General features: G+C 42.1%; 55 protein-coding genes, 1 pseudogene and 1 riboswitch (2 of these 57 cut by a window edge). Of the genes and pseudogenes, 16 read left to right on the forward strand and 40 right to left on the reverse strand.

What is annotated here, in order from left to right; all coding sequences use genetic code 11:
- Positions 1 to 448 carry the end of a cryptochrome/photolyase family protein gene (locus AC4CU0_RS14205; RefSeq protein ID WP_490743370.1) on the forward strand. Its footprint begins 971 nt before the window's first position, so 448 of the gene's 1,419 nt are visible here — the last part of the coding sequence; its start codon lies beyond the left edge, outside the window; it ends in the stop codon at positions 446 to 448.
- A gap of 124 nt (positions 449 to 572) precedes the next feature.
- Positions 573 to 1,187, forward strand: a complete 615-nt coding sequence (locus tag AC4CU0_RS14210) for a riboflavin synthase subunit alpha (protein ID WP_180024607.1) — start codon at positions 573 to 575, stop codon at positions 1,185 to 1,187.
- 72 nt (positions 1,188 to 1,259) lie between these two features.
- Here the strand turns inward: AC4CU0_RS14210 and AC4CU0_RS14215 are convergent, their stop codons facing one another.
- Positions 1,260 to 2,438 carry an acyl-CoA dehydrogenase family protein gene (locus AC4CU0_RS14215; protein ID WP_490743371.1) on the reverse strand — a complete coding sequence of 393 codons (1,179 nt, stop codon included), beginning with the start codon at positions 2,436 to 2,438 and terminating at the stop codon, positions 1,260 to 1,262.
- Between the two features lie 305 nt (positions 2,439 to 2,743).
- A complete protein-coding gene (acs, locus tag AC4CU0_RS14220; RefSeq protein ID WP_490743372.1) occupies positions 2,744 to 4,687 on the reverse strand; it encodes an acetate--CoA ligase in 1,944 nt (647 codons plus the stop codon).
- 285 nt (positions 4,688 to 4,972) lie between these two features.
- Between acs and AC4CU0_RS14225 the strand changes: the two genes are divergently transcribed.
- Together AC4CU0_RS14225 and AC4CU0_RS14230 are read left to right on the forward strand one after the other, a co-directional pair.
- Positions 4,973 to 5,551 carry a DUF805 domain-containing protein gene (locus AC4CU0_RS14225; RefSeq protein ID WP_490743373.1) on the forward strand — a complete coding sequence of 193 codons (579 nt, stop codon included), beginning with the start codon at positions 4,973 to 4,975 and terminating at the stop codon, positions 5,549 to 5,551.
- 123 nt (positions 5,552 to 5,674) lie between these two features.
- Positions 5,675 to 6,646: a mechanosensitive ion channel family protein gene (locus AC4CU0_RS14230; protein ID WP_078193200.1), complete on the forward strand. Its 972-nt coding sequence runs from the start codon at positions 5,675 to 5,677 to the stop codon at positions 6,644 to 6,646.
- On the opposite strand, the gene AC4CU0_RS14235 is transcribed toward AC4CU0_RS14230, so the two are convergent.
- The 5 genes from AC4CU0_RS14235 to prfB form a co-directional block, all read right to left on the reverse strand.
- Positions 6,632 to 7,342 (reverse strand): 16S rRNA (uracil(1498)-N(3))-methyltransferase, encoded by a 711-nt coding sequence (locus AC4CU0_RS14235; protein WP_490743374.1) that lies wholly within the window; start codon positions 7,340 to 7,342, stop codon positions 6,632 to 6,634. The two genes, AC4CU0_RS14230 and AC4CU0_RS14235, sit on opposite strands and share 15 nt — an antisense overlap.
- Before the next feature lie 227 nt (positions 7,343 to 7,569).
- A complete protein-coding gene (locus AC4CU0_RS14240) occupies positions 7,570 to 8,850 on the reverse strand; it encodes a 3-deoxy-D-manno-octulosonic acid transferase (protein WP_180066466.1) in 1,281 nt (426 codons plus the stop codon).
- A gap of 87 nt (positions 8,851 to 8,937) precedes the next feature.
- A complete protein-coding gene (locus AC4CU0_RS14245; protein WP_111884475.1) occupies positions 8,938 to 10,026 on the reverse strand; it encodes an alkene reductase in 1,089 nt (362 codons plus the stop codon).
- 37 nt (positions 10,027 to 10,063) lie between these two features.
- Positions 10,064 to 10,363: an ArsR/SmtB family transcription factor gene (locus AC4CU0_RS14250; RefSeq protein ID WP_078190555.1), complete on the reverse strand. Its 300-nt coding sequence runs from the start codon at positions 10,361 to 10,363 to the stop codon at positions 10,064 to 10,066.
- Between the two features lie 154 nt (positions 10,364 to 10,517).
- Positions 10,518 to 11,613, reverse strand: a protein-coding gene (gene prfB, locus AC4CU0_RS14255) for a peptide chain release factor 2 (RefSeq protein WP_111884474.1) whose coding sequence is annotated in 2 segments (ribosomal slippage) — positions 10,518 to 11,540 and positions 11,542 to 11,613 — 1,095 coding nt in all. Because the reading frame shifts where the segments join, the coding sequence is not laid out codon by codon here.
- Between the two features lie 181 nt (positions 11,614 to 11,794).
- Between prfB and AC4CU0_RS14260 the strand changes: the two genes are divergently transcribed.
- Both AC4CU0_RS14260 and AC4CU0_RS14265 read left to right on the forward strand, forming a co-directional pair.
- A complete protein-coding gene (locus tag AC4CU0_RS14260) occupies positions 11,795 to 12,643 on the forward strand; it encodes a putative porin (protein WP_490743375.1) in 849 nt (282 codons plus the stop codon).
- Positions 12,644 to 12,969: 326 nt separating this feature from the next.
- Positions 12,970 to 13,755, forward strand: a complete 786-nt coding sequence (locus tag AC4CU0_RS14265; RefSeq protein ID WP_490743376.1) for a putative porin — start codon at positions 12,970 to 12,972, stop codon at positions 13,753 to 13,755.
- A 70-nt stretch (positions 13,756 to 13,825) separates the two neighbouring features.
- Here AC4CU0_RS14265 and recJ read toward each other — a convergent pair whose 3' ends face one another.
- From recJ to AC4CU0_RS14300, 7 genes are all read right to left on the reverse strand, one after another.
- Positions 13,826 to 15,529 carry a single-stranded-DNA-specific exonuclease RecJ gene (recJ, locus tag AC4CU0_RS14270; RefSeq protein WP_490743377.1) on the reverse strand — a complete coding sequence of 568 codons (1,704 nt, stop codon included), beginning with the start codon at positions 15,527 to 15,529 and terminating at the stop codon, positions 13,826 to 13,828.
- Positions 15,530 to 16,186 carry a pyridoxamine 5'-phosphate oxidase gene (pdxH, locus tag AC4CU0_RS14275; protein ID WP_180088738.1) on the reverse strand — a complete coding sequence of 219 codons (657 nt, stop codon included), beginning with the start codon at positions 16,184 to 16,186 and terminating at the stop codon, positions 15,530 to 15,532. It lies immediately after the preceding gene.
- Positions 16,187 to 16,204: 18 nt separating this feature from the next.
- Positions 16,205 to 17,536, reverse strand: coding sequence for a phosphoglucosamine mutase (gene glmM, locus AC4CU0_RS14280; protein ID WP_490743378.1), 1,332 nt, complete (start codon positions 17,534 to 17,536; stop codon positions 16,205 to 16,207).
- Positions 17,537 to 17,654: 118 nt separating this feature from the next.
- A complete protein-coding gene (gene guaB / locus AC4CU0_RS14285) occupies positions 17,655 to 19,121 on the reverse strand; it encodes an IMP dehydrogenase (protein ID WP_078190562.1) in 1,467 nt (488 codons plus the stop codon).
- Between the two features lie 219 nt (positions 19,122 to 19,340).
- The gene (locus AC4CU0_RS14290; protein ID WP_180108855.1) at positions 19,341 to 19,706 is read right to left on the reverse strand and encodes a YkgJ family cysteine cluster protein; all 366 of its coding nucleotides are present in this window, start codon (positions 19,704 to 19,706) and stop codon (positions 19,341 to 19,343) included.
- Between the two features lie 99 nt (positions 19,707 to 19,805).
- A complete protein-coding gene (locus AC4CU0_RS14295) occupies positions 19,806 to 20,603 on the reverse strand; it encodes an oxygen-binding di-iron domain-containing protein (RefSeq protein ID WP_078190564.1) in 798 nt (265 codons plus the stop codon).
- 194 nt (positions 20,604 to 20,797) lie between these two features.
- Positions 20,798 to 21,376, reverse strand: coding sequence for a TMEM165/GDT1 family protein (locus AC4CU0_RS14300; protein WP_490743379.1), 579 nt, complete (start codon positions 21,374 to 21,376; stop codon positions 20,798 to 20,800).
- A 73-nt stretch (positions 21,377 to 21,449) separates the two neighbouring features.
- Positions 21,450 to 21,593, reverse strand: a riboswitch (yybP-ykoY riboswitch).
- A 58-nt stretch (positions 21,594 to 21,651) separates the two neighbouring features.
- Between AC4CU0_RS14300 and AC4CU0_RS14305 the strand changes: the two genes are divergently transcribed.
- A complete protein-coding gene (locus AC4CU0_RS14305) occupies positions 21,652 to 22,362 on the forward strand; it encodes a methyltransferase type 11 (protein WP_490743380.1) in 711 nt (236 codons plus the stop codon).
- A gap of 48 nt (positions 22,363 to 22,410) precedes the next feature.
- Here the strand turns inward: AC4CU0_RS14305 and AC4CU0_RS14310 are convergent, their stop codons facing one another.
- From AC4CU0_RS14310 to AC4CU0_RS14320, 3 genes are all read right to left on the reverse strand, one after another.
- On the reverse strand, positions 22,411 to 24,402 hold the full coding sequence (locus tag AC4CU0_RS14310; protein ID WP_490743381.1) for a 2-oxo acid dehydrogenase subunit E2: 1,992 nt from the start codon (positions 24,400 to 24,402) through the stop codon (positions 22,411 to 22,413).
- Between the two features lie 2 nt (positions 24,403 to 24,404).
- Positions 24,405 to 27,107: a pyruvate dehydrogenase (acetyl-transferring), homodimeric type gene (gene aceE, locus AC4CU0_RS14315; protein WP_078193212.1), complete on the reverse strand. Its 2,703-nt coding sequence runs from the start codon at positions 27,105 to 27,107 to the stop codon at positions 24,405 to 24,407.
- A 281-nt stretch (positions 27,108 to 27,388) separates the two neighbouring features.
- Positions 27,389 to 28,084, reverse strand: a complete 696-nt coding sequence (locus AC4CU0_RS14320; RefSeq protein ID WP_180049738.1) for a M23 family metallopeptidase — start codon at positions 28,082 to 28,084, stop codon at positions 27,389 to 27,391.
- A 106-nt stretch (positions 28,085 to 28,190) separates the two neighbouring features.
- On the opposite strand from AC4CU0_RS14320, the gene AC4CU0_RS14325 reads away from it, so the two are divergent.
- Positions 28,191 to 28,631 carry a DciA family protein gene (locus AC4CU0_RS14325; RefSeq protein WP_168379402.1) on the forward strand — a complete coding sequence of 147 codons (441 nt, stop codon included), beginning with the start codon at positions 28,191 to 28,193 and terminating at the stop codon, positions 28,629 to 28,631.
- A 97-nt stretch (positions 28,632 to 28,728) separates the two neighbouring features.
- Here AC4CU0_RS14325 and lpxC read toward each other — a convergent pair whose 3' ends face one another.
- The 8 genes from lpxC to gshB all read right to left on the reverse strand — a co-directional run bounded on the left by lpxC (position 28,729) and on the right by gshB (position 38,094).
- Positions 28,729 to 29,631, reverse strand: coding sequence for a UDP-3-O-acyl-N-acetylglucosamine deacetylase (lpxC, locus tag AC4CU0_RS14330; RefSeq protein ID WP_180063028.1), 903 nt, complete (start codon positions 29,629 to 29,631; stop codon positions 28,729 to 28,731).
- Positions 29,632 to 29,756: 125 nt separating this feature from the next.
- Positions 29,757 to 30,947 (reverse strand): cell division protein FtsZ, encoded by a 1,191-nt coding sequence (gene ftsZ / locus AC4CU0_RS14335; protein ID WP_078193216.1) that lies wholly within the window; start codon positions 30,945 to 30,947, stop codon positions 29,757 to 29,759.
- A 159-nt stretch (positions 30,948 to 31,106) separates the two neighbouring features.
- On the reverse strand, positions 31,107 to 32,369 hold the full coding sequence (gene ftsA, locus AC4CU0_RS14340) for a cell division protein FtsA (protein ID WP_490743382.1): 1,263 nt from the start codon (positions 32,367 to 32,369) through the stop codon (positions 31,107 to 31,109).
- A 68-nt stretch (positions 32,370 to 32,437) separates the two neighbouring features.
- Positions 32,438 to 33,292 (reverse strand): cell division protein FtsQ/DivIB, encoded by an 855-nt coding sequence (locus tag AC4CU0_RS14345; protein ID WP_180116811.1) that lies wholly within the window; start codon positions 33,290 to 33,292, stop codon positions 32,438 to 32,440.
- 3 nt (positions 33,293 to 33,295) lie between these two features.
- Positions 33,296 to 34,225 (reverse strand): D-alanine--D-alanine ligase, encoded by a 930-nt coding sequence (locus tag AC4CU0_RS14350; RefSeq protein ID WP_078193219.1) that lies wholly within the window; start codon positions 34,223 to 34,225, stop codon positions 33,296 to 33,298.
- A 60-nt stretch (positions 34,226 to 34,285) separates the two neighbouring features.
- Positions 34,286 to 35,734 carry a UDP-N-acetylmuramate--L-alanine ligase gene (gene murC, locus AC4CU0_RS14355; RefSeq protein ID WP_078190576.1) on the reverse strand — a complete coding sequence of 483 codons (1,449 nt, stop codon included), beginning with the start codon at positions 35,732 to 35,734 and terminating at the stop codon, positions 34,286 to 34,288.
- A 14-nt stretch (positions 35,735 to 35,748) separates the two neighbouring features.
- The gene (murG, locus tag AC4CU0_RS14360; protein ID WP_168379398.1) at positions 35,749 to 36,846 is read right to left on the reverse strand and encodes an undecaprenyldiphospho-muramoylpentapeptide beta-N-acetylglucosaminyltransferase; all 1,098 of its coding nucleotides are present in this window, start codon (positions 36,844 to 36,846) and stop codon (positions 35,749 to 35,751) included.
- Between the two features lie 303 nt (positions 36,847 to 37,149).
- The gene (gshB, locus tag AC4CU0_RS14365) at positions 37,150 to 38,094 is read right to left on the reverse strand and encodes a glutathione synthase (protein ID WP_078190578.1); all 945 of its coding nucleotides are present in this window, start codon (positions 38,092 to 38,094) and stop codon (positions 37,150 to 37,152) included.
- A gap of 357 nt (positions 38,095 to 38,451) precedes the next feature.
- Here gshB and AC4CU0_RS14370 point away from each other — a divergent pair, with 357 nt between their 5' ends.
- A complete protein-coding gene (locus AC4CU0_RS14370; RefSeq protein WP_490743383.1) occupies positions 38,452 to 39,306 on the forward strand; it encodes a GGDEF domain-containing protein in 855 nt (284 codons plus the stop codon).
- Between the two features lie 125 nt (positions 39,307 to 39,431).
- Positions 39,432 to 39,635 carry a DUF3565 domain-containing protein gene (locus AC4CU0_RS14375; RefSeq protein ID WP_180049730.1) on the forward strand — a complete coding sequence of 68 codons (204 nt, stop codon included), beginning with the start codon at positions 39,432 to 39,434 and terminating at the stop codon, positions 39,633 to 39,635.
- Between the two features lie 37 nt (positions 39,636 to 39,672).
- On the opposite strand, the gene AC4CU0_RS14380 is transcribed toward AC4CU0_RS14375, so the two are convergent.
- The 5 genes and pseudogenes from AC4CU0_RS14380 to pyrE form a co-directional block, all read right to left on the reverse strand.
- Complete coding sequence (locus tag AC4CU0_RS14380) at positions 39,673 to 41,007, reverse strand: ISNCY family transposase (protein ID WP_490742418.1); 1,335 nt, start codon at positions 41,005 to 41,007, stop codon at positions 39,673 to 39,675.
- Positions 41,008 to 41,168: 161 nt separating this feature from the next.
- Positions 41,169 to 41,969 (reverse strand): hypothetical protein, encoded by an 801-nt coding sequence (locus AC4CU0_RS14385; protein WP_151204773.1) that lies wholly within the window; start codon positions 41,967 to 41,969, stop codon positions 41,169 to 41,171.
- Between the two features lie 169 nt (positions 41,970 to 42,138).
- Positions 42,139 to 42,570: a hypothetical protein gene (locus AC4CU0_RS14390; RefSeq protein ID WP_490743384.1), complete on the reverse strand. Its 432-nt coding sequence runs from the start codon at positions 42,568 to 42,570 to the stop codon at positions 42,139 to 42,141.
- A pseudogene (locus tag AC4CU0_RS14395) lies at positions 42,567 to 42,668 on the reverse strand (IS5/IS1182 family transposase); the annotation flags it as partial. The gene AC4CU0_RS14390 and the pseudogene AC4CU0_RS14395, both read right to left, overlap by 4 nt.
- A gap of 343 nt (positions 42,669 to 43,011) precedes the next feature.
- Positions 43,012 to 43,662, reverse strand: a complete 651-nt coding sequence (gene pyrE / locus AC4CU0_RS14400; RefSeq protein ID WP_111885133.1) for an orotate phosphoribosyltransferase — start codon at positions 43,660 to 43,662, stop codon at positions 43,012 to 43,014.
- A 40-nt stretch (positions 43,663 to 43,702) separates the two neighbouring features.
- Between pyrE and AC4CU0_RS14405 the strand changes: the two genes are divergently transcribed.
- Both AC4CU0_RS14405 and AC4CU0_RS14410 read left to right on the forward strand, forming a co-directional pair.
- Positions 43,703 to 44,521, forward strand: a complete 819-nt coding sequence (locus AC4CU0_RS14405) for an exodeoxyribonuclease III (protein ID WP_180121070.1) — start codon at positions 43,703 to 43,705, stop codon at positions 44,519 to 44,521.
- Between the two features lie 629 nt (positions 44,522 to 45,150).
- A complete protein-coding gene (locus AC4CU0_RS14410) occupies positions 45,151 to 45,498 on the forward strand; it encodes a Spx/MgsR family RNA polymerase-binding regulatory protein (protein WP_078193226.1) in 348 nt (115 codons plus the stop codon).
- 104 nt (positions 45,499 to 45,602) lie between these two features.
- Here the strand turns inward: AC4CU0_RS14410 and AC4CU0_RS14415 are convergent, their stop codons facing one another.
- Entirely contained in the window at positions 45,603 to 46,040 is a 438-nt protein-coding gene (locus AC4CU0_RS14415) for a DUF2147 domain-containing protein (RefSeq protein ID WP_078193227.1), read from the reverse strand.
- 155 nt (positions 46,041 to 46,195) lie between these two features.
- On the opposite strand from AC4CU0_RS14415, the gene AC4CU0_RS14420 reads away from it, so the two are divergent.
- Entirely contained in the window at positions 46,196 to 47,107 is a 912-nt protein-coding gene (locus AC4CU0_RS14420; protein ID WP_490743385.1) for an alpha/beta hydrolase, read from the forward strand.
- 86 nt (positions 47,108 to 47,193) lie between these two features.
- Here the strand turns inward: AC4CU0_RS14420 and AC4CU0_RS14425 are convergent, their stop codons facing one another.
- Positions 47,194 to 47,763, reverse strand: a complete 570-nt coding sequence (locus tag AC4CU0_RS14425; RefSeq protein ID WP_490743386.1) for an FMN-dependent NADH-azoreductase — start codon at positions 47,761 to 47,763, stop codon at positions 47,194 to 47,196.
- Between the two features lie 255 nt (positions 47,764 to 48,018).
- On the opposite strand from AC4CU0_RS14425, the gene AC4CU0_RS14430 reads away from it, so the two are divergent.
- The gene (locus tag AC4CU0_RS14430; RefSeq protein WP_490743387.1) at positions 48,019 to 49,212 is read left to right on the forward strand and encodes a GGDEF domain-containing protein; all 1,194 of its coding nucleotides are present in this window, start codon (positions 48,019 to 48,021) and stop codon (positions 49,210 to 49,212) included.
- A gap of 34 nt (positions 49,213 to 49,246) precedes the next feature.
- Here AC4CU0_RS14430 and AC4CU0_RS14435 read toward each other — a convergent pair whose 3' ends face one another.
- The 5 genes from AC4CU0_RS14435 to AC4CU0_RS14455 form a co-directional block, all read right to left on the reverse strand.
- On the reverse strand, positions 49,247 to 49,915 hold the full coding sequence (locus tag AC4CU0_RS14435) for a glutathione S-transferase family protein (protein WP_249708428.1): 669 nt from the start codon (positions 49,913 to 49,915) through the stop codon (positions 49,247 to 49,249).
- Positions 49,916 to 49,917: 2 nt separating this feature from the next.
- Positions 49,918 to 51,714 carry a protein-disulfide reductase DsbD gene (gene dsbD / locus AC4CU0_RS14440; RefSeq protein ID WP_490743388.1) on the reverse strand — a complete coding sequence of 599 codons (1,797 nt, stop codon included), beginning with the start codon at positions 51,712 to 51,714 and terminating at the stop codon, positions 49,918 to 49,920.
- A gap of 54 nt (positions 51,715 to 51,768) precedes the next feature.
- A complete protein-coding gene (locus tag AC4CU0_RS14445; RefSeq protein WP_490743389.1) occupies positions 51,769 to 52,539 on the reverse strand; it encodes a transporter in 771 nt (256 codons plus the stop codon).
- Between the two features lie 14 nt (positions 52,540 to 52,553).
- Entirely contained in the window at positions 52,554 to 53,096 is a 543-nt protein-coding gene (locus AC4CU0_RS14450; RefSeq protein WP_490743390.1) for an ankyrin repeat domain-containing protein, read from the reverse strand.
- Positions 53,097 to 53,224: 128 nt separating this feature from the next.
- Complete coding sequence (locus AC4CU0_RS14455) at positions 53,225 to 53,590, reverse strand: HPF/RaiA family ribosome-associated protein (RefSeq protein WP_111885127.1); 366 nt, start codon at positions 53,588 to 53,590, stop codon at positions 53,225 to 53,227.
- 495 nt (positions 53,591 to 54,085) lie between these two features.
- Between AC4CU0_RS14455 and AC4CU0_RS14460 the strand changes: the two genes are divergently transcribed.
- Positions 54,086 to 54,823, forward strand: a complete 738-nt coding sequence (locus AC4CU0_RS14460; RefSeq protein ID WP_078190594.1) for an outer membrane protein OmpK — start codon at positions 54,086 to 54,088, stop codon at positions 54,821 to 54,823.
- A gap of 101 nt (positions 54,824 to 54,924) precedes the next feature.
- Positions 54,925 to 55,425, forward strand: a complete 501-nt coding sequence (locus AC4CU0_RS14465) for a GNAT family N-acetyltransferase (protein WP_111885126.1) — start codon at positions 54,925 to 54,927, stop codon at positions 55,423 to 55,425.
- Between the two features lie 17 nt (positions 55,426 to 55,442).
- On the opposite strand, the gene AC4CU0_RS14470 is transcribed toward AC4CU0_RS14465, so the two are convergent.
- From AC4CU0_RS14470 to urtD, 3 genes are all read right to left on the reverse strand, one after another.
- Positions 55,443 to 55,925 carry a DUF1877 family protein gene (locus AC4CU0_RS14470; protein WP_490743391.1) on the reverse strand — a complete coding sequence of 161 codons (483 nt, stop codon included), beginning with the start codon at positions 55,923 to 55,925 and terminating at the stop codon, positions 55,443 to 55,445.
- Positions 55,926 to 56,278: 353 nt separating this feature from the next.
- On the reverse strand, positions 56,279 to 56,977 hold the full coding sequence (gene urtE, locus AC4CU0_RS14475; protein WP_490743392.1) for an urea ABC transporter ATP-binding subunit UrtE: 699 nt from the start codon (positions 56,975 to 56,977) through the stop codon (positions 56,279 to 56,281).
- Between the two features lie 10 nt (positions 56,978 to 56,987).
- Positions 56,988 to 57,671, reverse strand: partial view of an urea ABC transporter ATP-binding protein UrtD gene (gene urtD / locus AC4CU0_RS14480; RefSeq protein WP_111885123.1) — the 3' portion only. The gene runs 138 nt beyond the window's last position; only the last 684 of its 822 coding nucleotides appear in the window; its start codon lies off the right edge, out of view — the gene reads right to left on this strand; it ends in the stop codon at positions 56,988 to 56,990.

A 57,671-nucleotide genomic window follows, 5' to 3' on the forward strand; every position in this document is an offset into this window, starting at 1 on the left:
GCAAGGTCAGACAGGCATTCCAATTGTCGATGCAGGGATGCGTCAACTACTGGCTACGGGTTGGATGCATAATCGGGTGCGGATGATTTGTGCCATGTTCCTCAGTAAGAATCTACTGATCGATTGGCGGTTGGGGGAGCAATGGTTTATGCAGCACCTTGTCGATGGCGACTTAGCGGCCAATAATGGCGGTTGGCAATGGTGCGCCTCGACGGGTACAGATGCTGTACCTTATTTTCGGATTTTTAACCCGATCAGCCAATCTCAGAAATTTGATCCGAACGGGGATTATTTACGTCAATGGCTACCTGAACTCGCAGATTTGGATGCCAAACAAATTCACCAACCCTTTGCCAAAAATCCTCAACTGGAATTGAACTACCCTCAGCCGATTGTCGATTTAAAGCAGTCTCGCCTAGCGGCAATTGAAACATTCCGAGCATTGTAGAGACTGCCAAGATCGAACTGTTAGAGATCAAAACACTGTACTGAAATGGTCACTGTAAAGCATAGCCGAGCGTTCGTTTTGTCCCTACAATACAGAAAACGCAAATCATTTTAGAGACGCTCCCATGTATACAGGCATCGTGCAAGGTTTAGAAAAAGTCTTAGAGATTCGTCAAGGTAATGGCTTCACAACCTTAGTGATTTCAAATCATCAGAATTTTTTTCATGATGTCTTTATCGGGGCAAGTGTGGCGATTAATGGCGTGTGTTTAACGGCTACACATATTGATTTGGCAGCCAACCAAGTGCATTTTGATGTCTCTGATTTGACCAATCAACTCACCACGTTAAAAGCACTCAAGGCCGGTGATGAGGTCAATGTCGAACGCTCAGCCAAAGTTGGAGCAGAAAATGGTGGTCACAATCTATATGGTCATATCGAAGGCACAGCCACGATCAAAAACTTAGAGCATCGCGGGGAAACCTTTCATCTCGATATTCACATTCCAGCAGGCAATATTAAATATTTCTTTCTCAAAGGTTTTATTGGGCTCAATGGTTGTAGTTTGACTGTGAACCGTGTTGATCGTGCCAGCAGTGAAATTTCAATCGATCTTATTCCTGAAACACTGCGCCTCACTACATGGAAAGATGTCCAAGTCGGTGATGCCGTGAATTATGAGATTGATCAAACAACGCGAACCTTAGTTGATACCTTAGAAAATATTCATCAGCGTTAAATCGACTGATAGCACATTGCAAAAAAGCCTCCCTTTCGGAGGCTTTTTTATTGGCTCATGTGCAATATACGTTTAAGAATAAAAACTTGGATCTGGCACTTTGGCTGTGAGCACCCATTCACCGATCTCCTGATATTTATAATCAATCGGATCGTGTAAGGTCTGGGTACGTACATTGCGCCAGAAGCGATCTAAATTTAGTTTGGCAGTTGTGGCACGTGCGCCCATCACTTGGAAAATATTTTGCGTAATATATAGCGAGCTATTGGTGGCTGCGATTTTGGCTGTTGCAATCGCAATAGAGACTTCTCCACGTTGTTCCGCCGTCAAAGCTTCACCAATCTCCCAAGCCCATTGCAAACGCTGAACCGCTTTATCTGCCAATAAACGTACACTTTCTAATTGCACATAAAACTCAGCAAAATGCTTTTGAATAAATGGGTCATTCACTGCATTTTCAGCTAAAGATTTTGACCATGCTTTTTGGCTTTGTACCGTCTGTTTTGCTGTTTCAAAAGCCCCTTCTGCCACCCCTAGAAACATATGCACAAAGATCAACTGTGCAATCAACGGACGTAAGCTTGAATACGGCGTACTCAAAGGCCCCGGGTTCAGTAGTAATTCATCTTTAGAAATTTTAACTTGTTCAAAATGGCTACTTCCACTGTCGGTTTGACGTTGTCCCATATTGTCCCAATCGCCGAGAAAACTGACGCCTTCACGTGCTGTAGGAATCACCCCGATCAATAATTTTCCATCTTCATTGAAGCCAGAACACAGCAAAATGTCTGAATCCATGGAACCCGAACAAAAACTTTTATCGCCATGAAACACATATTCATGTTCAGACAGTTGCGTCGCTGTAGTACGGCGGTCTAAAGGGTTTAGGGTGTTGCCCCAAAATAAATGCTCACGTGCAGTCTGTTCAAACCACGGGCCATATTGCTCTGGCTGCGCGAACAACTGTACCGTTGCAATCAATAAATGATGGAAACCATAAACATGCGCCAATGAGCTATCCACTTGAGCAATGGTTTGAATGGTTTTAAAAATCGTCAGCCAATCTGCCCCCTGTCCACCGTATTGTTTTCCAATGGACAATGCAAGTAAACCACTTTGACGAATCAAATCACGTTCAGCTTTGGGATTTCCCCCCTGCTTATCACGCTGAGCAGCCGTCGTGGCAAATTCTGCCGCCAGTTTTTGGGCAATATCGATCGGATCTTGAGTCAATGGAGTTGAAGCATTCATATGTCTGTCTGATTATTCTGTTACCGTTTTAGCTTAACAAAGTAGAGGCATTCAGCTTATCTCAATGCCTGCAGTCTATATCTGTAAAATCTATATCTTATGAAATCTAAGTCACCTAAATTCAGGCGACTTATAATTTGATCATTTTATACGTCGTATTTAGGATGGATAAAATGCATCATGAACGTCCCTTCATCTTAATCAACTTTTATAGGAGAAAGGACGTTCATTATTGCTTTAATAATCCTTCGTATAAGCCATAGTGAACTTTCATCAGAACGTGATCACACACGCTCAAATGGTTCTTATGACTTCGGATAAACCGTAGTAATCAAATGTTCAACCACTTGAGGTTCTGCCAAGGTCGAGGTATCACCTAAAGAGTCCAATTCATTGGCCGCAATTTTTCTTAAAATACGGCGCATGATTTTACCAGACCGGGTTTTTGGTAAGGCTGGCGCCCAATGCAGTGCATCTGGCGTTGCCACTGGTCCAAGGACTTTTCGTACCCAAGCCACCAGTTCCTGACGTAACTCATCCGTCTCAGCTGTCCCTGCTTGTAGGGTGACAAAGGCGCAAATCCCCTGTCCTTTAATATCATGCGGCATACCCACCACCGCAGACTCTGCCACAGCATCATGCGCAACCAACGCACTTTCAATTTCAGCCGTTCCTAATCGATGCCCTGAAACGTTCAAGACGTCATCCACACGGCCCGTAATCCAATAGTAGCCAGACTCATCACGACGTGCGCCATCACCTGTAAAATACGTCCCCGGATAAGTGGAGAAATAGGCTTCAATAAAGCGCTCAGGATCACCCCAAATGGTTCGCATTTGTCCCGGCCAAGAATCCTTAATCACCAAATTGCCTTCTACGGCGCCTTCAAGCTCATTGCCTTCAGCATCCACTATCGCAGGTTGTACACCAAAGAATGGACGCGTCGCCGAACCCGGTTTTAAATCAGTTGCTCCCGGCAATGGCGTAATCATGAAACCACCTGTTTCTGTTTGCCACCATGTATCCACCACTGGGCAGCGGCTTTCACCTACCACGGTGTAGTACCAATTCCATGCCTCTGGGTTAATCGGTTCACCCACCGAACCTAATAAACGCAAACTACTGCGGTCACTTTCTCGGACAAAGGCATCGCCTTCTCGCATCATGGCGCGAATTGCAGTCGGTGCCGTATATAAAATAGTGACATTATGTTTATCGACAATATGTCCCGTACGTGCCCAACTTGGATATTGCGGCACCCCTTCAAACATCACGGTCGTAGTACCATTCGACAATGGGCCATACAATACATATGAATGCCCAGTGATCCATCCGACATCTGCGGTACACCAAAACACATCATCTTGTTTTAAGTCAAAAACCTCACGGAAAGTACAATTCACATAGGTCAAATAGCCACCCGTGGTGTGCAATACGCCTTTCGGTTTTCCAGTTGAACCTGATGTATATAAAATAAACAGCGGGTCTTCGGCATTCATGGGTTCAGGTGGGCAGATATCATTAACCGACATGATTTCCATGTGATACCACAAATCACGATCCGCTTTCATTTCGATCGGGTTACCTGTACGGTGCACCACAATGACATTTTGAACCGAAGATGTGCCTTCAATGTCGAGTGCAAGATCGACATTTTCTTTGAGTGGAATGGGCTTACCACCACGCATCCCACAATCCGCAGTAATCACGACTTTCGCCTGACTGTCATCGATACGACTTGCCAATGAGTCTGGTGAGAACCCGCCAAAAACCACGCAGTGTACTGCTCCAATTCGGGTACAGGCCAACATCGCAATTGCCGCTTCTGGCACCATTGGCATATACAGCACCACACGGTCGCCTTTGCCCACGCCATGTTTTTTCAGCACATTAGCAAAACGGCAAGTTTCATCATGCAGTTCTTCAAAAGAAATGTTTTTATGCCGTGAAGGATGATCACCTTCCCAAATAATGGCCGGTTTATGTGGATGTTCTTTTAAATGTCGATCGAGACAGTTGGCACTGACATTCAATTCACCATCAGCAAACCACTCGATCTTAAAATCATCTTGCTTAAAATTTGTATTTTTAACTTGGGTAAACGGTTTGATCCAATCGATCTTTTGCGCTTGCTCTGCCCAAAACTCATCTGGTTGTTCAATCGATTTTTGATAACGCTCAAAGTACTCCGACTCGTTGATGCGTGCGGTTTTTTTGAAACTTTCAGGTACTGGATAGATCTCTTTCATATTGTATTTTCCTTGATCTGATTCATCTCATCACGAGATGCCATGCCACATTTCTACTTTTATAATTCCTGCATCACAGCAGTATGACGATTAATTTTTAATCGTAGCAATCATGCTTTGGTCGTATTATTCTTTCCCATTTAAAGCACATCTATAAGCAAAATTTCAACAAAAACATGTTTTAATTCAGTATCTGACCAGTTCAATTAAACCTATACTGCAAAGGTAATTTTACTCAGCACTCCGCTTTTTTTATTCTTTCCTATAAGTTGAGTTGATCCGATCATGAACACCAATAACTCTTCTTTCTTTTCCCGCCAGACAACCACTACATCGGATAATCCCCTGAAACCTGATGGACGTTTTGGTCGACTGAGCATGATTGGTTGGTATGGCTTTCTCAATATCATCAGCTTTTTTGCCATAATCGCTTTAAGCCTTGCCGTGGGTATTTTCAACATCAATACCATGGCGTTAAATGAGCAATTTGTTGGTATATTCACTGGGATATCTGGCCTCGCCTATTTGGCGATTATGATTCTTTACATTTATTTTTATTGTGTCTTTGTCGTGCGTCGGCTGCATGACCTCAATAAAGCCGGTTGGTTGCTACTATTATTATTTATCCCCGTGATCAATCTTTTCTTTATCCTATATTTATTATTAGCCTCAGGTACACCGACCATAAATCAATACGGCGCGCCACGCCCTGCTGCCGTTTGGGAAAAAATTCTGGCATGGTTGATGATTTTAATCAGTGTGTTGTCGCTCTTGGCTACAGGTAGCATCACCTCGTATATGATGGGTAGCGGTGAAATTGAATCGCCGACAGAAATCATTCAACAAGGTACTGAATATTTCTAAGCCACTGACCGAATCTGAGCCTGTCTGAATTTTGATACATCTGTTCGCCAGCCTGTAAATGAGGGTTATTTTCGCCACTAATTTCAGGCAAAATAGCGAAAAATCGGAACATTTGGAAAGCTCGTGGCTGAAAAAGAAAATGCCTTGAGTGATGTCACTCAAGGCACGACTCAACTTTTGCAAGAGGCAACAGAAAAAACCGCACAAACCGTGCTGGAACATACCTCTAAATATAATGACGCCTACTCAACGATCGATAAATTTGTCGATGGATTTTGGGAACGCCTGCCATATATTTGTATCGCATTAATTGTTTTTACGATCTTCTATCTACTGTCTAAACTCTTTAGATTCTTTGTTCGTAAAGCGCTCACTGACCGTTCTTACTCAAAACAAAATCTAGTTTTGGTCCTGAACCGTGTGGGTAGCTCAGCCATTATGTTCTTCGGTTTCCTAATTGCAATGGTCATTGCGATCCCTGGTTTCACACCGGGTCAGCTCATGAGTGCATTGGGGATTGGTTCGGTCGCAATCGGTTTCGCGTTTAAAGATATTTTCCAGAACTTACTGTCGGGTATTTTGATTCTCCTCGGCGAACCGTTCAAAATCGGTGATGACATTATTGTGTCAGGAATGGAAGGTACTGTTGAAGATATTCAGATCCGTGCAACCTTCCTACGCTCTCCAGATGGTCGTCGTATCGTGATTCCAAACGCGACGGTTTACACCAGTGCGGTAACGGTGAATACCGCTTATCAACGTCGTCGTTGTGAATTTGTGGTGGGTATTGGTTATGAAGATGACATTCAAAAAGCTAAAAACATTGTTTTGGCTATTTTGGACAAAGACCCAACGATTTTGAGCCAACCTGCGTTTACCGTAAACGTAAATGCTTTGGCTGATTTCTCAGTCAATCTGAATGTCCGTTGGTGGGTAGATACCACAGAAACCACCACTGCGAACTCAATCAGTGAAGTGCAAGAACACGTTATCCAAGCATTCAATCAAAATGGTATTTCAATTCCTTACCCTGTACAGGAAGTTAAAGTTTACCGTGGTGATCAAGCTGAGACAGAAGCGTCAACAGCTAAATAATCGCCCTAAAACGTACGGAATCACAGTTTCTGTCCGGATAATTCGGTTGCCTAAGCTGACTGCTTGGCAACCGTTTTTTATGAGCAAATCGACCTCATAAGGGATAAATCCACCTTCAGGCCCAATAATGATCGTACATCCATGTTGAATCCCTGCGGGCATCACATCTTCAACATAAGGATGCGCCACATAAGCCGGATAGTCTGACGAGATCCTGCTCGGTAAAACATCCTCCACAAAGGGTTTAAAGCGTTTATACAATTCAATTTTGGGCGCAATGGTGTCACCTGCCTGCTCCAAACCCAACGTCACATAGTGATCGAGCTGCTGTAAAAATGGGGTCTGCCAATAGCTTTTATCCACGCGATAACTGTGCAGCAGAATGATTTTTTCTACACCTAAAGTGACGGCATCCATGATCAGACGGCGCAACACTTTCGGACGAGGCATTGCCACAATTAAAGTCACCGGATGCTTTGCAGGTACTTCTTCTTCTTGTAAGGGTTTAAGTTGAATGCGCTCATCACTGATACTGACGATTTGGGTTAAATAACGCTTTCCTTCCCGAATCCCGACTTTGAGTGTATCGCCCACCTGTATATTCACATGGTTTTTTAAATGCTCAATTTGACGTTTGGCGCTAATACTCCAAAGTTCAGATTCAGTTTGACTAGGATCAAGCAAGACGATGTTCATAAATAACCATATCAATTCACGCAAAGCATATGTCATTGAGGACAGGCGACATGGATGTCGCCTGTGCGCTGAGGTACAGGAAGTACCTTCAGCGTACAGAGGATTTTTGCTACTTTTAATCCTTTAAAAGTATATTATGCCTACGAATAGGATGTTCAACGATCACCATAAAATAAGGCCGTGATAAAACTTGCCTAATAAAAATTAATGTATCGCAAAATTAAAACTTAAAGGTACTGATCAATCACTTGAATATGTTGAGCCAATGACCCTGTATTCTTTTGCATAATCAGCTGAGCAGCATCATTTAAAGCCTGCGCTTTCGCAGTATTTTGAATGATCTCAACCAATGCACTAGCCGCCTGCTCAAAATCCTGCACAACCACAACCGCATGGGCCGCTACAAACTCATCTACAATGGTTTGGAAATTAAAATAATGCTGACCTAATACTGTCGGGACATGCAACGCAATGGGCTCCAAAATATTATGTCCACCGCCCGGTTCATTTAAAGACCCGCCGACAAAACACGCCTGACTCAGTGCCAGCCAAAGCCATAATTCACCCATACTATCTGCCAAATATACCTGCGTTTCAGGCTGAATCGTTTGCTTTAAACTGCGGCGCTGTGTACGTAAATTCAGTTTCTGCGCTTCTACAAAAACCTCATCAAAGCGTTCAGGATGACGTGGTACGACTATACATAACAGCTCAGGCTGTTGTTGCAAAATCGGCTGCAGTGCCGCGAGCAGTTTTTGTTCTTCGGGTGCATGCGTACTGGCAATGGTAATGATTTTACGCTCTTGCAAAGTCCAATCTTGACGCAACTGCGCTGCTTGTTGCACAAAGCTATCGGGCGCATGAATATCAAATTTGATACTTCCCACGACCTGACTGGTATGGGGGTTTGCACCCAACTCAATAAATCGCGCTAAAGTTGCCTGATCTTGCGCCAATAATTGTTTCAAACTCTTTAGCATCGGCTGCGTCAAACTCGGGACTTTGCCATAACCCTTCGCCGATTTTTCAGATAATCTGGCATTAATCAATAAACACGGAACGTTGGCCTGATCGGCTTCAATCATCAAATTTGGCCAGAGTTCAGTTTCGACCAGAGCCAACATTTTAGGTTGATATTTTTCGATAAAACGACGGACTAATTTTTTTTGATCTGCCGGCAAATACACGGCCTGAAACAGTGATTCATACGGTGCTTTTAAAAATAATTGTTTCGCACGCGCTTGTCCGGTTTTGGTGGTATTGGTAACTAAGACCGGATGACCTGCTTTGAGATAATGTTCAATCAGCGGCTGCGCAGCGTTGGTTTCTCCGACGGAAACCACATGAAACCAAATTGCATTACGGTTTTTAACTGGCTGAAATGGCCCAAAGCGCTCAAGACACTCTTGCTGATATAGTTGGAAATCTTCAGCACGTTTTTTGATGCGCCATTGATATAGCGGCTTAATCAGCGCCAAAGCTGCGTTATACCAAAAAGGAGTAGTCAAATTATTACGCTCAAAAACGGTTTGAATCGGCAGAATATATCAGAGCATTATCCACATGTTAATGGATAATGCGTATTCAAGTGTCGATTAATAGGTTGAACGACCTGAACCAAATTTATTTTTCATGCTTGGATAATCAATATAGCCTTCGGCAACATCTGTTCCAATCATATTTTCCAACTGCAATTCATTCAGTGCAGCATTCGCTAGCAAACGTTCAAACAAATCTGGATTGGCAATATAAGCTTTACCAAAAGACACCGCATCGGCTTTACCTGAGGCCAATAAATCAACAGCATCTTCACGGCTTAAACGCATATTGGCAATGTACGGCACTCCATTTGAGCGCTGTTTCAGATAGTCACTAATACTGTCATCCGCTAGATATTCACGGGTAAAGAAAAATGCAATCTTCCTCTGCCCCAACTGCTCTAAAGCATAGCCAAAGGTTTCACGTGGATCATGATCGCCCATGTCGTGTTCATCACCACGCGGCGCAAGATGCACACCTACACGACCTGCCCCCCACACTTCAATCAGCGCATCCACCACTTCAAGCAATAAACGTGCGCGGTTTTCTACAGAACCACCATACTCATCTTCACGTAAATTGGTTTTGCTTTGTAGGAATTGATCGATCAAATAACCATTGGCCGCATGCAATTCCACACCATCAAATCCCGCTTCTTTGGCTTTGATCGCAGACTGTTTGTATTGTTCTACAATGCTTTTGATTTCTGCAATCTCTAATGGACGTGGCACGACATATTCGCGTTTTGGGCGAAGCAGACTGACATAACCCGCCTGTTGTACCGCACTGGCAGAAACTGGTGTATCACCATTCAAAAGATCGGGATGTGAGACACGTCCGACATGCCACAATTGTGCCACAATTAAACCTTGCTGTTCATGTACGGCTTGGGTCACCAATTTCCAGCCCTGAACTTGAGCATCGGTAAATAAACCCGGCGTCTGCAAATAGCCATTAGCGGCTTCTGAAATGACTGTTGCTTCTGAAATGATTAATCCAGCACTTGCACGCTGTGCATAATATTCAGCCATCATCGGCGTTGGAACACGGTCAATAGTTGCACGACTACGGGTTAGTGGCGCCATTACAACGCGATTTTTGAGGTGTAAATCACCCAAAATGAGAGGAGTATTAAGTTCAGCCATATATGTCTCGCCTGACACTTCAAATGCGAAAAATGATTTAAAGTGAGTTCTGCAGATAATCAATATATTGCTGAATGAGTTCTTCATTGCGTGAAAAATACGACCATTGACCATATTTCTCGGCTTGAATTAAGCCCGCCTGTTGTAACACAGACAAATGATTAGACATCGTAGACTGCGAAACATTACCGAGTTTTTCGATATTGCCAGCGCATACACCACGATTAAAGCCGCCACATTGTTCTTCTGACAAAAACTGTTCTGGTGTTTTCAACCATTCCAAGATTTGACGTCGAGTCGGATTGGCAAGTGCTTTAAAAATTAAATCAATATCCATAATTTAAACGGGTTTAATTAAATAAAAATTTGGACAACAAAGTTCTATTCAGCATCTTGAATACACTATATCGTATTTTTTCGATTTTTATATCGATTTTTTTAGATATATTGATCAAGAACAGATAGAACTTTGTTTTCTATATAAATTTAAATTACAAACCTTGTTTGAGGCTGGCTTCAATAAACTTATCTAAATCGCCATCAAGCACTGCGCCGGTGTTTGAACTTTCCACACTGGTACGTAAGTCTTTAATACGCGAGTCATCTAAAACGTATGAGCGAATTTGGCTGCCCCAACCGATATCTGACTTGGTATCTTCCAACGCTTGTGCCGCATCATTACGTTTTTGCATTTCAAGTTCGTACAATTTTGCACGTAACTGTTTCCATGCATGGTCACGGTTGGCGTGCTGTGAACGTTGGTTCTGACATGCCACCACAATCCCTGTTGGAGCGTGAGTTAAACGTACCGCAGAGTCTGTTTTGTTAATGTGCTGACCACCAGCACCAGATGCACGATAGGTATCAGTACGTACATCAGCTGGATTGATTTCAATTTCAATATTGTCATCAATTTCAGGCGATACAAAAACCGCTGAGAATGAAGTATGGCGACGATTACCCGAGTCAAAAGGTGACTTACGGACTAAACGGTGTACGCCAGATTCTGTACGTAACCAACCATATGCATACTCACCTTCTACACGGATCGTTGCAGACTTGATCCCTGCCACATCACCATCAGACTCTTCCATCACTTCTGCTTTAAAGCCATGACGTTCAATCCAACGTAGATACATGCGCAGTAACATGGATGCCCAGTCCTGTGCTTCAGTACCACCAGAACCCGCTTGAATTTCGACATAGCATGGGTTCGGGTCCATCGGATTACTGAACATACGACGGAATTCTAATTTCGCAAGTTCTGCTTCCGCTGAAGTTAACTCTGCTTGCACATCTGCAAGTAAGCTTTCTTCTTCTGCTTCAACCGCAAGATCCAACATCGCTTGGGCATCTTCTAGTTGAGTTGAAAGCCCTTCGAGCACGTTAATGACGTTTTCGAGTTCACCTTTTTCTTTTGCCATTGCTTGCGCACGGCTTTGATCATTCCAAATTGCTGGGTCTTCCAGCTCACGTAGAACCTCTTCTAAACGCTCTTTTTTCAGATCGTAGTCAAAGATACCCCCGTAATGTTTGACCACGGTCGTTTAAGTCTTTTAGCTGTAATAGATACGGATTAATTTCCACGTGAATTACTCTCAATCAAAAAATTTGGCTTAAATAGCCGCCTATTATATCACAGAGAATTTGCACAGATTCAGCCAGATTGATCATCCAAATCATTGACTTTAATGTACATAATATGAACAATACGCTCGCTTTACTATTTATTACATTTTATTTACAACAATAATGTTTCGAGGGTTTTATGAAAAAGACATTACTTGCACTAGGATTAGCTGTTTTCACTTCATCAACATTTGCTTATGATGGTCAAGTTGATGGCGGTTTTACTTATACAGATTGGGACAATGACATCGTAGATTCAAACGGATTGTTCAACTTACAAGGCACGTTATATTTAGACTCAGTAAACCCTAAAAATGGCCCATTAAACGAAGCTGCATTTTTAGGTCATAACAGCAATATTTATGCTAAATATAGCTATCAATATTTAGATACAAAAACAGTAGATGTATCAGATTATTTTCCTGTTTCAGGTCCGCTTGCAGGCAAAGCAGAATATGACAGCCACCATATTTCATTAGGTGCTGAATACTTCTTTGAACAATTCTACTTTAATGGTGAATTAGGCTACAAAGAAGAAAAAGCTGAAGTAAAAGTTGCTGGCATTTCAGCAAGCGAGGACTATGATTCAACAACATACCGCGCATTAGTAGGTTATTTACCTGTCTCTAACCTTTTACTTGCTGTTGGTATTGATGGCTATCAAGGCGACAATGATGAAGACGAAGACAACCGTTTTGCTGTTAAAGCAAAATATGTTGCGCCTTTGAACAATGGTCAATACATCAACCTAGAGGCAGATGGCGCTTTTGGTGATTTAGACTCTGTTACGATTGGTGCAGACTACTACTTCGACCAAGCTTTTAGCATTGGTGCATCTTATAACATCGAAGATGATGGTGATGAAGACACGGATTACTTCGCTATCCGTTCAAAATACTTCCTTAACCCGAACCTAGCAATCGGTGGTCAAGTTGGTTTTGGTGATGACATTCAAGCGTTCAACATCAATGCAACTTTACGTTTCTAATTTCGTTTGAATTAGGAATGTGCATTAAAAAAGCACCTCAAATTTGAGGTGCTTTTTTCTTTTCGATGTAATATTTACTTTAAAAAAAGTCCAGTTGTTGACCAAATAATCTACAAATTCATAATATCTACACAGTTTTAATAAAACAAAACATTAATAATAATTATATATTTTTCAATATCTTAAATAATTAAAATTACATAAAATTACTGAATACACAGTTCTGCAACTTTGCAGCGATTGACCATCTTTAAAAATTCTCTAGACTAAAACTTGTAACAAAAAATGTATTAAATTTAGCCAAACAATTTAGAGGGGTAGTTTCCATGAAAAAACTCGCAATTGCTTCAGCACTTCTTTCTGCACTTGCTATTACAGGTACAGCTCATGCTTATCAAGCAGAAGTGGGCGCTTCAGCTGGTTACATCGACCCAGATAATGGAAGCTCTGGCAGTGAATTTGGTGTAAACGGTACTTATTACTTCAACCCTGTTCAAACGCGTAACGCTCCTCTTGCAGAAGCTGCATTCTTAAACCGTGCAAGTAACGTAAATGCACATGCAACTTTCGCTGACCGTGGCGATGTTGACGACAATACTTATGGCGTTGGTATCGAATATTTCGTACCAAACTCAGATTTCTATGTATCTGGTGATGTAAGCCGTAATAATGTCGAAGTTGACACTCCATTCGGCACAGTAGACAACAATACAACTTATTATGCAGCTGAAGTGGGTTACCTTCCTGCACCTGGTTTCTTAGTTGCTGCCGGTCTAAAAGGTTGGGACAATGACGATGACGACGGTGTAGATCCAACTTTACGTGCTAAATACGTAACAACTTTAAGCAATGGTAAAGACATCAACCTTGAAGCGGGTGCAGCATTCGGTGATCTAGATGAATTCAATCTAGCAGCGGATTACTTCATCGACAAAACATTCAGTGTTGGTGCTGACTACTACAACAACGATGTCACTGATCGTAACGAAGTAGGGATCAATGCACGTAAATTCTTCAACCAACAAGTAAGCCTTGAAGGTCGTGTTGGTTTCGGTGAAGTTGGCAACAATGACTACAATTCATTTGGTGTAGCAGCGAAATACCGCTTCTAATCCATTGAAGTCAAAACCATAAAAAAACCGCTCTTCTGAGCGGTTTTTTATTTGCCTGTAAAAATAGAATTTATTGAGCCAAGTGTAGAACTCTCAATTGAACACTGACATTTCCTCTAAATTCATTTTTATCGAGTTCGTAGACCAAGCGGATTTGATCTTGCATAGGATTAAATTCATATTTTTCTGCCGCATTAAATGCAATTGCGTCCACCATTAAGCCATTATCTAAAGCAAGTTTTAATTTCAGATGCACATCTTTCAACCAACGATAATCTAAAACTTTAAATAGGCCTTCATAGACCGGTGCAGGGAATTTTTGTCCCCATGGACTTAAATTTTGCAAAAGATCGACGGTTTCGACATTAATGGCCGAATCGGGCAATTCGCCATCTGTCCAAATAGTGGCCTGAAATAAACTTTCATCTTGCGCAGCGATGAGTGCTTCAAAAGCGGTTTTAAATTCAGAAAAATGCTGCTTTTGAATGGTTAGTCCTGCTGCGGCTGCATGCCCACCAAAATGACTCACCAAATGTGGATGTAATTCAGCAATACGCTCAATACTGTCTCGAATATGAATACCTTCAATCGAACGCGCAGAGCCTTTAATATGTACGCCATCCTCATCTGCGGCAAAGACGATTGCAGGTCTATGAAATTGTTCTTTCAAACGCCCTGCAACAATCCCAATCACCCCTTGATGCCAATGCTGTTCAAACATGATCAAGGCTGCAGGTAAGTTATCCTGATCAAGCTGAATATGTTCTAACTCAGCCAGAGCTTCCTGTTTAATCTGCCCTTCGACTTGGCGTCTTTCAATATTGAGTTGATTCAACTGCTGCGCAATCGGATAAGCCGTACTTAAATCTGCCGCAATCAGACACTCAATCCCAATATCCATAGTCTCCATACGCCCAGCTGCATTGAGTCGTGGGCCAACTACAAAGCCCAAGTCCTGTGCTTTTAACTGTGCAGGATCACGACCGGCAATATCCAATAATGCACTGATCCCTGGACGACATAGTCCTTGCTGAATCCGCTTCAAACCAGCATCGATCAAGATCCGATTATTCAGATCTAGACTCGCAACATCGGCATAAGTGCCTAAGGCCACCAAGTCCAAATATTGGCTGAGGTTGGCTGTGGATTTAGCATTTTTTTTACGCATACTGGCCAAATTTGCCAACACATAAAATGCAACACCTACGCCAGCCAAGGCTTTACTTGGAAATTCACATCCCAATTGATTGGGATTTACCACCGCTTCTGCTTGTGGTGTTTCCTTTGTGGTCAGGTGATGGTCGGTAATGATCACCTGCATACCATGCGCCTGTGCCTGTGCTACACCAGCATGGCTCGAAATACCATTATCGACCGTAATCAGCACATCTGGAGTAAAGCTCACGAAGGCCAAATCAGCAATGGCAGGTGTCAGACCATAACCATATTTGAAACGATCTGGAACCAGATATTCAACATCCGCGCCCATATCACGTAGTGCCAAGACCATCAATGCAGTACTGGTCGCACCGTCGGCATCATAATCACCAACAATGACGATTTTCTTTTGAGTATCAATTGCTTGATCGATTATTTCAATCGCTTGCTCTAAACCCTTTAAGTTTGGCGCATGTAAGTGCTTAAGCTTCAATTCCAGCTCTTGTGCGGAAGAAACCCCGCGACGTGCCAATAAATCAGCAATAAACGGGGCAACGCCCTGAATATCTTCAGGGCGCGTCAAATAGGGTCTTTGTTGAATTAAAAGTTTAGACATTTATGGCATCAGTCGCTGTAAAACCCATTGACCATCCTGTAGTTTATAACTCAAGCGGTCATGTAAACGATTCGGACGGCCTTGCCAAAATTCATAATAATCCGGAACTAAACGATAGCCACCCCAAAACTCAGGTTTCGCCAATACCTCTTTGCTTTCCACTTGATCATGCAAATTTTGGAATCGCTGTTGTAATTCTTCACGGCTGGCAATAACACCACTTTGTGGGGTGCTAATGTGCGCTGCAATTTGGCTATCACGCGGTCGCTTATGGTAATAATCTGTCGATTCTTCGAGAGATATCTTTTCCACACGACCACTGACCCGAATTTGACGTTCCTGCTCTTGCCAATAAAACAATAATTCTGCATAAGGATTATCGAGCAGATCATTGCCTTTTTGACTGTCATAGTTGGTGTAGAAGTCATAACCTGCATGGGTCGCACCGCGCAACAAGACCGTCCGCACGTGCGGACGACCTTGGGCATTTGCCGTAGCCAAAGACATAGCATAGGGTTCATGCAATTGTGCTTCTAAGGCATGGTTAAACCATAATAAAAACTGCTCATGTGGATCACGGTTCACCTGATCTTCATGCAACTCACCTTTTTGATAAGTTAAACGCAGTTCACTTAAGTCCTTAATCACATCATTCATGCAATTTCCCCTCTTGATTTAAGCTGCATTGGCACGAACAGCATCAGCCAAATGATTTGCCAATGCGGTGACTTCTTCAAGGTCATTACCTTCAACCATGACTCGAATGACCGGCTCTGTGCCTGATTTACGAATCAAGATTCGACCGCGTCCTTTGAGCTGCGCTTCAGCTTTTTCAAACTCGCTCACCAATGCAGGTACGGCGTAGGGGTCAAACATCGCAGCCAAGCGAACATTCACCAAGACGTTAGGTAATAACTCAAAACCGTCCACCAATTCATGCAAAGCTTTACCTTGCTCAACCATCACCGTTAACACCTGAAGTGAAGCAATGATCGCATCACCTGTGGTGCTCTTGTCCAAAGTCAAGATATGACCTGATGGCTCACCACCCGTTACCCAACCTTTTTCTTCTAGGCCTTGTAAAACATAGCGGTCACCGACTTTGGCACGAAGCAACGGCACTTTGGCTTGATCTAAAGCAATTTCAAGTGCCATATTGCTCATCACGGTACCCACGATACCCACAGGTTTTTGACTCGCTTGAGTGGCTAAAATATAAAGAATATGGTCACCAGTAATTTGCTGACCATTTTTATCGACCATAATCACGCGGTCAGCATCACCATCAAAAGCGATCCCTAAATCTGCCTGATGTTCCACAACTGCTTTTTGTAAAAACTCAGGATGCGTCGAACCACAGTCTTTATTGATATTCAAACCATCCGGTTCGTTAAACAGCGCAATCACTTTTGCACCCAGTTCACGATACACCGAAGGGCCAACGCTATAGGCTGCACCATTGGCACAGTCCACCACAATTTTTAAGCCTGTCAGGTCAAAATGGTACGGGAAGGTTGATTTACAAAACTCGATATAACGACCATTGGCATCTTTTACACGCACACTTTTACCTAAGTTTGCAGGGTCTTCGATCACCAAGTCATTTTCAAGTTCTTTGTTTATGGCTTCTTGAATTTCATCCGGCAATTTTTTACCTTCGCTCGAGAAAAACTTAATGCCGTTGTCAAAATAAGGATTATGCGACGCCGAGATCACGATGCCTAAGCTGGCATGTAATGCACGGGTTAAATGGGCAATTGCAGGTGTAGGTAATGGACCCAGCAAATGAACATAAACACCTGCTGCGTTTAAACCGGCTTGTAAGGCTGACTCTAAAATATAGCCCGATAATCGGGTATCTTTACCTAGTACAACGATGGGCTTTGCTTTTTTACTGTATTGTTTTAATACTTTACCTGCGGCAAATCCTAGTTTTAATGCAAATTCAGGGGTAATAGGCAATTCACCGAATTTGCCACGAATGCCATCTGTACCAAAATAACTCATGTTGTACTCACTTCTTAATGGTGATCTTAATCATCACTTTTTACTGCAAATACTTTACACCAAAAACAAAAAGGCCGTCATATTAATGACGGCCTTTTCGGCTAAAAGCTACTAAATATCAACCAACACGGTAGTTTGGTGCTTCTTTAGTAATAGTCACGTCATGTACGTGAGATTCAGACATACCTGCCGCAGTAATTTTGACAAACTGTGCATTTTTACGTAAGTCATCGATCACCGCAGAACCGGTATACCCCATAGATGAACGTAAACCACCCATCATTTGATGAACGATGTTACCCATTGGACCTTTGTACGGTACGCGACCTTCAATACCTTCTGGTACAAGTTTTTCAGCGCCTGCTTTTGAGTCTTGGAAATAACGGTCAGCAGAACCCGTAGCACCTGCCATCGCACCCAATGAACCCATACCACGATACGCTTTGTAGTAACGACCTTGGAAGAATTCAACTTCGCCCGGTGCTTCTTCAGTACCCGCCATCAATGAACCTACCATGATGGTACTCGCACCGGCACCAATCGCTTTTGCCATATCACCAGAGAAACGGATACCACCGTCTGCAATCAATGGAATTTGATCTTTTAGTGCATTGGCAACGCTGTCAATCGCAGAGATTTGCGGCATACCAATACCAGCCACAATACGTGTAGTACAGATTGAACCTGGGCCAATACCCACTTTCACTGCATCTGCGCCAGCATCTAATAATGCAAGTGCTGCATCACCAGTCGCGATGTTACCGCCAATCACTTGAACTTGTGGATAGTTGGCTTTTACCCAACGTACACGTTCAATTACACCTGCAGAGTGACCATGTGCTGTATCAACAACAATCGCATCAACACCCGCTTCCACCAATGCTTCTACACGGCTTGGTGTTTCTGCACCTGTACCAACTGCAGCACCAACGCGTAAACGACCTAAGTCATCTTTGCAACTGTTTGGATAGTTTTCAGCTTTACGGAAATCAGTAACCGTGATTAAACCTTTCAGTTCGTTGTTGTCATTTACAACAAGGACTTTTTCAATACGGTGTTTTTGAAGTAATGCTTGGATGTTTTCTTTTGATTCGTTTTCACGAACAGTTACCAAACGATCATGGCCTGTCATGATGTTACTAACAGGTTGCTCAAGATTGGTTTCAAAACGAGTGTCACGACCAGTAACAATACCCACCACTTGACCGTCTTTCACCACTGGTACACCGCTGATGTTATTTGCTTGAGTTAAAGCAATCAGCTCACGTACAGTCGTTTCTGGTGTAACGGTAATTGGGTCTTTCACCATACCTGCTTCAAATTTTTTCACGCGGCGAACTTCTGCAGCTTGTGCAGCAATATCCATGTTTTTATGCAGGATACCGATACCACCGTTTTGCGCCATTGCAATCGCCATACGTGATTCAGTCACAGTATCCATCGCAGCAGAAACAAGTGGAATATTCAAATTGATGCCACGTGTGAAACGTGTCTTAAGAGAGACATCTTTTGGGAGAACAGTAGAATAGGCAGGGAGTAATAAGACATCATCAAAGGTTAGGGCTTCTTGAACGATGGTCAACATAACAGTCTCGCTGGTAATTTCCGTGAGCCATTATATACAAATTTCCGTTCAATTTTCATTTTAATTGCGGCAATTCTTTACGGAGTTTTCAATATTAACTATCGAATATGCTGTTTTCAGCAAGAATACACTGAGGGTTAGTCAGCAACTTGTTCAATACAGGCAGAATCCGAAGACTCTACCGCTTAATTTCAATAAATTTATTCTGGAACTAAAGCCTTAACTGACTTGATCGAAATCTTCATCATTTTCAGCGTTATGCAGTGGAATACTGATCAATGGAATCATTTGATGCGCGATGCGTGCTTTATTACATTGCTCATCAGCTATCTGCACACTTTTACATGTGGAACTGCGCGCCTCGTACACCCTACAACTCACTGCTTGCCCAATTTTCCCACCCAAAGCGATACAACGAGACTGTGTTTGATTGGTGCCCGCCATACATGAATACACGGCATTAACCGGCTCAGTATAATGTTCGGGCATATTCAGCCCTTCTGCCCAATAAAAAGAAACGCGATAGTGGGCACAACATGCTCCACAGGTTAAACATGCATCCTGAGTCGGTATTTGAGACAACATTTTTATCTATTCTCGTCATCTAAAAGCTTATTTTATGGACGAAAAATACTAAAAAATGTTATCTGCAAACTCAATTATTTTTTCTGAATTTTCAAGTCATTATACTGGGCAAGTAAAGACTGTTTCATCCATTAAATCGACACCACACTGCAAGGTTTCGATCCAATCTAAGAATTGATTGATCTGTTCTTTACCAATAAATGGCGTGCCGTGCTGCGGTACGATCATTTCCACATCCATCGTCCGTACCATGTTGACCCACAGACGGATCACTTTGTTCGAACACATGTAGCGCTGATGGAAGCCTTTCATTTTAGGAATATGAGCGGCAAAATTTTCTAAAGGTTTAGAGGCATCATCCACCATAGATGCGCCCATATCCCCTGAGAATAAAATTTTGGCAATCGGGTCATAAAATTGGAAGTTACCAACCGAATGTAGGAAATGTGCAGGAACAGCCACCAAATGACTGTTGCCTAATGGAATCACCTGACCATGATCTGGCAGTTCGATCAGACGATCCAACCAGTTGCCTTTCATCCGGTCACTCATAAATGCAGAGTTTAAATGCGGTAAGAAACGCGCCCACAGCTTAGATGCCACCACTTTGGCGTCGGTATAAACCAACCAACGCGGCATCGAGGTAATAATGTCTGGGTCCTGATGCGAGGCCATCACATAGTCAAGATTGGTCAAACGGGTATATTTATTCAGTTCCATAGTCAGTGGGACATAGGTCAAGTCACCACCCGGATCGAGCACCGCTGCGCGCTCATTATCCAAAATCAGGAACTGGTTCGCCTGTACGCCCTCGCCTTTTACCAAGCTGGTAAAGCTAATACATTTATGCTTTCCATCATCATAAAGTACCTGTGATGTTGTGCGTTCGAAAGCCATTCCCATTCCCCAAATTTTTTATCAAAAAAAATATATTCTATAGGTGAATAACATATATTTATTTAGGGAAACTTACAATAAATATTAAGTCAATATTATCTGAAATATCAGTGAATTGAGTCTCATTTATTGGCAAAGAATCCTGAGTTTTTAACTCAGGATTTCATGTATTTTTAATATGGTGAGATCATTATTTAAAATAAATAGTGTTGTGCCAACGCAGCCAAACCAATCACCAAGAATACCAAGGCGCCAATTTTATGAATCAGTGAAATCGGTAGTTTTTCTGCTAGTTTGTTCCCAATAAATACCGCAGGCGCATTAACCAACATGATGCCTAGTGTCGTCCCCAAAGTCACCCAGCCAATACTGTCAAAGCGTGCAGCCAGTGCAACTGTGGCAATTTGGGTTTTATCTCCAATCTCAGCCAAGAAGAACAAAACGAAAGTGGCACCAAAAACCCCATATTTTTGCCACTTATTGATACTTTCAGATTCATCATCCAATTGATCGGGGATCAACATCCACACCGCCATGGCAATAAAGCCCAGAGAAACAATCCACAATAAAACGGTTGGGCTTAAAACGGTGGTAATCCATTGACCCAGCACAGCAGAAACCCCGTGGTTCACCACAGTCGCTAGGAAAATTGCAATTAAGATCGGAACGGGTTTACGAAAACGTGCAGCAAGCAGTAAGGCAAGTAATTGTGTTTTATCGCCCATTTCTGACAGGGCAACAACAACAAGGGAAATGAAGAAAGCGGTTAACATGGTGCATTTCTCTGGCTAGCAATAACATATACCGATGACTTATCCCTCCTGCTAGCCAATGTGCAGAGTGATAAATCAAAGGTCTTGCCAACAAAAGAAAGCTACGAAGAGCTCATTTGGTTCTTTGCTATGATGACCATGCTCGTTTTAGAGCAAATATGTTGACCATCACCTTTTTACTTTGCGTAAAAAGCGGCTACTCCCCAATGAAGTAATGCTATTCTAGCGAGGAATGCATGTTTTCGCAATTTTAATTTTCGATGACTCAATTTGATATGCAAAACAATAATCAAAAATTTCAAGAATTTATTCAACACTATATGCATGTGCAGGATGTATTAATCATTGCAGGCGGCCCGTCTCAGCTCAGTTTTGACTTAACCACCATTCAGCCCTCAAAAAAACTGCTGATCATTTGCTGTAATCAAAGTTTTCTTCAACTTCCTCAGGCTCAAATTGCTCATCATTCAGACTATGCATGGTGGTTACAGTATCAGCCCATGCTCAAAGCCTGCTTTCAAGGTGACATCATTAGCGGATGTGGTTTAGGTCACAACCGGCCATATCCTGAACATGAAGTGATTAACTTCAAAACCGTGCGCATCGATACGCAAGCGGAGTTATTTCATTCACCGTACTTTGTTTATGGTAATAATTGCGGCCTTCAAGCCTATTCACTCGCACATCTCTTTCAACCGCATCGTATTTGGCTGATGGGCTATGACTTTCAACACCAACAGGGCCAAACACATGCTTATCAGCATCAACATGTGCAAGAACTGGAGCATTATGAAAAGTTTTGGGGCTTATTTTTAAAAGACTTCCAACGCTTTGAACATTTAAGGCACAAGCTTTGGCCGACGGCGCACCCGCATCGTACGTTTCCACTCACCTACAACCTCAACGCAAACTCGGCATTAAAGCTGTACCCTTCACCCATTGAACTTCCTGATTGGCTTTGCCAGTCCACCACCACAACACCATAAAAAAAACCCTGCCAAAGCAGGGTTTTTTTGAAACTTAAACAGGTCAGATTAGATCAATAAAGTTCGAATATCTTTGAGCAGCTTCGTCAGTTTATTAGCAAAACGTGCTGCGTCCGCTCCATTAATCACACGGTGATCGTATGACAATGACAGCGGCAGCATCAAACGTGGATCAAAGCTTTCACCATTCCATACTGGCTGCATGGTTGCAGGTGAAATACCCAAAATCGCCACCTGTGGCCAGTTGACCAACGGTGTAAATGCCGTGCCACCAATTGAACCCAAACTGGTAATGGTAAAATTCGCACCTTGTAGATCTTTTGGCGATAGTTTTTTGTCACGTGCTTTTTGACTCAGCTCACCCAGCTCAATTGCAATCTGCTTAATCGATTTTTGATCTGGATTACGCAGTACAGGCACGGTCAAACCATCAGGCGTTGCAACGGCAATCCCCATATGGATTTCATTACGTAACAATACTGACTTGCCATCATCAGACAAATGACCTGCAAATTCACGCTCTTCTTTCAACAAATAAGCCACTGCTTTGATGATGAAAGCCATAATGGTTAAGCCAATACCTTCTTTCTTAAAGTTAGCTTTTAAATCATTACGCCAAGCTTCAAGATCGGTAATATCCGCAGCATCGAATTGCGTCACTTGCGGGATAAAATTGTTTAAAGACAATTGCGGAATCGACACTTGTTGTAAACGTGTCAAAACTTTCTCTTCCACACCACCAAAAGCATCAAAGCTTGGCAATTTCGGCAAGCCTGAAACCTGTGCCACAGCTTGAGCTGCAGGTGCAACTTGCGGAGTGGTCAAACGGGTTTTCACATAAGCGAATAAATCTTCTTTCATTAAACGCTCATGCGGGCCCGATGCTTTGACTTCTGCCAAAACCACACCTAATTCACGTGCAAGCTTACGAACGGCCGGACCTGCATACACTTTGGCATTGGCAGCATTTTGCTCTTTGGTGAGCTTATCTGCGCCTTGTGGTTGCGGTGCTGCTGCTTCAACTTTGCTTTCAGCTTTAGGTGCAACTGTCGCAGGCTGTGCTACAGCTGGTGCAGGTTTCGCTGCTGGCGCTGGTGCAGGTGCTGCAACAGCTTGACCTTCGGCTTCAATCGTCACTAAAGCGACGCCTTCAGAGACACTTTGCCCTAACTGAACATGAATCGCGGTGATTTTACCAGCGGTAGAGCTTGGTACTTCTACCGTTGCTTTGTCTGATTCCACCACGATGATACTTTGGTCTTTTTCAACCACATCACCCACAGCGACTAAAATTTCAGCCACTGCTGCTTTATCAACACCTAAGTCAGGCACTGCAATTTCTACAGGCCCAGACGCCGCAGCCGTAGACGGCGTTGGTGTTGCTTCTGCGACAATGGGTGCAGCAACAGGCTGTGCAGTTTCTTGCACAGGAGCCGATGCAACCGCAGCAGATGAAGCCGCCGTTTTTACCGTTAAAATCACTACACCTTCTTTCACTACATCGCCAGCACTGATCGTGATCGATTCGATACGGCCTGATACAGTACTTGGAACTTCGACTGTCGCTTTGTCTGATTCCACCACGATAATGCTTTGATCAACATCAATCTCATCACCGACAGAGACCAAAATCTCACTCACCGTAGCTTTCTCTACGCCAATATCAGGGACTTGCACATCGATACTTTGCGACTGAGGAGCATTGGCTGCAACAGGTGCTGCTGCAGCTTGTTCTGCTTCCACAACCGGAGTTGGTTCTGCTGCTTGGTCTTCAGTTGCATTTTGTACTGGCTCAGCGGTAGCAGTACTTTGACCTTCTTCTTCCAACTCGATCAGCACAGCACCTTCAGCAACACTGTCACCCAGATTAACTGCAATGCTTTTCACCACGCCTGCCGAAGTGCTTGGTACTTCAACAGAGGCTTTATCAGACTCTAACAACACAATGCTGTCATCGACGCTAATGCTGTCGCCGACTTTCACTAAAATCTCAGCGACCGTTGCTTTATCTACACCAATATCAGGAGTCGTAATTTGCATGATTAGTTCTCCTCTTTGTAGTCAGCCACAGCATGCAGTTCCGGCGTTTCCTGCGGAGCCCATGCCACTGGACGGTCAGTATCTAGTTCAAAGCTTGAGATAGCATCTTTGACTAAACGCGCATCAACTTCGCCTTCATCCGCGAGTTTTTTCAATGTTGCTACCACAATATGTGCGGCATCGACACCAAAGTAGCTACGTAAGTTGCCACGTGTATCTGAACGACCATAACCATCTGTACCTAATGCAACGAACGGACGATTGTCTGGAAGATAAGCACGGATTTGTTCGCTATAAGCACGCATGTGATCGGTTGCCGATACCACAATACCGTCTTTTTCACGAAGTAATTGAGAGATCCAAGCTTCTTTCGTATCTTCAGCCAATGGATGTAGGCGGTTGTATTCTTCACACGCCATACCATCACGAGCTAATTCGTTAAAGCTAGTGACGCTCCACACATTTGAATGAATTTGATATTCATCACGAAGGATTTTCGCTGCTTTAATCACTTCACGCAGAATCACACCTGAACCCATCAATTGAACCGTTGCTTTCTCATCTTCTTCGAAGAGATACATACCACGTTTAATGCCTTCTTCGGCACCTTCAGGAATAGCAGGGTGTTCGTAGTTTTCATTCATTACTGTTAAGTAGTAGAACACACGCTCTTGGTTCACGTACATGCGTTTTAAACCATCATGTACGATTACTGCCAACTCATAACCAAAACATGGGTCATAAGAAATACAGTTTGGAATCGTATTTGCCAAGATATGTGAATGACCATCTTGGTGCTGTAAACCTTCACCGTTCAGTGTTGTACGACCCGCAGTTGCACCGAGCAAGAAACCTTGCGCCTGTGCATCACCTGCAGCCCATGCAATATCGCCAATACGCTGGAAACCGAACATCGAGTAGTACATGTACATCGGAATCATTGGCAAGTTATTGGTTGAATAACTGGTTCCTAACGCAGCCCAAGCACTCATCGCACCCGCTTCGTTAATCCCTTCTTGTAGCATGTGACCATCTTTGGCTTCACGGTAATGCATCAACTGTTCTTGGTCTTCAGGGGTATATTTTTGACCATGCGCAGCATAGATCCCCAACTGACGGAACATACCTTCCAAACCGAAAGTACGCGCTTCATCTGGCACGATTGGTACGACACGATCTTTAATGGCTTTTTCTTTCAATAATGATGAAATCAAACGCACCATCAACATGGTCGTCGATTGCTCTTTACCACCACTGCCTTTCAGTACCGCATCAAACACAGACAATTCAGGAATCGCCAGCTGTTCACTTTCTTTACGACGTGCAGGTAAATAACCACCCAATGCCTCACGACGCGCCTTCATGTATTTCAATTCAGGCGAGTTTTCACTCGGACGATAGAATGGCACTTCTTCAAGCTGTTCATCGGTAAATGGCAGGTTGAAACGGTTACGCACGTATTTCAACGACTCAAGCTGCATTTTCTTGATTTGATGCGTCTTGTTGACGGCTTCAATCTCTTCCGACAAACCATAACCTTTGACTGTTTTTGCCAAGATAACTGTTGGCTGACCTGTTTCCTTCATCGCTTCGGCATAAGCCGCATACACTTTGAATGGGTCATGGCCACCACGGTTCAGGTTATCAATATCTTCATCGCTTAAGTTGCGCACCAACTCTTCAGCTTCAGGATACTTACCAAAGAAATGTGCACGCGTATACGCACCGCCTTTCACTTGATAGCGTTGGAAGTCACCATCAACCGCTTCTTCCATCACCGCTTTTAAGGCACCTGAATCATCTTTTGCCAGTAACGGATCCCAATGACGACCCCATACCACCTTAATCACGCGCCAGCCTGCACCACGGAACAATGATTCAAGTTCTTGAATAATTTTACCATTACCACGAACTGGGCCATCTAGACGCTGTAAGTTACAGTTCACGACCCAAATCAGGTTGTCGAGCTTTTCACGACCTGCAAGTGAAATGGCACCTGTACTTTCAGGCTCATCCATTTCACCATCACCGAGGTAAGCCCAAACTTTACGGTTTTCTTCTTTGATCAGGCCACGGTTCATCAAGTACTTTTGGATGTGTGCTTGATAGATCGACATGATTGGACCTAGACCCATCGATACAGTTGGGAACTGCCAATAATCTGGCATCAAATATGGATGTGGGTATGACGGCAAACCTTTACCGCCAACTTCACGACGGAAATTATTTAAGTGCTCTTCAGTCAAACGACCTTCTAAGAACGAACGTGCATAGATACCCGGCGCACAGTGACCTTGATAATAGATCATGTCACCGCCAAAGCTGTCGCTATTGGCACGGAAGAAGTGGTTAAAACCCACGTCATATAAAGTTGCAGATGATGCAAAACTTGCCAAGTGACCACCTAAATCGTCACCGGTTTTATTGGCACGCAGTACCATTGCTAAGGCATTCCAGCGGATCAGCGCACGAATACGGCGCTCCATATCCGAATCACCCGGCATAGGCGGTTGTTCTTCAACTGAAATGGTATTTAAGTAAGGAGTATTTAGTCGCTGAATGGGAACGTGCTTAGCAATCGCTTGTTGATAGAGTTTTTCAAGCAAAAATGCAGCGCGGTCAGTTCCCATGTGCTGTAAAACTGAATCAAATGCGTCCTGCCATTCTTGGGTTTCTTGCGCATCTGTATCGCCATAAAACGCCATACTTCACCTATCCTATGTGCTAAATATATGGCTCTATTAGTACCATATTTTGGCTAGGCTCAGTTATCGCCACAAATGAATACGAAATAGCTCTGTTATTTATTTACTAAATACTCATTGATTAACAATTACACAAATTTACATTTTTGGGTCAATTTTCGCCATTTTTCATACAGACAATATTTTTTAAAATGATAATTTTATAGTTATTAGCGATAAATAAAAAAGCCATTGTCTGTAGAGGTTCAGACAATGGCTTCGTATACAAATTTTGTATGTGCTTATGGCAACATCGCTAAATACGTTGATGGGTTTTTACGTTGACCATCTTTCACTACTTCGTAATGTAAATGTGGGCCAGTACAACGACCAGTACAACCAACGTTAGCAATATGCTCACCCGCAGCAACACGGTCGCCTACACGTGCAATTAAGCGTGATGCATGTGCATAACGTGTCAGGTAACCATTACCATGGTTAATTTCAACATATTGACCATAACCTGTGCCCCAACCTGACTTTGTTACAATGCCTGGACCCGTTGCATAAATAGGTGTGCCACTAGCCGCAGAAAGATCTAAACCTGAATGATTTTCTGCACGGCCACCCATGGTACGACCACCATAGTTTGAACTTACACGCTTCATGTCTGGAAGTGGGTGGGCAATTAACCATGAATATGGATTATTTGAACTTGCTGAATAGTTTTTAGAGGAATTGCTTGAACCGTATTTTTTTGCGATTGTCGCATTGTTGAGTTCAATTGATTTTTCACGAATTTGAACATTCAACTTCGTTTCAGCTGGAACATCAATATCATTGCTTTCAGAGTAAGCACCTTGAGACAAGGTGCGAGTTAACTGTTCAATACGATCTGATGATGAGTCTGCTTGATTTAATTCAACTAAATCTGCAAAAGCGACTGAAGCGGCCGAAGCTGCCAATGAAAACGCCAATAAAATACGTCGTAAATGCATAAAAAACCTCTATAAACTGTTCTCTTTTGTTCCTTGTGTGATTTCGTCCTTGATATCAGCCAAAAGGAGCGCATAAGATTAAGACATAAACATGTAGGAAATATGTATGTCAGAACCTGTCAACGTCTTTCAACCAACAAGAAAACACATAAAAACAGGAAACTTGTCGTTTCTCTCAACGCAAGTTGCTGTATGGCAGAAACTTACGAAAATTGTTCAACCGCTATTGCCCCAACCGGATCAATGGCAAGTTGTTTGTTATATAAATGGTGTACTTATATTAACTGGAGAAAATCAGGCACTGATTAGTCAGTTGGCCTATTTGCAAAAGCAATATATTGCACAATTATCACAAATATACGAATTCAAGGATTTGCACAAGATTCAAGTCCGTCTGAGAACTCCGTCTCCAACGCCCCATTCCCCTGAAAAAATTTCAAGAACCCTCAGTACAGAAACTCAGGATTTACTCCGTAATGCTGCTGACTTTGTGAGCGACCCTAAGCTTAGCCAAGCAATGCTGCGTTTGGCAAGCAATAAAAAGTAACCACCCAGTTGTAACAGACAAATTTGAATGCTCAGAATGTGACAGACTTAACACTTACAAATGATACAATATAACATCACTATTATAAGACAATGACTTATGTCACATTCACATAACTAATTGGGCAATCATTAATGTCATCAAATGTTACAATTTCATAGCTATCTGGATCACTTTTGACATTGCGTAATAACTGATTATTTAATGCATGACCTGACTTATAGGCATCATATTTCGCAATAATTTGATGACCGAGCAAATATAAATCACCCACAGCATCTAATATTTTGTGACGAACAAACTCATCCGAAAAGCGTAAGCCCTCTTCATTGACCACACCATTGTCATCTACACCAATGGCATTTTCGAGACTCGCCCCTAAAGCCAAATTATTAGCTTTGAGGTAGTCCAAATCTTTCATAAAGCCAAAAGTCCGCGCTTCACTAACTTCATAGACAAATGTTTCGGTTGAAAAGTCGATGGTTGCCGACTGAAATTCTTTCTTAAATGCAGGATGGTCAAAATCAATCGTAAAATTTAATTGGAAACCGTCATGCGGTTGGAAGGCAGCACGTTTATCATCGATCAGTGCTTCGACAGGTTTGCGTATTTTTATGAATTTTTTAGGTGCATTTTGTTCTTGTAGTTCACCTTGCATAAGCAAATAAATGAACGGGCCGGCACTCCCATCCATAATGGGCACTTCAGACGCCGACACTTCCACGATCAGGTTATCAATCCCTAAACCAGCAATCGCACTCATAATGTGCTCAATTGTGCCCACCTTGGCATTTTCTTGCACCAAGTTAGAACACATGAATGCTTCTTGAATCAGCATAGCATCGGCTGGAATATCAATCGGTGGATTTAAGTCGATACGACGAAACACAATCCCCCCATCGGCATGATGTGGCACAAAGTTAATCATCACTTTTTGCCCACTATGCAGTCCGATGCCACTCGCTTTCACGATGCGTTTCAGGGTACGTTGTTTCAACATGTGTCTTCTATCATCAGTTCACAAAACCGCTATACGTTAGCATATTTAGCCATTGATAAAAAACAAAAAGGTAGCTGATCAGCTACCTTTTGTAATCAACAGACATTTAAGTCATTGAATTTATGTTATTTACGTTGCTGATTTTTCAAATAGTCTTGAATACTCATTGGCGTAGGGCGTGAATTGGATGCTGACGCCGCTGCTGCAGCTGGAGCTGCTGCTTCATTGTGCTGACGTTGAATCGCTGGCACATCATCTTCATCTACAGGTACTTGTGCAGAAGCGACTGTACGCGTTGCTTGTGCGACAGGGCGTTTCACTGGCTCAGCAGAATCGGCAGAATTACGCGTTAAACCCGTTGCGATCACCGTTACGCTAATTTCATCACGTGCATCTGGATCAAATACCGTACCGTAGAACACTTGACCTTCATCAAGATCCACAATTTGGTTCACCACATCAGTGATTTCTTCAATTTCACCGAAGGTTACATCATCGCCACCTGTAACATTAATCAAAATGCCTTTTGCATTCATGATGGTCACGTTATCTAACAACGGGCTACGGATCGCTTGCTCAGCAGCTTGACGCGCACGGTTTTCACCACGACCAGAACCTGCACCCATCATGGCATAACCACGGGTACTCATCGCAGTTTTCAAATCGGCGAAGTCAAGGTTGATATGACCCGGACGTACCACCAAATCAAAGATACTACGCACCGCATTTAACAATACGTCGTCTGCCTTTTTATAGGCATCTTTCATTGAAATATCGCGGAATACTTTAAGTAGACGTTGGTTCGGAATAATAATCAGAGAATCAACATGTTGCTCAAGTGCTTCAATACCTTTCTCAGCAGATTGCTGACGACGTTTACCTTCAAAGTTAAACGGAGTCGTCACCACACCTACAGTTAAGATACCCATTTCTTTGGCAATTTCAGCAACAACTGGCGCAGCACCGGTACCTGTACCACCACCCATACCTGCAGTCACGAACACCATGTCCGTACCTTCAAGGTGTTGGCGAATCAACTCACGGCTTTCTTCAGCAGCAGTTTGACCCACTTGTGGATTTGCACCTGCACCCAAACCACGCGTACTTTGCTCGCCGAGTTGGATTTTAAATTGTGCATTCATGCGGTCGAGTGCTTGTTTGTCTGTATTGGCACAAACAAATTTTACACCTTCGATATCTGATTCCAACATATGTTGCACAGCGTTACCGCCAGCACCACCTACACCGAATACTGTGAAACGGGCTTGACCGTTGCTGTCGCTTTGATCATCTTCTAAAAATTCAAATGAGGCCATGCCTAAAAAATTCCTAATCCATAATTGGCAGACACTTCAGCCCGTATACTGCCTTGATCTTAATAAAAATTGTTTTTTAGAATGCTGTCCAAGTTCCAGCTTGTCAAGTACAAGCAATAATCCGTACAACTTCCCAACAATATTCCCAAATATTTCAACTTAAAAGATCGACTTCAAGGTGTCATTGAAGCCCGACCATGCACGTTTTACCCGATTCAATACTGAAAGTTTTTCCGTATCTTCTGGCTCAACGATCGTATCTTGTGTTTCACTTTGACTGAAAATTAACAGACCTGCGGCAGTCGCGTATTGTGAACGACGTAAAGCGGCTTGCTGTTGATCATCAGCATACACTTGCATAGGTGGATTACCTAAATGTGCAGAAACACTTAACATCCGACGTGCAAATGTCACCATCCCTTCAATTTGGCAGGCATCACCTGTGAGTACAACACCATGGTATAAACCATGAATCGCACCATGATCGACCAATTCATTACGCACTTGATTAAAGATTTCTTCATAGCGCGCAATAATGATTTCGGTCAGTTCAATACGGCTAATGGTTTGTGGACCATCAATCCCTTGGAACTGAATCATACTTTCAGGTTTAACCACTTTCAGATCAACACAACCATACAACAGCTTAATGCGTTCAGCTTCTTCTGTTGTGGTTTGCAATACAGCAGCAATATCACGTGTTACATGCTCACCGCCACGTTGCAAGGTGTGTGTCATCGCCAAGCGACCATCTAAATAGACCGCAATATTGGTCGTACCAGCACCAATATCAACCAAGCACACACCATATTCTTTTTCATCTTTAAGCAAACTGGCTTCAGCTGTTGCTAATGATGAAATGACCATGCGTTCAACGCCAATATTGGCACCTTTTAATGCGCGATCCAAATTCTGCATGGTGCTGATGGGCAACATCATCAAATGATAATGTCCTGTCATACTCCGTGCTGACATGCGAATCGGGTTTAACACCCATTCAGGTTCATCATCTAGTTCAAAACCTAAAGGTACAGCACTCACCAAATAATGGTCAGACGTTAAATGACTGGCTTTGGCCAGTTCTAAAGCACGCACCACTTCATTGGTGGTAATCGCATGGTCATTATTTTCAATTGGAGTGCGACCAGAGGCATAAAAACTTTTTAGTTCAGCACTTGGAATGGAAATCCACGCAGAATGTACACGACATTCCGCCATATCTTCCGCTTCCTGCACTGCATTTTTAATTGCGGTAACAACTTTATCGAGACTGACAATTTTCCCTTTATTCATGCCGCGGTTACGAGCGGTCGCCATCCCTACCACTTGGATATTGTCTGGCGCGTGTACCTTACCAATCAAAACTGAAACTTTGTGTGTCCCAATGTCAATCGCAACAACCGAGGGAACAGCTTCATTCATTATTTACTACTACCATTCACATGTTTGTTTAATTTATGGCTTAAAGCCTCTACTTATAAAGCCGATCATTATGGCTTTACAGGCGCTGCATTCGCAATGCCTATGTCATCACTGGTTACAACAAACTGACCATTTATCGACTTTGCTGGCACAGAGTTTTTCCATTGAATCGCTAAACCATTTCGGTAGCGCAAATCGATGGCAGAAATTCGTGGCCAAACAGGTTTTAAGTCACTGTGTGCGAGATAACTTAAACGCTGCAACTTACTCATGGTTTGATCCTGATCGACAATCACACGTAAGCCTGAATCAAACTGCATAAACCAAGTCATTCGTTCGGTTAAATATAATTCTTTTAAACGAATGCCAACAGGTATAAATAGTTGATTAATTTCATTATAGCGACGCATCATCATTTTGGACTGACTCGTCGGCCCATGCAATAACGGTAAATTCTGATGATTGGTCGGAGTTAATTCAGCAAATACATCACCACTGTCGCTTAACAGTCGCCCAGTTCCCCAACGTGCAATCGCTTGACGCGGCATCACCCGTACACGAATTGCATTCGGCCATGCACGCGATACCACCACGCGATCGACCCAAGAGATTTCTAAAGTACGGTCACGAATGACACGTAAATCAGAGGTAAAATAGTTTTCAGTCATCATCGGTGAAACGTATGACATGACTTGTTGTTTTTCTTGGGCGCTCCGCACACCCACCACATCAAGTTCAGCCACACGTGCATCCGTCATGACTTTATATAGCCCCCAAATTCCGGCAATCAAAACCACACATGCAATAAACAACAACAGCCATCCACCCACATTGGTAAGCTTTTCCTTACGTGTCGGTGGTTTGTCATGTATCGATGTCGTTGCTGCACGTTTACGGCGCATAGACGCAGGAAGTTGAGCCATAATTTAGTGTGCCGCACCTGTCAGGGTTTGTTCCAAAATTGCGACACAAAGATCATCAAAACTATAACCTACAGCATTAGCAGCTTTTGGTACTAGAGAATGACTGGTCATACCCGGAACAGTATTTACCTCAAGTAACCAGAAGTTTCCTTCGGCATCCTGCATCGCGTCAATACGACCCCAACCACTCGCACCTACCGCTTGGAAAGCGCGTAAAGATAAAGCTTGTAGACGCTTTTCTTCATCTTCAGTCAAGCCACATGGAATACCATATTGCACATCGTTACGGTTATATTTCGCTTCGTAATCGTAAAAAGCCACATCTGCAGGCGGTTCTAAACGAATCACCGGTAAAGCCTGACCATTTAAAATCACAATGGTAAATTCACGTCCGGTAATCCATTTTTCAGCCATCACGACTGCATCATGCTGGGTCGCTTTTGCAATTGCGGTTGCAAAGTCTTCAATTTTTTCAACTTTGCTCATACCAATGCTTGAACCTTCATGCACGGGCTTGATGATAAATGGCAAACCAATTGAATCTACAATTTCTTGTAAATCTGAGTCTTTGCTGACAATACGATAAGGTGCTGTCGGTAGTTCTGAACCTTGCCAAACTTGTTTAGTTTTGACTTTATCCATACCAATCGCCGAGCCTTGAACGCCCGTTCCAGTGTACGGAATGTTTAACCATTCCAAAGTACCCTGAATTTGACCATCTTCACCACCACGGCCATGAAGGACGATAAATGCACGGTCATAAGCCACCAACTCAGTCACACTGCGTTGCTGCGGATCGAATGCTTCGGCATTTACACCCGAACGCACCAATGCTTCAAGTACAGCTTTACCACTATCGAGAGAAACCTCACGTTCGGCAGATTTCCCACCTAATAACACGGCAACTTTGCCGAATTTTGAAGCATTTGACACGTTTATATCCTTAAAACTTTTATCTACGGTCTAAACAAACTTTGGATCACCAAGCGATGATCATTTTACATAGAGATTGTTTTGAGCAAGTTCGATTGAGATTGCTCCAACATTACCTGCGCCCTGTGTTAATAACAAGTCATTTGCTTGTAACACTTTTTTCATTACTGCTTGTAAGTTGCCTTCTACTGGATCGATGAGAATCGGCTCAACCTCACCACGGAGACGAATGCTTCGAGCCAATGCACGACTATCCGCACCCACAATTGGCTTTTCACCCGCAGGATAAACTTCTAATAACAACAATTGATCGACTTGTGACAAGACATCGACGAAGTCATCAAAACAGTCACGCGTACGGCTAAAACGGTGCGGTTGGAACATCATCACCAAACGACGATCTGGATGACTTGCACGTGCCGCTTTAATGGTCGCTTCCACTTCTTTTGGATGGTGACCATAGTCATCGACCAATTTCACCAAGCCATCTTCAACTTCAAATTCGCCTTGTACTTGGAAACGACGACCTACACCACTGAAGCTTTCTAAGGCACGCGCAATCGCAGCATCAGAAACACCTTCATCCGTTGCAATACCAATCGCTGCCAAGGCATTTAAGATATTATGAAGACCCGGCAAGTTAATGGTTAAACGTAACGGCTCACGGTCTTTACGCAAAACTGTAAAGTGTGATTGCATGCCTTCTTGAGCCACATCAACAGCACGAATGTCATTGTCTTCATTGAAACCATAAGTCACGACAGGACGACCAATACGCGGCATAATTTCACGGATGTTGGCATCATCACCACACATCACGGCTAAACCGTAAAATGGAAGACGCTGTAAGAATTGCACAAAGGTATCTTTTAATACATCGAAACTACCGCCATAGGTATCCATATGGTCAGCGTCGATATTGGTGACAATCGTTGCCATCGGCTGTAAATGCAGGAATGACGCATCTGATTCGTCTGCTTCAGCCACGATATAACGACTTGCACCCAATGCAGCATTCACACCAGTACGATTTAACAAACCACCAATGACATAAGTTGGGTCCAGATTTTCTTCTGCCAACATGCATGTCACAAGACTGGTTGTCGTGGTTTTACCATGCGTCCCCGCAACGGCAATACCATGACGGTAACGCATTAATTCACCCAACATTTCTGCACGACGCACGACAGGTGTACGGGTTTCAATCGCCGCTTTCACTTCCGGGTTTTCAGAATCAATGGCTGTTGATACCACGATTACATTGGCACCTTGAATATTTTCAGCAGCATGACCGATGAAAACTTGAATGCCGTTTTCTTCAAGCTGAGCCGTGGTTTTCGACGCTTTAATATCTGAACCTGAAACTTTATAGCCTTGGTTTTTCAATACTTCGGCAATACCGCACATGCCCGCACCACCAATCCCAATAAAATGGATGTGTTTAATACGGCGCATTTCTGGCACTTTAATGAGCTTTTTCGCTTGATCGGCAGGCGTTGATGGAGACATAGATTACTCGAATTTTACAAATCTTGAATTAAACCAACCACGTGCTGTGTCGCATCGGGTTGTGCCTGTTGTCGAGCCTTAACCGCCATTTCCATAAGTCGTTGGCGATTCATCAGCGGCTTCAACAACGCTGTTAAACTTTCTGCGGTCATGTCCGCTTGTGGGCAAATTTTTGCGGCATTGATATTGGCCAAGAACCCTGCATTTGCAGTTTGATGGTCATCCACTGCACTTGGCAGAGGAACAAACACGGCTGCTACACCTGCTGTCGCAATTTCAGTGACGGTTAGCGCACCAGCACGGCAGATAATCAAATCCGCTGCAGAATAGGCTGCTGCCATATCTTCAATAAACGGCTGAACTTCAACTTGCATATGTTCAGGTGCATTTGCATAACGAGCCAATGTGCTTTCAGCGTTATTTTGACCACACTGGTGATATACACTGAGTGGCTGTTCTAATTGCTGCAAGGCTGCCGGCACACATTCATTTAAGGCACGTGCGCCCAATGAGCCGCCCACAATTAAAACCCGTAATGGCAAACCAGCTTTTTCACGCTCTTGGTAACGCCATGACGGATTTAAAATTTCTGTAATTTCTTTGCGTACAGGATTACCTGTGGTCACGATTTTATCTTGTGCTGGAAAGGTATTTGGAAATGCCTGACAGACAATTTTAGCCACACGTGACAACTGCGTATTGGTAAAACCTGCCACCGCATTTTGTTCATGGATAATAACCGGAATACCCAATGCACGAGCCGCCAAACCACCCGGTCCAGCCACATACCCCCCAAAACCTGCAACAGCATCGACTTTGAGTTGTTTCATATAACGCATGGCACTCAAAGTGGCTTTGAGAATTTTAAACGGTGCCATCAGCTTACGCACGACTCCATTGCCGCGTACGCCCTGGATATCGATTTGATAAATTGGAATATTATGATTTTTAAGCAGGCGATTTTCCATGCCTGTTGGCGTTGCGAGCCAAGAAACTTCACAGCCTTGTTGTTGCAACTCTTTGGCAACAGCGAGCGCTGGAAAGACGTGACCACCGGTTCCGGCAGCCATCATCATGACATGTTTCGGCTTTACTTGCGTTACTTCGGTCACTGTCTAATTCTTCAATTCTAAAAAGAGGCTAATGATATTCGATTTTAAGCAAACAATTGTAATCACAAACGCATGACCGTGAAAGGTAATTTACTTTTTTTCAACAGGCGTATGATTGTTTTTTTCTACTATTTTAAAAGTTTAAACTAGTTTTATTATTAATCTATGAGAATTGAAAAAAAATCAGACAATTTTTCACTTTAATTGCATTCACTTACAGTTTTTTTGCTTTTTAAGCTCCCCTCCCCTTAGCGCAGGCCAAAAAAAGAGCCCGTGAAGGACTCTTTTAAATCTAGTGCAAAATTAAGCTTTTAAACCTGCCTCAAGGACATCAAATAAATCATCGGCAATCGAGGTGCCAAATTGCGCATCAATTTCACGTACGCAGGTTGGACTGGTGACATTAATTTCAGTCACGTAATTACCAATCACATCCAGACCAACAAACACTAACCCTTTTTCACGAAGGAATGGCCCAACTTTGGCTGCAATGGCTTTATCATTTTCGGTCAATGGACGCGCCTCGCCCAAACCACCTGCCGCCAAGTTGCCACGCACTTCGCCATTTTGCGGAATACGCGCCAAACAATACGGTACGGGTTCGCCATTGATCATCAAGATGCGCTTGTCGCCATCCACAATTTCTGGGATGTAACGCTGCGCCATAATCGGCTGTGTGCCGTTATTGGTCAGGATTTCAATGGTTGAACCAATATTAACGCCATCTTGGTATAAACGGAAAATGCCCATACCGCCCATGCCGTCTAATGGCTTCACAATCACATCGCCGTGTTCTTGCAAAAATTCACGAATCAGGCTTTGCTGCGAGGTCACTAAGGTCGGTACTTGAAGTTCAGGGAATTGCGTCGCAAACAATTTTTCATTGCAGTCACGTAGGCTTTGCGGTTTGTTAATAATCCATGCGCCTTCGCGTTCAGCCTGTTCCAAAATATAGGTGGTGTAGACAAAGTTCATGTCAAACGGCGGATCTTTACGCATCAAAACCACGTCATAAGCAGCAATTGATTCTTTTTGTTTTTCGCCGAGTTCGTAATAGTGGTTGTAATCTTCAAAAACTTTTAGCGGAGAAATCAAACCAAAGGCTTTGCCTTGATCGATATATAAATCTTGCTGTAATGCATAGCCTAGCTCATGTCCACGACGTGCTGCTGCCCACAGCATGGCCATTGAGGTATCTTTTTTTAGGTTTACATTTTCGATGGGATCCATCACAACAAGTACACGCATTATTCAGTGCTCTGTTCATTATTAATTTATGAATGAGTATAGCCGAGATTTTTCTTTTGTTTATTCTGATTTTGCATGTGTATGTATGGATTCGTGTGATGCATGCAATATTTAAAAACATTTCTATCATCCACCTTATCTCAATAATGGAAATAAGCTTTAATAATATCATTTGATAGGTCTGCATAAATAAATACCAAAGCATTGCTACCTGTTTAATTACTTCCAAATATACTTAGCCCTATTTTTGGTTAAAAAATACGTGATTTTTTATTTTTTTAGCTATTGTGTTAATTATTGTAAATAAAAAATAGAATTCATTGATGATCAACATTGAGCAGATGGCTATCATTCTTGATGCTTTACCAGACCCTGCATTTGTCATATTACGTTGCAGTTTTTGGCGGGCGCGATAATCGTTATTATCACGATGGTTCCGGTCTTGTTGGTACCTATATTTCAGATGTGATCAAGCCAGATAAAGCCAACTTGTTTATGCAACTGATCGACCAAGCTCTAGCGTCAGGAAATCTACTCATCGAAGAGTACGAATTGAGCAATAGGGATGTAAAAGGTCTGCCCGATTATGGTCCTGAAGAGTCCATTTGGTTTGAGGTGCGCATCCAAGCTCTCAGTTTTTCGGTAGATGAAGAAGACGTTGTACTTTGGGTCGCAAGTAATATTTCAGCGCGTCACAACCTGGAAATCAAGCTGAAAGAACTCAGCCATACAGATCAGTTAACCGGTCTTTTCAACCGAAGAAAATTAGAGCATGACTTAGCATTACATTATGAGTCATACCTACGGCATTCCATACAGACATCGATCTTGATGTTCGATCTTGATAACCTCAAAAAGATCAACGACAGCAAAGGCCATCATGTTGGTGATGAAGCAATCCGAGCAGTCGCAGATATTCTTCGTTTAACGCTGCGTAAGACCGATTGCGCCTGCCGCTTAGGTGGAGATGAGTTTGTGGTCGCCTTGCCCAACACGGGCTGCGAGCAGGCCATCCAGTTTGCCAAACGGATTCATGAACATTCCAGAAAAGAATTAAGTCGGTTTTCAATAGATAACGCGCATGTCACCGTGAGCATAGGAGTGACAACCATCATGCCTGAAGATTGCACCTACGAAGATACAATTCAACGTGCTGATCTAGCGCTGTATAAAGCTAAACATGGCGGGAAAAATAGAATTGTCGCGGCCTAAGTGTGCGCCAGAAATAAACCAAATTTCACAGTCTATTTTGCAATTCGATATTCAAGCCGTTGTGATTGCTCAACATGAACTCTTTTCCCTTTTCAGCATCATTTTAATTTAGATAGGTGTTTAATATGCAGCAAGCCATTGTTGATTTTGCCTTGGATGATGAAAATCATTGGTATGCCATTTTAGCTTGTGGTCATACACAGCATGTCCGCCATGATCCTCCATGGCAAAACCGTCCTTGGGTTATCACTGAGCAAGGACGGAAAGAAAAGTTAGGGGTAATGTTGGAATGTAAGAAGTGTGATGAAGAGATGTTATTCACCAATTAAAATGTCTATGCGATAAACCATTTAAAATGTCCTGTTTTTAACCACAAGAGTCAAGCACAGGATTTAACTTTCTTTGTTCAATAACAACTTTCTGAGCTTTACGGCTTGGCATATTTTTATTTGTTCTTGAACATTTATTCTGTTTTTCCAATTCTTCATGCTGCTGTTGAATATGTGCCAGAACTGCACCTAACCGTTTATTCTCAACAATCTCATTTTGCTGTAGCCCAGCCAATTTATTAAAGATGCTGTAGTTGAGCTTTCGGCCTTCATGCATGATGGCCACAGTGCCATCCGGGTACTCCAGAAATGAAATGTATTGCCCAACAAGCTTATGATTCAGCTCTGTCGGTTCAAGCATATAAATACACTTGTCATAGGTCAGGGTCAGATTCTTGGTGACCTTACGCGGTTCCTGCCAGGTAAAAATATCATCCAGTTCAAGATCAGATTCGCTTAATGGCCGATGCAGGTTCTTTGAGTTTCGCGCACATTTGGCGAACTTCTGATTGAACTGCTCAATAAAGCAGGGTAACCATATATTGGCCTCTGCAATCGAACCGATGCCTTCCAGACGCATCTCCTTGATCAGACGGTCCTGAAGGGTTTTGTTGGCACGTTCCACACGACCTTTGGCTTGGGGTGAGTTGGCAAAGATAATATCGATGTTCAAATTATTCAGAATCCGCCCAAATTGCGTAATCTGGCTGTCTTGCCTGGATTTTTGATTAACTCTGAATACCGAATGCTTGTCGCTATAAAAGGCTAGAGGTTTGCCGTATTGTTCAATGTAGGCTCGGGTTGAAAGCATGTAGTCAAAGGTCGTTTCAGCCTCACAAAAGCGCAGATGCAACAGCTTTCCAGTAGCATCATCGATATAAACCAACAAGCAGCATTTTGCAGCTCGACCTTCAAACCAGTCATGATATGAGCCATCAATTTGGATCAGTTCACCGAAGCAATCCCGGTTATAACGTGGCTGATATGGACGCTTCAGGCGCTTGGATCGCGGAATCCACAGGTCATTGGCCGTCATCCAGCGCCGAAGCGTTTCTACCGGGATATTCAGGTCAAACATGCTGCTGAGCTTCTCATGCGCCAAGGTGGGTCCAAAGCCCAGCAAATGTTCAGCAATAATGGAAAGGCACTTTGATTTTAACAAGTCATCATGGCGACGATGGCCAGGTTGACCACGACTGGCATGTGCCATACCTGAGACACCATCTTGATTGAGCTTCTGCAATAACCGGGTAATTTGACGGGTGGAAAGATTTAGGATTTCAGCAGCACGGACCTGGGTAATACGATGATCTCGAACGTCTTGCAGAACTGCAAGCCGTTGAATTTCTTTGTCAGACATAGTGATCAGCATCTATATTTATATCCAGTCCATGGTGATAAAAACCATCATAAACTAGACATTTTTATTGGTGAGAATATAGACACTTTAAATGGGTTCTAACATCTTCATTTCGTATAACAGCCATTATGTTAAATAGACTCAAAAATAGTGGAAGTTTTGCGATAGTTACTCTATTGATTAGCATTCCAAGCTTTTAATAAACGCCAAATATTTTGATCTACAGCTTTCCAATCTTTTAATGATTCATAAGGCATTCTCCATTCAATATTCACGTTAGGATAGAGAGGTGTTTCAGATTTTGTGGTTATTACGATTTGGTCTGTAAGATTACGATTAATTGTCATTAAAAATTCAGAATGGTATGGATCTGATGCATGACCTAAACAATGATAAGAAATATCAGAATCCAAATTTATTGAATAGCATTCTAAATCAAATTTTTTAAATGAATCTTCATATTTTACAAATTTATGTGATGTTAAATAGTTTATCCATTCTCTTGGTGTTCGTTTATATTTAAAAGATATGGGATCAAGTGTACTGAAATTTTGTAGATGCACTTTTACTTGATCTTGATAACTCCTATCATAAAAGTTATTAATTTTTATATTCTTAGCATTATTCAAAAGTAGATTAAATTGCATAGGCTTTTGAAAATCGGCAACGTTCTCAATTTTATCATCGTCATTTAGTATTTCTACTGTAGGAATGAAGTTAATAGGAAACTGCCCAAGAAAAGGGTTACTTAAAACTATGCCTTGCTCAATATTCTTTTTACCACCTACAACTGTTTTTATAATTAAATCCGATGAAATCCCCCAAGTCACTAAATCCCCTGATTTTGATATATCTTTATAATATTCAATATCCGATTTTTCTGATAAAGATTTAGACCTAGGTTCTGAAGAGTCAGTACATCCACATATAGCAGTAAAATGTATTAAAATAATAAAAGTTCTGATGGCATTCATAATGAAAGTCTTCTATTTATTAAATTTCCCTAAAATTAACATAATACACGTTATACGAAGTCAAAAATGTGTAAGCTCCAAATATTAAAATTACGTTATCTTTAGAGGGACGTGCTATCCATTATTTTTGCTAGGATCACTATGTAATTAATAATATTCATATTAAATTCTATTTTTTAAATTTTTCTGAAATTATGATAGCGCTACTCAAATCATTTACTCTGTCTTTTCTACGTTTCAAAACTAAGCAAACCTCCTGTTTTTTATTTAAATTTTCAAAACTCACTCTATTAGGATAAGCATTACTTCTAAATGCAAATACACCATACCCATCAAATTTTATATAATATTCTTTTGGATAGGGTGGTCTTGATGAAATTCCAATAAGCTCATATTCATATATCCCGCAAAACTCCTCCTCTGCTAAGTACTCAAATTGTGAATTAATATATAAATATTTATACCCAAATACAAAAAAAGGATATAAAAAAATTAAGCCAATAAGATATATTTTCTTTTCATAAAAAATATATAACAAATATGAAAAAACTACTAATAATAAACTTATAGAACATATTACTAGTTCTCTTTCATAAGTCATTTTTCACTCAGCTCCAAATTAAATATTCCAGCAATTAAATTGAATCTCAATCCTAGTCTTTTGCCTCGGTTTCAATATCGCCCAGCAAGGATTTTAAACGACCAAATACATACTCAATCCCCATTCTTCTTTTATTAATTTCCTGACTATTGTATTAGCCCACGTAAAAAGACTAGTGAAAATACTATAAATTAAAATTTAAGAATTTCTAAAATTAACATAATACACGCTATACGAAATTCTTTAAATTTTCTATAAGTATCAATACTTTAACTAAAGCCGTTTCAGTAAATAGCGCACTGAGACGGCTTTTTATTGATTCTTCACGTTTAACGCCTACTTTTTAAGCAATATTTCACGTTTTTTGTTAGTTAGATGCAACAATCATCATTTAAAGACGTAAAAAAGGCAGCTTCAGCTGCCTTTTGAAATCCCGAAAAATTAGATGCCGTATTTAACACGGTACGCTTCCATTTTCGCTAAAGCTTCAGTTTCACCTTTAGCCTCTAAGAAAGTCATCAAATCTTTCATGGTTATTAAAGCATGAACTGGAATTTCCAGCTCTTTTTGTACTTCTTGAATCGCAGACAAATCACCTTGTCCTTTTTCTTGACGGTCTAGCGCCACCAATACGCCCGCAATTTGTGCACCGGCATTTTTCAGAATAGTCACTACTTCACGAATCGCTGTACCCGCAGTGATCACATCATCAATGATCCAGACTTTTTTGCCTTCAACAGACGCACCAACCAATACACCGCCTTCGCCATGGTCTTTCGCTTCTTTACGGTTAAAGCCCCAAGGTACGCTCACACCATGGTTCTGTGACAGTGCGACAGCCGTTGCTGCTACAAATGGAATACCTTTATAAGCTGGGCCAAAGACCACTTCCACATTATCGCATTGTGTTAATTTAGCTGCATAGCCAGAAGCCAATAATGATAAGGCTTCGCCATCGTTTAGTAGACCTGCATTAAAAAAATAAGGACTCACACGACCCGATTTTAAAGTAAACTCACCAAATTTAAGCACACCACGTGATAATGCGAGTTCGATAAAAGCTTGTGGATTAAATGCCGCTTGCGCTGTCATGAGGTGCTCCATTTTTTTAAGTTTGAGGTTAAACCTGAGCATGATACCAAAGAGTAGCTATCCAAGTGATCAAAAAATTTTACGTGTCGTTTCAATTAATGTGAATGGTCTGCGTTCCGCTGAAAAAAAAGGTATTTTTGACTGGATGGCAACTTCAGATGCCGATGTCATCTGCATGCAAGAAAGCCGCATTACCCATGAACAATGGACCGATAAATTTAAACCCGAAGGTTGGTTTACACACCTTTTCCCTGCAGAACGCCCAGGCTATGCCGGTACTGCGATTTATAGCCGCCTACCCTTTGTATCAGTGAAAGATGGCTTAGGCTTTGAATTAGCCGATAGCCAAGGCCGCTTTATTTCTGCTGAGTTCGATTTAGGACTTGGACAAACTGCACATATTTGCTCGCTCTACCTGCCTTCTGGTTCATCGGGTGAAGAAGCTCAGGCACGTAAAGATTTATTTTTAAACGAATACAAACAAATTTTGAAGCAATGGCGTGCTGAAAATAAGTCAGTGATTGTTTGCGGTGACTACAACATCGTGCATAAACGTATTGATATTAAAAATTGGTCTGGGAACCAAAAGGCTTCAGGCTGCTTACCACATGAACGTGCATGGCTCGATCATATTTATGATGAGCTTGGCTATGTCGACACCTTCCGTGAAGTACGTAAAGAAGCCGAGCTTTACTCTTGGTGGTCTAACCGAGGACAAGCGCGTGCCAAAAATGTGGGTTGGCGTATCGACTACCATGCATGTTCACCAGACTGGAAAGAACGTACAGTCAATGCTTGGATATTTAAAGATGAATGGTTTAGCGACCACGCCCCTGTCATTATTGATTATAAAATTTAAGCTTCCAACAATTAATTGAGTGAACGATTGTTTACTCAATTAGAGCTTATTTCTCACATTACATGACGAATTTGTGGATTTATCTCATAACTTGAACATAGCATTATGGTCGCACGGCAAAGGGACATGTCAGGATGACATAAAAGGATTGGACGCCGAAGGAAGTATAAAAACAAACTAAATGATTTAGCTTGTTTTCAAGGATGTGACAATGGACGTTGGATTGAGACCCGCATGATCAGGATGATTAAATGCGGGTTTTCTCTTATCTAGTCCCCACATCTATAGACTCAAACATCCCCCAAATAAAACAGCTAAAAATTCGATTTGCACAGCATTTTCTTATTCTCGCTTTCTTTCTACTTTTGACTGTGCAACCTTAAGCTGAATTTTCTTGTTATTGCATCGCTTTCTTTTCTGAGCATCGTTTTGTTCTGTAGGCTATTCTAAAAGACCAAAATGTCGTTTTGATGACAATACCCAATATTTATTACATGCGACTTTTACAGCAAAACATTTATTTCTCAATCCACATCCAGATCGAGCTTTGAGCATTGATGAATTAGCCTGTAGGATAATGCTGAATTGTATTTTTATCTTATTGTTTGAATAATTGAGGACACCTGTTCATGCTTAAAATTTATGGCATCAAAAACTGTAATACCATGAAAAAAGCTTTCGACTTGCTCAACGAATTAGGCCTAAGCTACGAATTTCATGACTATAAAAAACAAGCGATTGATGCTAAAACCGTAAAAAAATGGCTTAATGCCAAAGGCGCTGATGTGATTCTCAACAAAAAAGGCACAACATGGAAAAAACTCAGTGAAGAAGAGCAACAGACAGCCTTAGCCAGTGAAGAAAATTTGATTCAATGTTTAACAGCGCATAGCAGCATGATTAAACGTCCTGTACTCGATACAGGTAGCGATTTATTGGTTGGCTTTGATGAAAGCGCTTACCGTGCATTGAAATAAATTTTTTTATCACACTCATGCACGGCTCTAGTTCAATTGTGGCTGAAAATAGGCTATAAAAAAGCCTGACATTGTCAGGCTTTTTTTGTTTGAATCATGTCAAATTAGTTGGCGCGAATCCATGTTTGGTTACGACCTAAAGCAGCAACGCCAATAAAGCCGCGAAGCTCTAGTTTTTTGCCACCATCAGCCAATTGACCTTTTAACTTGTAAGTTTTACCTGATTGAGGATCCAAAATTGAACCGTCTTCATAGCTTGTACCACCTACATTTTTAAGACCTGTCACAATACGTAAGCCTTTTAATGATTTGTTGTGATATGGGCCTTCACATTTTTTACAAGCGTTCTCTTCACCTGGTGTCAAAACTGACTGAATGCTCGCAGAAAGCGTACCATTTTTTTGCTCAGTGAATTTTACAATCGCTTTTGGCTGCTTGGTTTTATCATCAATGGTTTTCCAAGTTGTACCATTTAGCGGGTCTGCAGCATTTGCAAATGCGGCTAAACTCATCAATCCTAATGCTAGTGCAATTTTTTTCATTTTTGTTTATTTCCCTGGTCTGATATAGACGACATTAGTATCCAAAAGTCACAACAATTTATCAATTTTTGTATGTGACCGTTTAGTGTAACCTTGTAATTTGTGTTGGTAAATATGCTCACACGATTCCTAAAATAGAAAAAGATGGAAAGACAATGAAGATATCGCCACTGACGAAACAACTGATTACAGAAAGCATTTTAAAAACAACAATTCGTGGGCCGAGCCAGTTCAATTTACCGCCCAATACTTTACGTTTTGCTTTGGAACAAATGTGTCGTGCATTTCCCCAAAACCCGGATGTACAAATTCGCCCGATTCGCTTAGCCGGCTTAAAAGCCGAAGAAATCAAACCGCAACAGGCATCGACCCAATTAATTTTTCATATTCATGGGGGCGCATTTTTCTTGGGTTCGATGAACACACATCGGGCGTTTCTGACTCAAGTTACCGCACGCACGCAAATGCAAGTGTTACATTTGGATTATCCTTTATCCCCAGAAGCACAGTTTCCTGAAGCACTCGATGCCCTTTTTGATGTGTATGCGGTGTTATTAGATCAAGGGATTCAAGCCAAAGATATTATTTTGTCAGGCGACTCTTGTGGTGCAAACTTGGCGCTTGCCTTAGCCCTTAAAATTCAACAGGACCAACTTCCACAAGTCAGTGGTTTGGTGTTGATGTCACCGTTTTTAGACTTGACGCTGAGCAGTGAGTCCCTACGCTATAACCGTAAGCATGATGCGCTGTTAAGCATAGAAGCCCTCGAAACAGGTATTGATTATTATGTACCCCGCTCGATCGATCGAGCTGATCCATTGGTCTCGCCTTTTTTTGCAGAACTCAAAGGACTACCTCCGATTCATATTCAAGTGGGTTCTAAAGAAATTTTATTAGATGATGCGCAGCGTTTTAAAGTCAAAGCAGAAGAAGCCGACCTAGATGTCGAATTTAAGCTGTACACTGGCATGTGGCATAACTTCCAAATGTTTAGCCCATGGTTTGAAGAAGGTCAGCGTGCGCTAAGTGATTTAGCCGATTTTGCACATCGACTGGATCAGGATTAATCGCTGAAAAATAATCCCTGAAATGGATCAAAGTCACCATAAAAAAAGGTCAGCAGATGCTGACCTAAGAGGGAAATGTCAATCTGTTAAATGGCTTGAATTTGAGCCTGAGCTGTCGCCATTGCCTGTGCTTTCATATCTGGTCCCATATTGACACCTTCGGCACGAATCACATCAATATCACTGACACCTGTAAAATTAAACACGGCTTTTAATAAACCTTCTTGATAATCTACAGGGCTGTTATCGCCATACACACCGCCACGACTGCTGGCAATGTAGACTTTTTTGTCACCTGCCAAGCCCACTGGACCTTGTTCTGTATATTTAAAAGTACGACCTGCAACACTGATACGGTCGATCCATGCTTTCAAAGTTGATGGCAAACCGAAGTTGTACATAGCAGCACCAACCACAACCACATCAGCATCTAAATACTGTTGTAACAGTTGCTCGCCTAAAGCCGATTGTTCTGCATTTTGACCCATCAAAATTTCACTGCTGAGATGTGGAATCTGCTGTACAGCTAAATCGAGATGCTGAACATGTGCCGCATCACCATGTTTTTGCTGTAGCTGTTGTACAATTTCAGCGCTAAGTTGACGGGAAACTGAAGCGTCGCCCATGATACTTGAATCAATATGCAAAATTTTCATGACTAAAACCTAAAGCTGTTGTTATTAACTTGAGCCTAGTGTAATCACTTTTCATAAATAGAATAATCCCGATCCTTATGACACTATGTTTTATTTTTAGAACAATCTTTTTTGAACTCGCAAAAAATTTAAAATTACTGAGTGGTTCTTGACCGTTATCAAGTGTAAATTTTCATGCTAATGTAAGCCTATAAAATGATATCTATATAAACTTTAAGAAAAAAACTGATAACTCGAACAGGGCAAAGATACAGGATGACGGTGAAATCAAGCATACGTGACATGATCCTTCGCAATAGAATCGCCCAGTATTTACTGGAAGATGAAGTGGTCATGAATTGGAGCATCCTGAAAAAGTGTATGCTCATGCTGATGCTTGGCTCAGCCATTCATCTGCTTTGGATCATTTGGAAATTATATATTTCACTCACGCCAGAACTTTGGCAGTGGGTTAACCTTGAACTCATCCACTCTCAATTGTGGACCAACATCGTCTTTTTTTGCTTAATGGTACTGCTAATTTGGCCTTGTTATGCTGGAAAAGATAATCCCAAGATTCAACTGATTTTACCTTATCTTTCGGTCGGCTTATTTGTCATTTCTTTATGTCGTGACGGTTATTTAATTGGCGTCATGAGTCCAGCCACCATGATCTCCTACGTGAGCCTAGTGACCGTTGGATTGGTACTATTTACACGAAAAATCGTCTATAGCATGCTGATTCCAGCCACGATTTTTTTATCCATTTGCATGTATTTAAGTATTCGCGGCATTATTCCCTATGCCCCGATTTTTCAACCTCATGCCTATGGCTATCAAAATAGTTTTTGGCTCTTCTCAATGATCTTTTTCATTGTTCCTATTTTATTAACCTGTCTGGCTTTATTTGAAATCTTACTGAGCCAATGGCGTCACCGTGAGCATTTGATACAAAAACTCAGTCAAGTCGACCCACTGACCAATTTATTTAATCGACGCAGTATCAATCAGTGTTTGGAACAGCTCGATAATGCTAAAACAGATACATATGCACTGGTCTTGTTGGACTTAGACCATTTCAAACGTATCAATGATGAATATGGACACGATAAAGGCGATGAAACCTTGATTCTCGTCAGCCAAGTATTAAACCAACATTTACGCGGTAGTGATGTGGTTGGACGTTTTGGCGGGGAAGAGTTTATTTTGGTGTTAAAAAATTCTAACTTGGAACAAGCGATTTTCATTGCAGAGCGCTGTCGAAAAGCCATTGAACAGCTTGAAATTTGGGGACATGACGGTCAGTCGATTCATGTGACAGCCAGTTTTGGCATTGCGATTTCAACGCCAGAATTGGTACCGCAACAATTACTGACCCATGCAGATCAAGCGCTATATGCAGCTAAAGCTGGTGGTCGTAATATGGTGAAGGCGTACACTGAGCAACAAAGCTTTAGCAATTTGGTTTAAAACTTTTATCTAGGTCAGACGTGACGTTGAGCTTTTAACGAAGATACTGTTCCATACGGCGGACTGGCTGTTCCAGTTGAGCAGCCGTGATCCATGCCACCACAGAAGGATGCTGCAAAATCTTTTGCATATAACGCTGTGTGTTGTCACTCACAGGTAGCTGGAAGGTCTGTAAACGTGTCACTACGGGTGCAAAAAATGCATCGGCAATACTAAATTCACCGCATAGAAAGCCATCCACCGCAGGACGACTCGACCAAATCTGCTCGATTCGAGTCACTTCAGCACGCAATTCAGCATGTTCAGACCATAATCTCTGACCATGACGACCATAATCCGCCTGCAGATTCATACTGCATAAGCTACGCAATTGCATAAAACTACTGTGCATTTCCGCGCAAATACTCCGTGCCCATGCACGTTGTGTAGCATCTTTTGGCCACAGTGGAAGCTCTTGAAACTGCTCTGCCAAATATTCACAAATCGCCAATGAGTCCCAAATCATCATACCGTCATGTTGCAGTAGGGGCACCTTGCCATTGGCATGTAGGGCTAACATTTGCTGCTTGAATGCTCCGCCATCTGCTTCTTCAGAAAAAGGAATCAAGATCTCTTGAAACGGTAAATTAAACGCATGTAACACCAACCACGGTCGCATAGACCACGTCGAATAGTTTTTATTGGCAATATATAATTGCATCATTTTTATTCTCCACGCGATTTAAATTTTTCCAATTGCGCTAGCAATTCTTTCTCGCTAAAAGCACCCGTCAAACGCAGTCCACGTATCTCTTGATGTGCTGTATCTAAAAATAAATAGGTCGGTGGCCCTAAAATATCCCATTGATTGAGCAGAACTTGATGGGTTGCATCATACTGACTCAAATCCAACTTAATTAAGTAATACGGTGCCAAAGCCTGTTGCACTGCAGCCGATTTTAAAACTTTATGTTCAATCGGCTGGCAGGCCACACACCAATCGGCATAGACATCAATAATCGCGGATTGACCTTGAGGAATTTCACTTAACAAACGTTGAAACTCTTCCGCTGTATGTGCCACATGCCAAGCACTTTGTTGTTGACTTTCTTCGACTAAAAAACGTTGGCTGTGTTGATATTGACTGTACACAATATAAGGTACAGCTGCACAGAACACCAAGATATACAACCATTTGAGCTGAGTACTGCGCCATAAAATGCGCCAAAGCACATAAGCGCTAAACACCAGCCCCAGAGCAAGGGATAACCACTGTAACCAAGCTTCACTGATCAATGGTCGAATAAAATACAAAGCTAATGCCAACATGATGAAAGCAAAGAGCACCTTGATTTGATTCATCCACAAACCCGCTTTAGGCAATACCCGTGAGCCAAGGACACTGGCCAACAATAGCGGGGTCCCCATGCCAAAGCCGAGGGTGAATAACAATAATGCACCTTGCCACTGACTTTGGGTTTGGGAAATGAATAATAATGCACCTGCCAACGGTGCTGTCATACAAGGACCGACTAGCAATGCTGAAATCATCCCCATGACTCCAGCGCCAACGAGACTACCGCCCTTTTGCATCGACTGCGCTTGGTCTAAGCGATTGACCCAACTGCGTGGCAATTTCAGTTCAAATAAACCAAATAAATTCAGGGCAAAAACTACAAAGAGCACGCTAAAGGCAATTAAAGTCGAGGGTTGTTGCAACCAACGCTGGAAATTCAAACCTGCAGACGATGCCACCAAGCCGAGAATGGCATACACCATCGCCATACTGGTGACAAAAGTCAGTGCAATCATCCATGCTTTTAAACCTCGGCTGTCGCGGACAATCAGTGAGGTTAAAATCGGCAGCATTGGCAATGAACATGGGGTAAAAGCCAGCAAAAAACCCAGTCCAAAAAACAGTAAAAGTCCATAAAATATAGAGCTTTGTGCTAATTTTTCAGACCACATTTGGTCACTTGCGGTATAGCGTTCAGAAGCCAATGCAGCATTCTCTGCCCGCTGCTGATCTAAACGATTCGCCATAGGCTGTTCGGCAGTATTTTCTGCTGCAAAGTCGAGTAAACGTTTGCTTGGAGTTGCTAGATTTTGCTGTGTGACTAAACCAGAAGCATCCGTTTTAAAGCTGATACTCTGTGGTGGATAACACACTCGATCCTTGGCACAGCCTTGCCAACTGACTTTATAGGTCTGCAGTTTTTGAGTCGGAATTTTAAAACTCAACTGTTGGTAATACACCTGGGTATGACCATAGTTATCATCTTTCAAATCCTCAGCAGCAGGCAAATCCAAAGCTAAAACTTGATTGCCCTGCTTCACCTCTATTTTGTGCTGATACAGATAATAATGCGCTGGAATATCCCAACTCAGCTCCGCCTGATCTGCACGATCGGAGACGACCGAGAAAGGAAAAGCATCTTCAGCTGAAAGTAATGCATCCTGAGCAGAGACGCCCATACTGAACGACAGCACAGCCGCTGCCGCAACATAAGTCCATTGTTTCATTCAGCTGAATTCATCCTCAGTCTGTATTTATACATTTTAAAATTTAGGGTTCTTTTAGAACAGGTAAGATACGCCTAAACCTGACTGATAATTTTTATGACCGCCCGTGAGTTCTAGACCGACGCTCGCATCCAACTGCATACGATCCGAAACGGCATACGTCAAACCTGATGCTAATGACACTTCCTGATCGGTACTCTCTGCTTTGCGATAAACCAGCTCAGAAAAACCCGATAAATTACCCGCTATTTGATATTCCAATCCAGGAATAGCACTCACAGCCCAATCACCATCTTGAACTTCATAACGCATGGTCATTGAAGTCCCAATTGTATCGCTATAATCATAAGCCACGGCTGAAGTCAGACTATAAATGTCATCTTCAGCACTAAAGCCTTGATTGCCTGTTGCAATAATGGCTTCTGCAAGAATGGCCATCGATAATTTCTCATCATTCAAATCAATGGCTTTTTTCAGGCCAATGCTGACATCACCCAAACCATCTTCTTCAACTGAGCGACCCGCAACTTTGGTTTTAGACCATGCAGGACCTTGCCAACCCAATTGCAATTCCAAATCTTTTGCCAAACCAGTACGGAATAACATGTCTGCATTTAAAGTGGTGTTTTTTACTTTTTCACCATTGTCATCACGACTTTCACTATAGCTCGCTGCTGGCAAACTTTGTTCCCATGCCAAACGACCTACAGGGGTAATGCCTGTGCCCATACCCGCGCCTGGACGGTCAAATGAAAAATCCGCCGCAAATGCAGACAGGCTCAAACTGGATAATGTTGCAATGCTTAAAACTTTAAATACAGTCATGTTTTTACTCACAATTATGCTAATTCTTTGGTCATTTTTGCGCCATGGCTACGCAAAAGCTCCAAGGTTTGTTTTTCTTCTTCCAATGCTTCTGACCAATTTACCGCGTCAAAATCACAGTCAAAAAATAATTCACTAATCGACGATAAAATGGTTAAACCATCGCTATCAATCATATTTGGATTCACTTTTTCATCCAATAAGCGCTGTACCGCAGGGACACATGCTGCACTCGCGGCGTCCCATAATGGACCATAAATTTCTTCAGCATCCCATAAATGCACATTGGCTTTGGCTTGAATCAGCGCTTCCAAGATTTGCATATGTACGTCTAAATGTTGTGTTTTCTGTTCAGCTGTTAAGGGTTGACCTGCTTCATACGCTTCGCAAACCATTTCCCACCATTTAAACAAACCATCAGACCATATAGAAACCGCAGGTCCTTTTTCAAAATCGATAAAATTTGGATTTAGACCATCTGCCAACAGGCGTTGCACCTGTGCAAGATCTTGTTCTTCTAACGCTTGCACAAAAAGCTGTTGTTGCGCTGTTAACATCGGGAAAGCTCACTTCAATTTATTTTGATCTATTATGCCGAATAAAGCTGCGTTTGTTTGAATTTCATGTAAAACAAAATACAAAACACACAAAAAAAGCCCCGCAGGGCTTTTTTAAATTTTGAGACTTATTCGTCATCTACGCTGTCATCTGCTTCAGCAAAAGCAGGTTGTGTACTGCGTGGGTTCTCTTTCTTTTCGAACACATGTTCAAGACTACGTTTAAGTCGATCAATTGCACCGTGAATAGCTGTATCTACATTATGACCACGATGGTTGACCACGACAGGCTTCAAACCAGCAGGACGCGCTTCAATCATACATTTGATGTCGTCGCTACCGCCCTTGTCCCCATTTTCATCACTTAAATGCACCGAAAAGTGAGTAATGCGTTCACTATGGCGCTGAAATTCTTCATTAAGTTCTGCACGAACGTATGTAATTAATCGATCACTATTAGGAATGTTTTTATCTGTACGGATTTCTATGTTCATAATATCATCCTCATATCTATCTGTAATATCTATAAATATTTGTGCAAAACTTATTATCTTGGCACGTTACATTTGCTGTAAATGTTACAGCAATGACCATCTTCAACTTTGTATGGAACGTCGTCCTCCACATTGAATGATGAACACTTTAGAGTCTGCAGATCCGTGTCCTTATACTTCGAATATCGGTCTTAAGTTAGAATTTTGCAAGTGCTATTTTGATATTTTTTTAATATCCATACAAAAAGTAAGACTTTATTGTAGATTTGCATTGTTTTAATTGATTTGGGTCATATTTTTGTGCATTTCCTCAACGCCCACCTTCTATTTGTACAATTCCACTCCAACTCAAAATCTCGCTTTTACCGTCATTGATCATTCACGGCATATTTCCCCTTCAAATTACAAAACAATTTCCCGTTGAGTAAAATTTGGCTTTATTTTTGCTTAATAATCTGTATGCTTTCAGTGCTTCTCGGGGGGAGATATTTTTTAATGAAACTTACACAAATCGTTGCATCATGTGCATTAGCATCTGCTGCTGCTTTCACTCAAGCTTCACCTATCGTATGGCAAGATTTCAGCTTAACTGGCTTATATGGTGAAAACTATGAAGTTGGTACTGAAGACCGTACAACGATCACAGCCGAATATGCAGCTAAACTGAAATATTCAGATGTATTCTTCTTCGTTGACCAACAATTGGATGGTAACGATGATCAATCAACTTATGCAGAATTAGCGCCACGTTTAAGCTTAGGTGAAGTTTCTGGTAAAGACCTTTCTATGGGTCCAATCAAAGACGTTCTTATTGCAACGACTTGGGAACATAATGCGGGTTACGATCACCACAACTCTGAATTTAACAACTTCTTGTATGGTGTAGGTTTCTCTCTCGATATTCCATATACACAATATGCAAATGTGAACTTCTATAAAGCGGCAAACGACAAGACTAAAGATGATTATCAAATGACAATCACTTATGCTGTGCCGTTCAAATTAGGTTCAGAAGAGTTTTTAGCAGATGCCTTCCTAGACTGGTCTACTGCTGAAGCAGACCATGCAAGTGAATTAAACTGGACATCTCAGTACAAATGGAATGTGGGTAAACACATTTCACCAAAAACTAAATTATATGTTGGTATCGAACATTCAGTTTGGAACAACAAATTTGGTATTAAAGGCGTAGACCAAAACGATGTCAGCGCATTGGTGAAATACCACTTCTAAGTTCGACTCAGAACACTATGAAGAAAAAAGCAAGGTTCATCACCTTGCTTTTTTTATGCCTAAGTTTTTAAATTGACTTTATTTTTATCAGAAATTTGCGCATGTCTTTTCTCATTCGACCTGCAATTCCACAAGACTTAGCGGCCATTCTCGCAATCTATAATCATGAAGTTCTCAACGGCTTTGCGACATGGAATGATCAAGCCTACAGCCTCGACTCTTTTCAACAGAAATTGCTGGAATTCCAAAAGCAAAATTTTCCTTTTGTGGTGATTGAAGATCAGGATCAACAGCAAATCGCCGGTTATGCTGACTATGGTTCTTTCCGTCATTTTGCTGGCTATCGACATACTGTTGAGCATTCTGTCTATATTGACCCAAACTATGCTCGACTAGGTCTCGGTCAGCAATTATTAGAGCACCTAATTCAGCATGCCAAAAGCCAAAATATGCATGTCATGATCGCTGGCATTGATCACGGCAATAGCGCCTCGATTGCCCTGCACAAAAAATTAGGCTTTAAGCAAACAGGTTATATGCCTGAAGTGGGACAAAAGTTTGGTGAATGGCGTGATCTGGTCCTGATGCAACTTCAGTTATAACCCGTGTTGAGCTGTGTTTATGGTAATTTATCCAAACGAATACCATCTTGAATTACACTCAGCACCGATAAGTTATGACGCACCGCATCACGATAAAGGTCTTGTAACTGTAAAAAAAGCAGTTTTAATTCGGCCAATTTGAGCTCTTGCTCAGGTGCGTTTTCAGCAATCGTGACCAAATAACGTTTTTTGATTTCATCCACGCTTAACTGTTGTAATGCCTGATGGATTTCTGCAACGCGAACTACAGTATTGTAATGCACTGCAAGGCTCAGTCCCGGTCGTCGCTCTGACAAAGGATGTTCTGCCTGAATGGCATAACTCAGTGCCGCAGCTGAATCACTGTTCACGCTTAATAATGGATTCAACTCTTGCCACGCTTCCCCTAAAAAAAAGGAGTGTTGTACAAAAGGTGAATCCAAGACATCTTGAGGGGTTTCTGCTTCTAAAATCAGAGTTTCCAAATCATTCGGTGGGATCAAATATAATATCGCGTCCATATTCTTATCTTCTTGTTATGTCGTACATTTAGATTAATGTAATCCACACAAAAATAAAGCAGATATTTTGTATATTCGACTGCAGTTGATCGAATACTGATGGATGCCCATTCGCCTTTTACCCAAGTTTCAGTACTGCACTTAGCATCACTGAAGCACGACATGCTGAAGCTTCAAATGACGATACTGAGAACAACTTAAGCTTATGGTTTAAAACAAAAAAAATTTATGCCACTCGTTTTTTTGATGCCATTTCCATGACCAGCAACGATTTTTTGAGCGTAGTAAATTGAATGAAAAGAGTAACGAGCTTGATTGATACAAGCCCGCCACACATCGCAGTCAACTAAATATTAAATCGCCACCAATTCCCGAATGCCTTTTTCAGGCATTTCACTACCGACACCTTGTGCAATCACTTGCCCCCGCGCCATCACGGTATATTCATCTGCCAGTTCTTCTGCAAAATCATAAAACTGTTCAACCAAAACAATCGCCATTTCTCCGCCATCGGCTAACTGACGAATCACACGGCCAATGTCTTTAATAATCGACGGCTGAATGCCTTCGGTCGGTTCATCTAAAATCAATACCAGTGGTTCGGAAGCGAGCGCACGGGCAATCGCCAATTGTTGCTGCTGACCACCAGATAAATCTCCACCTCGTCGATGTTTCATTTCATCCAATACGGGGAAAATCTCATAGAGATGTTCTGGCACTTTTCGGGTTTTAGCGCCTTTAAATTTTGCCATCCCAATCAAAATATTTTCTTCAACGGTCAAGGTTGAAAAAATGTCCCGTCCTTGTGGTACATAAGCCAAGCCTTCACGTACACGTTGCTCTGGACTCAGTTTAGAAATGTCTTTGCCATCCAGTAAGATCTGCCCTGACTTAATCGGTAAAATGCCCATTAAACATTTTAAGAGGGTGGTTTTACCCACACCATTTCGCCCGAGCACCACTGAACATGCCCCCACGGGAGCGGCAAATGTCACATCTCTTAAAATATGACTGCCACCATAAAACTGATTGACGTCTTTGACTTCTAACATGGTCTGCTCCTTAACGTCCGAGATATTTTTCAATGACATCTTCATTGGCTTGGACTTCGGCCAATGTACCCTCGGCCAAAATCGCACCTTGCGCCAACACGGTGACTTTTTCACTGATGGTGTCAATAAAGCTCATGTCATGTTCAACCACAACAAGGGTATGGTTCTTTTTCAACTCTAAACACAGCTCTGCGGTACGCTCTGTTTCAGCATCGGTCATTCCTGCTACAGGTTCATCCAGCAAAATCAATTTTGGACGCTGCATTAGTAGCATGCCTATTTCTAACCACTGCTTTTGACCATGTGACAACAGCCCTGCCGGTTTATGGATCAATTCTTCTAAGCGGATTTGTGCTAAAGATTCGTCCAAGGCGTTTTGCGCATCTGGATCGAGTTTGCTGAAGAAACTCTTTTTCACCCGTTTATCTTTCGGCGCTGCCAATAACAGGTTTTCCATCACGGTAAAATTTTCAAATACAGTAGGCTTTTGAAACTTACGACCGATCCCGGCTTCTGCAATTTGCTCTGTACTCATTTTTGCCAAATCATAGGTTTGCCCGAAAAAAGCCGAACCTTCTGTCGGACGAGTTTTACCGGTAATCACATCCATCAGCGTGGTTTTGCCTGCACCATTGGGACCAATGATGCAGCGCAGCTCACCTTCTTTGATATATAACGACAAATCATTTAATGC

It is taken from the genome of Acinetobacter sp. LipI_15 (assembly GCF_058242865.1).

Excerpts from the sequence above, each read along its gene's own strand:
- AC4CU0_RS14210 (WP_180024607.1), top strand. The coding sequence starts at position 573 with ATGTATACAGGCATCGTGCAAGGTTTAGAAAAAGTCTTAGAGATTCGT.
- AC4CU0_RS14215 (WP_490743371.1), bottom strand. The coding sequence starts at position 2,438 with ATGAATGCTTCAACTCCATTGACTCAAGATCCGATCGATATTGCCCAA.
- acs (WP_490743372.1), bottom strand. The coding sequence starts at position 4,687 with ATGAAAGAGATCTATCCAGTACCTGAAAGTTTCAAAAAAACCGCACGC.
- AC4CU0_RS14225 (WP_490743373.1), top strand. The coding sequence starts at position 4,973 with ATGAACACCAATAACTCTTCTTTCTTTTCCCGCCAGACAACCACTACA.
- AC4CU0_RS14235 (WP_490743374.1), bottom strand. The coding sequence starts at position 7,342 with ATGAACATCGTCTTGCTTGATCCTAGTCAAACTGAATCTGAACTTTGG.
- AC4CU0_RS14245 (WP_111884475.1), bottom strand. The coding sequence starts at position 10,026 with ATGGCTGAACTTAATACTCCTCTCATTTTGGGTGATTTACACCTCAAA.
- AC4CU0_RS14250 (WP_078190555.1), bottom strand. The coding sequence starts at position 10,363 with ATGGATATTGATTTAATTTTTAAAGCACTTGCCAATCCGACTCGACGT.
- AC4CU0_RS14260 (WP_490743375.1), top strand. The coding sequence starts at position 11,795 with ATGAAAAAGACATTACTTGCACTAGGATTAGCTGTTTTCACTTCATCA.
- AC4CU0_RS14265 (WP_490743376.1), top strand. The coding sequence starts at position 12,970 with ATGAAAAAACTCGCAATTGCTTCAGCACTTCTTTCTGCACTTGCTATT.
- recJ (WP_490743377.1), bottom strand. The coding sequence starts at position 15,529 with ATGTCTAAACTTTTAATTCAACAAAGACCCTATTTGACGCGCCCTGAA.
- pdxH (WP_180088738.1), bottom strand. The coding sequence starts at position 16,186 with ATGAATGATGTGATTAAGGACTTAAGTGAACTGCGTTTAACTTATCAA.
- glmM (WP_490743378.1), bottom strand. The coding sequence starts at position 17,536 with ATGAGTTATTTTGGTACAGATGGCATTCGTGGCAAATTCGGTGAATTG.
- guaB (WP_078190562.1), bottom strand. The coding sequence starts at position 19,121 with ATGTTGACCATCGTTCAAGAAGCCCTAACCTTTGATGATGTCTTATTA.
- AC4CU0_RS14290 (WP_180108855.1), bottom strand. The coding sequence starts at position 19,706 with ATGTTGTCTCAAATACCGACTCAGGATGCATGTTTAACCTGTGGAGCA.
- AC4CU0_RS14295 (WP_078190564.1), bottom strand. The coding sequence starts at position 20,603 with ATGGCTTTCGAACGCACAACATCACAGGTACTTTATGATGATGGAAAG.
- AC4CU0_RS14300 (WP_490743379.1), bottom strand. The coding sequence starts at position 21,376 with ATGTTAACCGCTTTCTTCATTTCCCTTGTTGTTGTTGCCCTGTCAGAA.
- AC4CU0_RS14305 (WP_490743380.1), top strand. The coding sequence starts at position 21,652 with ATGCAAAACAATAATCAAAAATTTCAAGAATTTATTCAACACTATATG.
- AC4CU0_RS14310 (WP_490743381.1), bottom strand. The coding sequence starts at position 24,402 with ATGCAAATTACGACTCCTGATATTGGTGTAGATAAAGCAACGGTCGCT.
- aceE (WP_078193212.1), bottom strand. The coding sequence starts at position 27,107 with ATGGCGTTTTATGGCGATACAGATGCGCAAGAAACCCAAGAATGGCAG.
- AC4CU0_RS14320 (WP_180049738.1), bottom strand. The coding sequence starts at position 28,084 with ATGCATTTACGACGTATTTTATTGGCGTTTTCATTGGCAGCTTCGGCC.
- AC4CU0_RS14325 (WP_168379402.1), top strand. The coding sequence starts at position 28,191 with ATGTCAGAACCTGTCAACGTCTTTCAACCAACAAGAAAACACATAAAA.
- lpxC (WP_180063028.1), bottom strand. The coding sequence starts at position 29,631 with ATGTTGAAACAACGTACCCTGAAACGCATCGTGAAAGCGAGTGGCATC.
- ftsZ (WP_078193216.1), bottom strand. The coding sequence starts at position 30,947 with ATGGCCTCATTTGAATTTTTAGAAGATGATCAAAGCGACAGCAACGGT.
- ftsA (WP_490743382.1), bottom strand. The coding sequence starts at position 32,369 with ATGAATGAAGCTGTTCCCTCGGTTGTTGCGATTGACATTGGGACACAC.
- AC4CU0_RS14345 (WP_180116811.1), bottom strand. The coding sequence starts at position 33,292 with ATGGCTCAACTTCCTGCGTCTATGCGCCGTAAACGTGCAGCAACGACA.
- murC (WP_078190576.1), bottom strand. The coding sequence starts at position 35,734 with ATGTCTCCATCAACGCCTGCCGATCAAGCGAAAAAGCTCATTAAAGTG.
- gshB (WP_078190578.1), bottom strand. The coding sequence starts at position 38,094 with ATGCGTGTACTTGTTGTGATGGATCCCATCGAAAATGTAAACCTAAAA.
- AC4CU0_RS14370 (WP_490743383.1), top strand. The coding sequence starts at position 38,452 with ATGCTTTACCAGACCCTGCATTTGTCATATTACGTTGCAGTTTTTGGC.
- AC4CU0_RS14375 (WP_180049730.1), top strand. The coding sequence starts at position 39,432 with ATGCAGCAAGCCATTGTTGATTTTGCCTTGGATGATGAAAATCATTGG.
- AC4CU0_RS14380 (WP_490742418.1), bottom strand. The coding sequence starts at position 41,007 with ATGCTGATCACTATGTCTGACAAAGAAATTCAACGGCTTGCAGTTCTG.
- AC4CU0_RS14385 (WP_151204773.1), bottom strand. The coding sequence starts at position 41,969 with ATGAATGCCATCAGAACTTTTATTATTTTAATACATTTTACTGCTATA.
- AC4CU0_RS14390 (WP_490743384.1), bottom strand. The coding sequence starts at position 42,570 with ATGACTTATGAAAGAGAACTAGTAATATGTTCTATAAGTTTATTATTA.
- pyrE (WP_111885133.1), bottom strand. The coding sequence starts at position 43,662 with ATGACAGCGCAAGCGGCATTTAATCCACAAGCTTTTATCGAACTCGCA.
- AC4CU0_RS14405 (WP_180121070.1), top strand. The coding sequence starts at position 43,703 with ATGATACCAAAGAGTAGCTATCCAAGTGATCAAAAAATTTTACGTGTC.
- AC4CU0_RS14410 (WP_078193226.1), top strand. The coding sequence starts at position 45,151 with ATGCTTAAAATTTATGGCATCAAAAACTGTAATACCATGAAAAAAGCT.
- AC4CU0_RS14415 (WP_078193227.1), bottom strand. The coding sequence starts at position 46,040 with ATGAAAAAAATTGCACTAGCATTAGGATTGATGAGTTTAGCCGCATTT.
- AC4CU0_RS14420 (WP_490743385.1), top strand. The coding sequence starts at position 46,196 with ATGAAGATATCGCCACTGACGAAACAACTGATTACAGAAAGCATTTTA.
- AC4CU0_RS14425 (WP_490743386.1), bottom strand. The coding sequence starts at position 47,763 with ATGAAAATTTTGCATATTGATTCAAGTATCATGGGCGACGCTTCAGTT.
- AC4CU0_RS14430 (WP_490743387.1), top strand. The coding sequence starts at position 48,019 with ATGACGGTGAAATCAAGCATACGTGACATGATCCTTCGCAATAGAATC.
- AC4CU0_RS14435 (WP_249708428.1), bottom strand. The coding sequence starts at position 49,915 with ATGATGCAATTATATATTGCCAATAAAAACTATTCGACGTGGTCTATG.
- dsbD (WP_490743388.1), bottom strand. The coding sequence starts at position 51,714 with ATGAAACAATGGACTTATGTTGCGGCAGCGGCTGTGCTGTCGTTCAGT.
- AC4CU0_RS14445 (WP_490743389.1), bottom strand. The coding sequence starts at position 52,539 with ATGACTGTATTTAAAGTTTTAAGCATTGCAACATTATCCAGTTTGAGC.
- AC4CU0_RS14450 (WP_490743390.1), bottom strand. The coding sequence starts at position 53,096 with ATGTTAACAGCGCAACAACAGCTTTTTGTGCAAGCGTTAGAAGAACAA.
- AC4CU0_RS14455 (WP_111885127.1), bottom strand. The coding sequence starts at position 53,590 with ATGAACATAGAAATCCGTACAGATAAAAACATTCCTAATAGTGATCGA.
- AC4CU0_RS14460 (WP_078190594.1), top strand. The coding sequence starts at position 54,086 with ATGAAACTTACACAAATCGTTGCATCATGTGCATTAGCATCTGCTGCT.
- AC4CU0_RS14465 (WP_111885126.1), top strand. The coding sequence starts at position 54,925 with ATGTCTTTTCTCATTCGACCTGCAATTCCACAAGACTTAGCGGCCATT.
- AC4CU0_RS14470 (WP_490743391.1), bottom strand. The coding sequence starts at position 55,925 with ATGGACGCGATATTATATTTGATCCCACCGAATGATTTGGAAACTCTG.
- urtE (WP_490743392.1), bottom strand. The coding sequence starts at position 56,977 with ATGTTAGAAGTCAAAGACGTCAATCAGTTTTATGGTGGCAGTCATATT.